We start from the raw sequence: 57,671 nt of genomic DNA, 5'->3' as shown, positions 1-57,671 counted from the left end.
CCATTTACACACGGATAAAAAGCCATTGATCACTTGGTCCCGTTCCTGTTTGTTTAGTTTGCTCTTTTCGAAAAGGGTGTCACGACTTAAGACATCTTCATATTCAGCGAAAAGCGCAGCGCCTATCAGTGCCTGAATTTCACGATTCAAACATAAGCGTAAAATGGTTCTGGCAACACTACCTTGGTTTTGCAGTGCAGCAACTAGAATATTCGTGTCTAAAACAATGGTTGCTAACATGCTTTATGCTAGCATAGATGCTATCATTAATGAAGTTTAGGTTACACTCATTCAAGGTTTATTTTGGAAGCGTGGCAAACCGCGTATAATAATCTCACCCTGTGACCTTCCAATCATCACAGCGGCCTAGCAAACCTCTATAAATATAATCTTCGTTTGTCCAGATTGGTGTTGCGACTCGCAACAGACCAGCGCCCAATAATTAGTTGTGTGGCCTTTTTCATATGTGCCACGCACGCTCTATAAGTGAATTACTTTGTCCATAGAAAACAATACTCCTGCAAACGTGACGTTTGCTGATTTAAATTTATGCGAGCCTGTGCAGCGCGCGATTGCCGATGCCGGCTACACCATTCCTACGCCGATCCAGGCGCAGGCCATCCCTTATGTGTTGCGCGGCGGCGACCTGCTGGCGGGTGCACAAACCGGTACCGGAAAAACGGCTGGTTTTACCTTGCCGATTTTGCATCGCCTGTCTGAACATCCTTTAAATACACCAGCCGGTAAGCCACGTTGCCTGATTCTTTCGCCTACGCGCGAGCTGGCTGCGCAAATTGGTGAGTCTGTCACTACTTACGGTAAATATCTGCCACTGAAAAGCATGGTGGTGTTTGGCGGTGTGGGCGTGAATCCACAAATCAACCGCTTGCGCAAACCGGTGGATATCCTGGTGGCGACACCGGGGCGTTTACTGGACCTGGTGCAACAGAAAGCGCTGGATTTGTCCGGTATCGAGATCCTCGTGCTGGATGAAGCCGACCGTATGCTGGATATGGGCTTTATCCATGACATCAAGAAAGTACTGGCTTTGCTGCCGAAAAAACGCCAGAACCTGCTGTTCTCGGCCACCTTCTCAGACGACATCAAGAAACTGGCGGATAACCTGCTGAATGCACCTGACCTGGTGGAAGTGGCACGCCGCAATGCGTCGAACGCGTTGATCGAACAGAGTGTGCACATGGTGCCGCAAGCGCATAAACGCGCAATGGTCAGCCACCTGATCAAACAGAACCAGTGGACGCAGGTGTTGATTTTTACGCGCACCAAACATGGCGCAAACCGCCTGGCAGAAAAATTGGTGAAAGATGGCATCCCGGCCATGGCGATTCACGGCAACAAGAGCCAGAATGCGCGCACGGCGGCTTTGGCCGAATTTAAAGCGGGTACGATTCCGGCACTGGTGGCGACCGATATTGCTGCACGCGGGCTGGACATTGACCAGTTGCCGCAAGTGGTCAACTTTGAGTTACCGAATGTGCCGGAAGATTATGTACACCGCATTGGCCGTACCGGGCGTGCAGGCAGTAGCGGCGCGGCGATTTCACTGGTCGATCGCGAAGAGCTAGGCATGTTGAAAGACATTGAGAAGTTGATCAAGCGTGAGATTCCACGTGTGGCGGTGGAAGGCTTTGAACCACCGGAAAAAGGCAGTGAAGAGCCGGATCGTCCGCCACGCGGCCAGAATCCGCGCGGGCAAGGTAATGGTCGCCAGAAACAAGGGCAGCCGCAGAAATCTGCCAGTAATGCGAATAACCAGAAATCTCCACAACAGCGTCCGTCACAGCCAAATGGTCAACGTGCGGCGCAAGGTGACGCCAACAGACCTGCGCAGGGTAATGCAGGTCAGCGTAATGGCAACCAGGCGAATAAGCCTGCACAACATCGCCAGGGCGCTAATGCTCAGGGTGGTAACCAGGGTGCTGGTCAATCACAAGGCAATAGACCTCAAGGTGCAAATAGGTCTCAAAATGGCAATAAGCCACAAGGTGCGTTGTTTACACCTAAACCAGGTGCTAACGCTAACAGGCAAAACCCGAAAGCGCGTTAATGCAGATTTGGGTGGATGCTGACGCGTGCCCGGTGGTGATTAAGGAAATCCTGTTCCGCGCCGCCGACCGCGCAAAAATATCCACCATTTTTGTTGCCAATAAATTGCTGCGGGTGCCACCTTCGCCTTATTTGCGGGCGATGCAAGTCGCCAAAGGCTTTGATGTCGCTGATAACGTCATTGTCGAGGCGCTGGAAGCGGGGGATCTGGTGATTACCGCTGACATCCCCTTTGCTGCGCAAGTGATTGAAAAGGGCGGTCACGCACTCAACCCGCGCGGGGAGTTTTATTCGCGCGAAAACATCAAAGAATGTTTATCCATGCGCGATTTTATGGAGTCATTGCGCGCCAGTGGTGTGGAAACCTCAGGCCCGAGTGCCATGCAATCTTCTGATCGCCACGCGTTCGCCAAACAGCTGGACCAGTTTCTGGCGCGGCTGCCACGTTAAACTTAATCTAAACCACCTGTGACATATCCCGGATGGTGATAGGCCTGGCCCGGTAAAAGCCTTGCGAGTAGTCACAAGCCATTTCTTTCAGTAAGCTCTCTTGCGCCAGCGTTTCCACCCCTTCTGCTATTAATCTGATATTGAGTTGTTTTCCCATATAAATAATGGTTTTGCACAAAGCCAGGTCGTTGGCGTTTTCTGTGATGTTGCTGATAAATGATCTATCAATCTTGACGTAATCGATCTTGAACTTGTTCAGGTAAGCCAGCGATGAGTAGCCGGTGCCAAAATCATCCAGCGCCAGCCGGATACCGTGTTCATTGATCTTGCTCAGGTTATCGACAACATGGCTGGAAGGTTCGAGTAACAGGCCTTCGGTAATTTCAAAACAAAAATGTGCGCCAGGGATATTGCGGCTGGTGATATTGGCGATAAATTGATGAATAGATTCTGACTGTGCAAATTGAATCGGCGACAGATTGATGCATATTTCAATGTCGCCAAAGTGTTGAGTTAGCGTTGTGAAATCACTAAGCACCTGTTGGAACACCCATTCGCCAAGCTCGATAATACTGCCGTTTTCTTCGGCGATGCTGATAAATACATTGGGTGGTACGGTACCGAATTCGGGGTGATACCAGCGCAGCAGCGCTTCGACCTTTTCGCAGCGCTGGTTATGCAGGTTGAAGATCGGCTGGTATTGCAGGTAGAGCTGATGCCTTTCCACCGCATGGCGCAATTCGTTGCCGAGCTGGGTGCGTTTGGTAAATACGTCATGCATGTTTTCATTGAACAGGATGAATTTATTCTTGCCTGTTCTTTTTGCCTGGTACATGGCCTCATCTGCAAACATGATTAGTTCTTCTACGTTGCGGCTGTTATCCGGAAACAGTGAGGCACCCATGCTGATGGAAACCAGGAATGACTTTTGCTGAATCCTGAATGGTGCTTCCATGGCCTCGATCAGCCGTGCGCAGAAAGCATGCAAGGCCTGCTGGTCCGGGTTTTCCAGCACCAGGATCAGGAATTCATCGCCACCAAAGCGGGCGATGATATTGGGTTCGGGAATGATGGATTTGAAGCGGTCAGCCACTTTGATCAGCACTACATCGCCAATGGCATGTCCGGCGGTATCGTTGATTTCCTTGAAATTATCGAGATCGATAATGATGACACCAATCTTATTCAGGCTGATGACAGACTGGTTTAGGGCTTCCGACAGTTTGGATTTCAGGAAGTAACGGTTAGGCAGCTGGGTCAGGAAATCATGGTTCGCCTGGAACCAGATTTTCTGTTCGGCTTCCATTGCCTGCTTTTTACTGGATTTATATAGTTTGATTAGTTGAAAAAGCAACACTACCGCAAAAAACGAAATGGTGAATATCAGATACTGAATGAACGGATTCTTAGGTTCGATTTTCCAGGTGTCCAGCAAGTCCGGCGGATTGGTGCCGATTTGCAGTACGGCTTTGTTCATTATGCTTTGCAACAAGGGATGTTCATCGCTGGTGGCCATATACACTTTACTGGTGATGGGCGTGGTGCCGCTTTTCCTGATCGATTTAATCTTGTGATAGTCGATGTGGTAATCCAGCACCAGTTCGTTGCCGATGTAGGCATCTACCTTGTGTGCGTCCAGCTGGTCAAATGCGTCATCAGCGATATCGAACAATTTGAGCTGGATATCCGGCACCGCGGCTTTCAATTCCTGCGCAACCTCACCATTTCTGAACACAGCAACCGTCTTCTGTGAAAGCTGGTTAAGGTTGGTGCGGCCAGGGGTTAAACCTCCTGATGAAGCGACATAAATAGCATTGGTGATATCAAGGTACGGCGTGGAAACCAGGCGAAAACCTTCAGGCAGATGCTTGTTACGGATGCCGGTGATTAGCTCTACTTGATAGGTATTGATGTTGGGGTGGTATTCAACAATGGTGAACTTCAAACCTGTTAGCAAGCTGATCTCTTCCAGGTAATCCACCGAAATACCGGCATGTTTTTGATTCTCCAGTTGAAACTCAATCGGCATCCAGCCATTCTTGACAGCAACACGGACCTCAGGATGTTGCTTTATCCAGGCTTTTTCCTGTGCTGACAATGGAAGGGATTGTGCGAGGCTTGCCTCTGGAAAGTGGCCGGGTTCCGCTTCTTCAGCAACCGCCCATATGGAAATACATGCACTAATGACCAATACCAGCAGATTCAACATACGTAAACGAGATGCGGTTAAACGTGCTAATCCCATCTTCTTCCTTAAAGTTTATGCATTACGGTGATGTCAATCAGGCTGAAATCCCCGGAATGAATCAGCTGATAGCTGATTGATGATGTATTGATCATTATATTTATATTTAAGAGGGAAGAGCCAACACTTTCATTTCTGTTTTACAACCATCTCAGCCTTTGAAGCCTGCCTGGTTGAACGAAGCACTAGGAGTGCGACTTTTCCTACATCACATTCAGAAGAAACAGCATGGTGCCTCTGAAGGTAATTCCGCATGATTGAGCCTACTAAAACAAAGCAGTCAAACCAGGGATTGCTAAATTTATTGATTCAACTCTACTTACCAGGAGATCACCATGAGAACAGCATCAAATGTGACACCAAAGAAAGCTACACCAGCGACTGCCGTAAAACACGATGTGATCGTGTTACTGAAAAACGACCACGACGAAGTCAAAAAACTATTCAAGCAGTTTGATAAGCTGGCTGAAAAAGGCGATACCAAAGGCAAGGTCAGCATTGCCAATAAAATCTGTTTAGAACTGATTGCACATACTATCGCGGAAGAAGAAATTTTCTATCCTGGTGCTCGTGCTGCTACCGAAGATGACGCACTGATCAATGAAGGGATTGTTGAGCATGAAAGCGCCAAAGAGTTGATTGCACAGATCCAGGAAATGGACCCTGAAGATGAAATGTACGATGCAAAAGTCACCGTGCTTGGTGAGTACATTAATCACCATGTGGATGAAGAAGAGGAAGAAATGTTTCCTGAGGTAAGGAAATCCAAGGAACTGGATTTGCGTGCATTGGCCGTGACTTTTACCGCCCGTAAAGAAGAAATTCTGGGCAAACTGAATGGCAACAACGGTGAAATTAACGCCCAAGAATTGAAAACATTAGTTGGCGTGCCAGCAAAACACTAATGCTTTTGAGTAGGCAAACGCCTGATTTTAGAGTTATTTAGAAAAGACCCGGGGATTGTTTCCCGGGTCTTTTTCTTTGCATTAAAGATGGCGGTTAGTGTTGGTAAACGCTGAAATCCTATGATTGGTACAAATGATTAGCTTTGATGTAATACAGCACTTTATCGGGTATTCCAGGGACGGATGCAATCTCTCGCTGGCCTAACGCTTCGCGAATGCGCGTGGATGAAATATCCGGTGGTGTCACAGGCAAGTAACTGATAAAGCCATGCGCATTCTCGGTAAATTGCTCTGCTGCATGAGCAATATTCACCAGCCTGTTTTGATGTTCGGTATGCAACTGTAACTTTTGTTCAGCATCTGCTCTATGCACGACCAGCAAATGGCAGTAATCGAGTAGCTCCAGCCAGCGGTGCCAGGTCGGCAGTTTGAGGTAACTGTCTTGTCCCATGATCAAACACAGTGATTGATCCGGCAGGCGCTTGCGCAATAAGTGCAATGTTTCTATCGTATAGGATGGACCCTGGCGATCAAGTTCGCAGGTATCCAGGATAAATTCAGGATGATCCGCAATCGCCAACTGGACCATATTGGCTCTATGCCGTGCAGTGACTGCCGGAATGGCTTTGTGTGGCGGGATAGCCGATGGGATAAAACGTATCTGGTTGCAGTGCAAAGTATCGAGCACAGTTTTTGCGAGCACCAGATGCCCATTGTGGATGGGGTTAAAGGTGCCGCCAAAAATGCCTATCAATTCCATCTGGGTAGTTTTTTCAGCCTATCAATGAAAATTTGAAAATTGCATCAATCGAGTGCCAGTACAAGGCGCACGCAGCGCAGAAACCGCAATGTACAAATAGTACATGAGGATATCGAGCACTGCGGAACGCCGTGAAGCGCTCGATTTACGCAATTTTAAGCGCGAACGTGGCCGTCACCGAGGACGATATACTTCAGCGACGTCAGTCCATCCAGACCGACCGGGCCGCGCGCATGCAGTTTGTCAGTAGAAATCCCGATCTCTGCGCCAAAACCATACTCAAAACCATCGGCAAAACGGGTGGAGGCATTGACCATCACACTGCTGGAATCCACTTCACGCAGGAACTGGCGTGCTTTGGTGTAATTCTCGGTCACAATCGCTTCGGTATGCTGGCTGGAGTGCTGGTTGATATGCGTGATCGCTTGTTCCAGACCGCTGACTACCTTGCACGAGATGATCGCATCCAGGTATTCGGTAAAGTAGTCTTCTTCAGTCGCAGCAATGGCTTGTGGCACTAATGCGAGTGTTTCTTCGCAACCGCGGATTTCAATGCCTTTGGCAATCAGCATCTCGGCTAATTTAGGCAAGGCGGTACTGGCAATGCTACGCGCGACCAATAGGGATTCGGCCGTGTTGCAGGTACCCAAGCGCTGGGTTTTGGAATTCTCCAGAATACGCAGGGCTTTATCCAGGTCGGCATCGTCATCCACATAGACGTGACAATTGCCATCCAGATGTTTGATCACTGGAATGCGTGCTTCATTGCTGATACGCTCGATCAGGCCTTTGCCGCCGCGTGGCACGATCACATCCACATATTGTTTCATGGTGATGAGTTCGCCAACCGCCGCGCGGTCAGTGGTTTCGACCACCAGTACCGCCGCTTGTGGCAGGCCGGCTTGCGCCAGGCCCTGATGAACTAATTTAGCAAGCGCCTGGTTGCAATGGATGGCTTCAGAACCGCCACGCAAAATACAGGCATTGCCGGATTTGATACACAAACCGGCCGCATCCACCGTCACATTTGGGCGGGCTTCGTAAATAATGCCTATAACGCCCAAAGGGACGCGCATCTGGCCGATCTGAATACCGGAAGGACGGTATTTGAAATTGCTCATTTCGCCGATAGGGTCAGCCAGGCTGGCGATTTGTTCCAGGCCTTCTGCCATGGTGGCGACAGATTTTTCGCTCAGCGCCAGGCGGTCCAGCATCGCTTCTTCCATGCCATTGGCTTTTGCAGCATCCAGGTCTTGCTGGTTAGCGGCGAGCAGGGCTTTTTCGTGATGGCGGATCAGTGCAGCGATATTGCGCAATGCCTGGTTCTTGGTATTGGTATCCGCTTTCGCCATCAAACGGGAGGCGGCACGCGCCTGCTCTCCCAGTTCTTTCATGTAGTGTTTAATATCCATAACCTGTTATTTTATCCTAAACCCACTTCACCCAAAAATTAGCGTGTTCTTGTTGCGCCGGCTCTTGCCGATTTACTTGCTGCCATCCTGGCGATACCGGTACACAGCCTGGATAATTCCAGCCAGGCATCGCCATCGCCTACACCTTTGGCAATGCGGTCAATGTCTGACAGTTTTTGCAGTGCAGCTTCGATATGTTTTTGCGGTAAAAATTCCAATGCGCGTTTAACTAATTGCTGGCGGTCACCAAATAGCCTGGCCTGGGTCAGTGCATTTTGCATGGATAGCCCGCTTTGCATGGCCAACCTGACTTGCAGCAGCGGACGGAATAACCATACCAGCGGGTTCATGACAGTGACAGCGGTTTCACCTTCTTCACGCAGGCCTTCGATAATGCGCAGGATACGGCTTTGGTCACCGTGCAACATAGCTTCCCCCAATTGTGAGACATCGAAACGCGCGACGTTCAGCACACATTGGCGGATCGCTTCTTCAGATAATGGTCCGGCAGGATATAACAAGCCCAGTTTCTGGATTTCCTGATGCGCTGCCAGTAAATTACCTTCTACCTGCTCGGCAATAAACCGGCGCGATGCTTCATCGGCCGTCTGTTTCTGTAAGGCCAGACGCTGGCCTATCCAGTCAGGTAACTGGGCCAGTGGCACCTGGTTATGTATCAGCACTACGCCATGTTGTAACAAAGCTTCATACCATGCGCTGTTAGTCATGTCGCGGTCAGGCGCGGGCAGGGTGATGATAATAGTGGTGTCAGCTGCCGGGAGTTCGGCTAATTGCTGCAAGGCTTTGCCACCTTCAACACCGGGTTTACCGGTCGGAATATTAATCTCAAGGATGCGTTGTTCGGCAAACAGCGAGAAGCTTTGCAGAAACTGGCTGACTTGCCCCCAGTTGAAGTAGCGCTCTACGACAAAGCTGGCACGTTCCTGCGCACCGTGCTGACGTGCCGCTGCGCGGATTTGATCGATCGACTCGGTAATTGAGAGGGGCTCATCACCGGCCAGTATGAACAAATGCTGTTTGGGTGGCAGGTGCAGTGCCAGTTGCGCAGCCTGGATGCGCATAGGATTACTCGGCTTTTTTCAATGCTGACAAGCGACGCAAAATGCCGTTTAACACATCGGTTTGCATGCTTTCGGTCAGCATTTTTTGTTCTTGCTGTTTAGCCAGCAAGTTGGCATCGTTATAGGTGTAGTCTCGACGACTTTCCATGATGAGGGGCAGTGACCAGGTAGGCTCACCGGTCGCTTTAGTGCGGTAATGCACGCGATAATATAATTCATATTCACGCACCACACCGGTACCGCTCAATGACAGAATGCGTTGCTCATTTTCTTCCTTGAGCAAATCGATTTGTAATTCAGCATCCTCCGGGCTACTCGCCACTTTGATACCTTGCTCGGTCAGCGATTTGACAAGCGTTTTTGTGATAGAGGCACTGCCAGAGATATGAACGCTCTTGAACGCAATCGGCGATGGCTGGCGCAGTTGAAAGCCGCATGAAGTCAATGCTGCCATTAATACCAGCCATGCACAATTTTGCAGCAACCAGGACGGTGAAAACCGGGTCAGCAAACTGGGTGTCAGGCGGGTAAACAGCATGGTCATCCTTTCAACAATGCTTAGCCAGCGGGCTAGGCAACCACAATATTAATTAATTTATTAGGCACGACAATGATTTTTTTGACGCTACCTTCGTTCAGGAATTTCTGTACGAAATCCTGATTCACCGCCGTGGCTTCAATCTGTTCTTTAGCCATGCTTTTCGGGATATTGATACTGCCGCGCAGCTTGCCATTCACTTGTACCACATATTCTACCTCGTCCTGTACCAAGGCCGAGTTGGCCGGTTCTGGCCATTTAGCCGCCAGGATATCTTCACCCAGATTCAAGGTTTGCCACATCATTTGTGAAATATGCGGTGCGATGGGGGACAACACACGCAGCAAGATCGCATAACCTTCAAAAGCCACTGCCTGCCAGTCCTTTTCTGCGTCTTTCTGTACTTTTTCCAGTGTATTCAGCATTTTCATGCAGGCAGAAGCCACCGTATTGAATTGCAGTTTGGCCAAGTCTACATTAGCCTGTTTCAATATTGTATGGATTTCGCGCCGATGATTAGCCAGTTCGCCAGTCAGTTTGTTCGGCATTTCCACCGCCTGCGTTCCAGACAGCAAAAAGCCAAAATTCCACACGCGTTTGAGGAAACGATGCGAGCCTTCGACACCACTGTCAGACCATTCCAGTGTCTGTTCCGGCGGCGCAGCAAACATCATGAAGAAGCGTGCAGTGTCAGCACCGTATTGCTCTATCAACGATTGTGGGTCGACACCATTGCGTTTGGATTTGGACATGGTCCCTATGCCCTGGTAATCGATTGCCGAGCCATCGGCGACCAGCCTGGCGCCGGTAATCTTGCCGTTATCATCGTGGATCAGTTCGACTTCTTCCGGCGCAAAATATTCAATGCCGCCTTTAGCCGTACGGCGTGAGAAAATATGGTTGAGCACCATGCCTTGTGTCAGCAGATTGGCGAACGGCTCATCATAATTCACCAGGCCCAGGTCACGCATGACCTTGCTCCAGAAGCGCGAGTAGAGCAGATGCAGGATGGCATGCTCGATGCCGCCAATGTATTGGTCTACCGGCATCCAGTGATTGGTCTGGGCATCGACCATGGCGTCTTCGCTGAAGCCAGACGCATAGCGTGCGTAGTACCAGCTGGAATCAACAAAGGTATCCATGGTATCGGTTTCGCGCTTGGCCGGTTTGCCACAACTTGGGCAAGCACAATTCAGGAAGTCTTCGCGTTTGTTGAGCGGATTGCCGGAACCATCCGGGACACAGTCTTCCGGCAGCCTGACCGGTAACTGGTCATCCGGTACCGGCACACTGCCACAGCTTTCGCAATGGATGATAGGGATAGGGCAGCCCCAGTAGCGTTGGCGGGAAATACCCCAGTCACGCAGGCGCCAGTTGGTCTGTTTTCCGCCCAGGTCTTTTTCTGCCAAGTCGGCTGCCACGGCATCGATTGCTTGCGCATAGCTGAGGTCATTATATTTGCCGGAGTAAATACACACCCCTTTGCTTTTATCGCCATACCATTCCTGCCAGGCAGCATGGTCAAACGTTTGATCAGGCAGGCTGATGACTTGCTTGATCGGCAGACTATATTTTTTTGCAAAACCAAAATCACGTTCATCATGCGCAGGCACGGCCATCACTGCACCCTCGCCATAAGTCATCAGCACGTAATTACCAACCCACACCGGCACGTGTTCCCCAGTTAAAGGATGCATAACGGTCAGGCCGGTATCCATGCCTTCTTTTTCCATGGTCGCCATGTCGGCTTCCATGACTGAACCCTGTTTGCATTTATCGATAAAGGCTTGCAATGCAGGATTATTCTTTGCGGCATGGGTAGCCAGTGGATGTTCTGCAGCCACCGCACAGAAAGTCACGCCCATGATGGTGTCGGCGCGGGTGGTGAACACCCACAGTTTGCCGTCATCAATCAAACCGTCATTGTCCTGAATGAGATGTGTGAATGCGAAACGCACGCCTACACTCTTGCCTATCCAGTTGGCCTGCATGGTTTTCACCCGCTCTGGCCAGCCTGGCAGTTTATCCAGGTCATCCAGCAGCTGCTGGGCGTGACCGGTGATATTGAGGTAATAGCCCGGAATTTCGCGTTTTTCTACCAGTGCTCCTGTGCGCCAACCGCGGCCGTCTATCACTTGTTCATTTGCGAGTACGGTTTGATCGACCGGATCCCAGTTCACTACCTGGGTTTTTTTGTAGGCAATGCCTTTTTCCAGCATGCGCAGGAACAGCCACTGGTTCCACTTGTAGTATTCAGGCTGGCAGGTCGCCAGTTCGCGACTCCAGTCAATCGCAAACCCGAGTGACTGTAACTGCTTGCGCATGTAAGCAATGTTGTCATATGTCCATTGTGCTGGCGGAACCTTATTCTGGATCGCAGCATTCTCCGCCGGTAAGCCAAACGCATCCCAACCCATAGGTTGCAACACATTGAAGCCCTTCATATGGTGGTAACGGCTTAACACGTCACCAATGGTGTAGTTACGTACGTGACCCATATGCAACTTACCGCTTGGGTAAGGAAACATGGATAAGCAATAGTACTTAGGTTTGGTGCTTTCAGGCTTGGCTAGAAAGCTTTGTTTGGCGCCCCAAAATTGCTGTGCCTGTTGTTCAACTTCTTTAAATGGATACTGCTGTTGCATGTGGATTGGGGACGTGATTACAAAAAAGTAATTATACCTGAGAACCCTGCAGCTTGTGGTTGGTGAGAGATACGACAGGCAACGGCCAATACACTTGCTGGTTGATATAAACCAATTGAAACCGGTATCGGTTTTTATCAACCGACCTCTCCGCCGGGCATAGGCCAGGCGGCATTAGGGAAATATATTATTTATGTAAATTAATCAACGAGATAATCATTGTCGAAGATTTTTGGTGTGGATGTTGCTAAACAACGTGCACAGTTTTACAACGAGAGGATGAAAAGGAATGCACAAACCTAATAAAAAAATCATGGTCGCGGCCACAAGCTTGGCGATAAGTGTGAATGTTTTAAATGCACTGGCTGATCAGACAAATAGCCTGGATGTTGGCCCTGTCATGGTAAAAGGCATTTTGCCGGATCGGCTTGAAACAGTACCAGGATCTTATTCAGTTGTGGATGAAAAGGCACTGAACGAGCGTAGACCGTTTTCAATTCAGGAAGCGATTAATAATGTGCCGGGCGTGCATATTGTGGGTGAAAACACTTTTGGCCTGGGCGTTAATATCGGGGTAAGAGGGATGGATCCAAGACGAACATCGCGCACATTATTGATGGAAGATGGCATGCCATTGTTCTTGGGGCCCTATGGCGATCCTTCCGCACATTACACGACCCCTATCGAACGTGTACAACGGATTGAAGTGGTCAAGGGTTCAGGCCAGATTTTGTATGGCCCACAGACGGTGGGTGGCATGATTAACTTTGTGACCAAGCCGGTACCGAAAAACGGGTTTGAAGGTAGTGTCACTGGTATGGTGGGTAACAATGACTTTACCGGGTTTGCCGCAAACCTTGGTGTGGGTGGTGAGCAGGGTGGCATTATGATTGATGCGATACAGAAAAAAGGCGATGGCATCCGCAAGAACCATGACTTTGAAATGCGCGAGTTGATGGTAAAAGGCCAATTGAACCTGACTGAGAGCCAAAGAATCATTGCGAAAGTGGGTTACTACGAAGAGGATTCGCATGTCTCTGAAACCGGCTTGGGTGCAGTGGAATATGCACAAGATAAATACCAGGCGCCAACTGGCAAGAATGACCGGTTTGAATATCAGCGCAAGTCATTGCAATTGCAGCATATATTCGATATCAATGCGAATGCTACTTTAACCACCAATGCCTATTATGTAGATGCTTTCCGCACTTCTTTCAGGCAAATCAACGAGTCTGGTAGCTTAGGCGGCGTTTCTGTCATGGACAGGTGTACTGGATTGGGGCCTGCGACAGTTGCTAATGCTGAGCAGTGCGGCGGTCGCCATCGTCCTAGAAGCTATGATTACTATGGTTTTGAACCACGCCTGGATATCAAGCATAGTCTATTTGGGATTGATAGCACGGCAGTGGTCGGATTTCGTTACCATGAAGAAGGCAACAAGCGTCAGCAGTTCAGGGATGGTGATCCACGTGCGCAAAGTTTGTCTTATGCCAAGGCATTCGGTGATTTCAGGGAAGATATCCGTATTGATATTGAAGCTAAATCTTATTATGCGCAAAACACTTTTTACCTGGGGGACTGGACATTAACCCCGGGTTTGCGTGTTGAAGATTATAAAAAGAAAATCAATGTGCTGCAGGCCGAGGGCGATCCACAAGGGTTTGCTAAAACCAACAGCCAGACAGTGTGGTTGCCAGGCATAGGCACCACCTGGAATGGGATTGCGAATACGACAGTATTTGCAGGGATACACAGAGGATTTGCACCTCCAAGGCCTTCACGAGATATTGACTTTGAGATGTTAGCTGGCCTAGATGCGATTAGTAGCACCAAAGCTGAAGAAAGCACTAACACGGAAATCGGTGTGAGGTCTTCCTATTTTAAAGGCGTTGGTTTTGAAGCCACATTGTTTAATGTCGATTTTGACGAAATTGTGATCCAAAGAACTGCGGGTAATTTTGTCAATGCCGGAAAATCGCAAATGACCGGTGTGGAACTGGCAGGGCGTATAGATTTCGGCAGAATTTATGACAGTCCGCATAATTTCTACATTGCTGGTAATTACACAAACCTGTTTACTGCCAAGTTTGACAAAAACACTGATCAGACCACCAGCGGCAACCGTTTGCCGTATGCGCCACGCGATATAGCTTCCCTCAACTTTGGGTATGAGCATCCGATTGGTTTCAATGCACGTATCGGTGTGGATTATGTCAGCCAGCAATATGTCGATCCGGACAATACGACAGTTGAGGTACTGAACGGTCAGGAAGGCAGGATCCCAGCCTATACCTTGTTAAATGCTTCGCTTAACTTTAGGCCAGTTGGCTCAAAGCTAACCTATTTTATGAGTGGACATAACCTGGCCGATAAAGAGTATCTGATCAGCCGTGTTGACGGTAAAGTGGCAGGACGACAGCGCCAGGTGTTTGCTGGTATTCGTTATGATTTCTAGAACAGAGAGAACACTCTAATTCCTGAAGCAAATAAAAAGCTCGCATCAAGCGGGCTTTTTATTAAACAAAAATGACTATTTCAATGCTGCAAAGATCTCTTCTTTAATCGCATTCAATTCACCGAGGCCATTGACCTTGACGTATTGTGGTGCGCCAGCGACACCGGATTTTGCCCAGTCTGAGTAGTAACCAATCAGTTGTTCTGTCTGGTCGTGATACACCTGCAAACGTTTGAGCACGACTTCTTCTTTGTCATCCTCACGCTGTACCAGCTCCTCACCGGTAGCATCATCTTTGCCAGCGACTTTTGGCGGGTTGAATTTGACATGATAGGTACGGCCTGAAGCAGGATGGCTGCGGCGACCGCTCATACGTTCGACAATCGCTTCATCAGGGACATCGATTTCCACGACATAATCAATCGCAACGCCAGCATTTTTCATTGCTTCCGCTTGCGGGATCGTACGTGGGAAACCATCAAACAGGAAACCATTGGCGCAATCTGCATCTTTAATGCGTTCTTTCACCAGGCCGATAATCACTTCATCCGGCACCAGGCCGCCTGCATCCATGAATTTTTTGGCTTCCAGGCCAAGCTGAGTACCTGCTTTGACAGCTGCACGTAACATATCACCAGTAGAAATTTGCGGGATGTTGTATTTTTCTTTGATGAAAGTGGCCTGAGTACCTTTACCGGCACCGGGTGCACCCAGCAGAATCAAACGCATGTCATGCTCCAGAAGATTGTTTTTGAGGAAATAAGGATTATATCAGGCTAAAAAACGCTGACCTATACTCAATTGGCCTAAACTTAATTGGATTGCCTTAATTAGCGAGTGGATGATCAGCAACATGATTGCTGATAGTGACAAACTGGGCGACGCTCAGGTTTTCGGCCCTTAACTGGGAGTCGATATCCAACGCAATAAAGCCGGCATCATCCAGCAAGCCTTTGAGTGTGTTGCGCAACGTTTTGCGGCGTTGCCCGAAAGCGGCCATCACCACTTTGGCAAATAATGCTTCATCAGTCGCCGGATAGGGCAATTGTGCAAACGGCACACAGCGTACGAACGCCGACTCCACTTTAGGGGCAGGCTCAAATGCTTCCGGTGGCACGGTGATCAGGTATTCCATTTGCAAACGGTATTGCAGCATCACTGAAAGGCGTCCGTACTCGGAAGTGGAGGGCGCTGCCACCATGCGCTCTACCACTTCTTTTTGCAGCATAAAGTGCATGTCGATAATTTGCGCCGTGTTTTCGAGCAGCTTGAACAGGATAGGGCTGGAGATGTTGTAGGGCAAATTACCTACCACGCGAATACGTTCGCCAAGCGTACCAAAGTCAAATTTCAGCACATCTGAATTATGAATGCTGATTTTTTCGGCAGGGTAAAAAGACTGCATCCATTGAATAATGTCGCGGTCGATTTCAACCACGTGCAGATGATCAAGGCGTTTGAGCAAAGGTTGGGTCATGGCACCCAGGCCGGGGCCAATTTCAACCATCAGGTCATCAGGTGCAGGCTGAATCGCGGTGATCAGGCTACCGATAATGCCTTGGTCAGTGAGGAAGTTTTGGCCGAAGCGTTTTTTTGCTAGGTGTTTCATCTATGTTCTTAAATGGCTGTATGCCAGTTGGATTATATGCCCAGGGTTTTAGGCGCTGGTAGCAGTACGCTTGTGTGCAATTTCTATGGCCAGATTGACAGCGCTAAGCATACTGCCTACGTCAGCTTGCCCCGTCCCGGCTATATCCAGCGCTGTGCCATGGTCTACCGAAGTGCGGATAATCGGCAAGCCTAGGGTGACATTCACGCCCTCACCGAAACTGGCATGCTTGAGCACAGTCAGCCCCTGGTCGTGATACATTGCCAGGAACGCATCTGCTTTAGCCAGGTTTTTCTGTGAAAACATGGTGTCGGCTGGCAATGCGCCTATCAATTGCATGCCTTCTGTCCGTAAAGCATCCAGCACCGGGTTGATGGTGTTGATTTCTTCGTCCCCCAGATAACCATTTTCACCTGCATGTGGATTGAGGCCCGCGACATAAATGGTCGGGTTGGAAATGCCAAATTTTTGAACCAGGTCTTGATGCAAAATACGCAAAGTAGTGATCAATGACTCCTGGGTGATCGCGTTGCTCACCTGCGTAAGTGGCAAGTGCGTAGTGGCTAGTGCCACACGCATATTGCCACCGACCAGCATCATCACGACCTGGGCAGTATGGGAGGTTTCTGCCAGGTACTCGGTATGCCCGGTAAACTTGATGCCAGCATCATTTATAATACCTTTGTGTACCGGTGCGGTCACCATGGCATCGAATTCATTGGCAATACAGCCGTCGCGTGCACGATCCAGCATGGTTAATACATACTGGCTATTGCTGGCATCGAGGCTACCTGCGGTCACCGCTGCAATTGCAGGAACCGGTAAAACGCACAAACTGCCATCCCCCGCATGTTCTGCCGGAGTGTCACGATAGGCATGCAGAGTCAACGGAAGGTTTAATTCGGCAGCCCTTGCTTGCAAAGCATGTGGATCGGCCAATATCACCAGCGCGGCCGGTAACGCTTTATGCGCAAGTTTGACACAGATATCCAGTCCTATCCCGGCAGGCTCACCAGAGGTAATCGCAATGCGGGGGAGCTTAGTCATCCGGTTAAGATTTATCGTTTAGTATTTAAAACTTGGCTTGCTAGAATTTATCTTCTAGCCGCAATTCGACGAACGCTTTATCGCGCAACTCGTGTATCCACTCACTGTACGCTTCTTCAGCTTTACGTGCGCGGATTTCCTGGCGCGCTTTCAAGCGTTTGGATTCTTTCGACATATCCTGTTTGCGGCGTTCGATCACCTGGATAATATGCCAGCCAAACTGGCTGCGCACCGGCGCACTTACTTCGTTCGGTGCCAGTTCGGCCATGGCTTTTTCGAATACCGGGACGGTGTCGCCAGGGTTGATCCAGCCCAGATCACCACCATTAGATGCACTGCCGTCGTCAGAATATTGACGGGCCATGTCCTGGAAAGGGGTGCCGTGATCGATACGTTCTTTAATGGAATCGATTTTTTGCTGCGCTTCTTTATCAGAGAGCACTTCATTGGGTTTAAGCAAAATATGCCGCACATGGGTTTGCTCAACGATCAAGCTGCTGGCACCTGCGCGTCTTTCCTTCAATTTAAAAATGTGTACGCCGCTACCACTGCGGATAGGCCGGGATATACCGCCTACGTCCAATGTTTTAATCAATTCTACGAACTGGGGAGGCATTTGCTGACCACTACGCCAGCCGAGGTCGCCACCTTCAAGCGCATTAGGCGCGTCGGAAAAGTTAGCTGACGCTTTCTCGAAACTCATGCCTTCTGACATCGCTTTGATCGCCTGTTCGGTACGCGCCTTGGCTTTCTGGATATCTTCAGGAGAACTGTCCTCAGGCAGGCGGATCAGAATCTGGGAGATATTAAACTCGTCCAGATCGCCTTCTTTTTCCTGTGAACTCAGGTAGTTATCAATTTCCGCTTCGCTAATATTGATTTTATTGTCGACATCGCGCTCTCGCAGGCGGGTGAGGATAATGTCATTGCGGATATCTTCACGAAATTTGTAAAATTTGGTGCCATCTTCCTCGAGCGCTTTTTTAAAGGCTGGCATGGTTAAATGGTTTTGCTCGGCAATGCGCTCTATGGTTTTATCGAGTTGCGCATCATCTACTTTGATCCCGGTTTGCGAAGCTAATTGCAACTGTAAATTGTCGACGATCAGGCGTTCGAGAATTTGCTTTTGCAACACATCATCCGGTGGTAATTCCACGCCTTTTTTGATCATTTGCGTCCGAACAGACTCTATGCGGTCCAGCATTTCGCGTTCTGTGATCACTGACTGGTCGACCACGGCGATAATCCGGTCCATCTTTTCGATGGATGGTTTATCAGCCGCGTGAATATTTGCTGAGGTGCATAACAAAAGTGCAACACCCATTGCGGAGTGTAAAAATGGTGATAAATATTTCATCATTGGGTATTCTGGTCTCTGTAAATTCCCGGGATGTCATTAGTGCGCATGTAAGTTGGAATGTTGCGCTTGATGACGTTTAATGGGTTGGCGCCGATGGAAGTCAGTCCACCGAGTTCGAGTTGAAAGAACATCGCATAGTTCGCGTCAGCAGTCGCTGTTTGTACGCGCTGCATTACGCCCCTGGCCTGCCAGCAACCCGCATCATACTCCAGACCGGCCAGAAGTTGTACGGCGTTACCGTCACGAATAGAGTAGTTCAGGCGGCCAACACCATACCATCCGGCGCCCAATGGCCATTGGCCTGCCGTATCAAATTGCTCAAGGACGTTTGCAGTGTAGCGATAGCCAAAACTGAATGATTTACCTGGTTCTGGATTGTAACGTAGCAAGTAATTGTTCCGTTCCATATTGCCTCTGTCAGGGTCATATTGCCAGTACGTATCCAGATTCAGGCGGCTGGAAAGTCTGGCAGTAAACGCAGCCAAAATGTCTGATGACTTGCGCGAATTTGGCGTGGTATTCGGTAAGTAAACCTGTAAATCATCAAAGTAGAATCGTTGACCAACGGTGCCGCTGAGACGTTCAATACCGGTTTCGCTATCGATCAAGCGACTGGTCACAGCTAAGGTAATCTGATTCGCATTGTTGATGCGGTCAACACCACTAAACTGGTTTTCATAGAAAATAGAGTTCTGGTTCAAGGTAGTAAAAGCCGTATCGAAAATCGGAATTTTGCTCTGATCATGATAAGGGATGTACAAGTAGTAAGCACGTGGCTCTAGCGTGTGGGTGTAGGAAGTATCGAACAGGCTGGTCTGCCGGTCAAAATACACCCCTGAATCCAGGCTGGCAATCGGTAATGTCCTGGTTATCTGGTTATATTCTTCCGAGTAACCGACTGGCAGGTTATTACTCAAGCTGTATTGCGTACTCTGAACCCCTATTTTAGGAGTGACGTAGCCAAAAGCGTTTTTCATCGGGTAGGAAATAGAGGGGTAAACATTTAACCTGCTACCCTCAGGCACTTTGCCCATTTCATCCATGCTACTGAAATTTACATACTGCGCGCCGGTCTGCGTGGTGAACCCTTTCCACTCATCGTTATAGCTCATGGTCAGCTGTGGTAGGCGCTGATAGACATAGGAGATGTTGTCCAGGTTCTGGTAGCGCTGCACCGTACCATTGAATGTCAAATGCTCGCTGTTGTAATTCAAAAAAGCGGTTTGCGGCAGGTTAACCCGTGAAGTAACCTGGATCCTGGTTGCCATTTCTGAAAAGTATTTATCGTCCGAAACCTTCTCAAGGTTATAACCGCCAGACCAATGGCTACTGAATTTTTGCAAATGCGAGAGTTTTGCATAAAAGCGGTTCTGCCCGGTCATGCTGTCGTTATCCAGGTATTCAAAGCTATTCGATCCGGAATAACTCTCATCAAGATAACGGAACTCACCCTGCAATTGTACGCCGCGTTTGCTAAGTACGCGGGTAGCAATCGTCGCGTCCATGTCCGGACTAATATTAATATAGTAGGGCGTCAGCAGTTCGAAACCACTTCTGGAGGTAGAGCCCCATATTGGTGCCAGAAGGCCGGTTTTACGCTGGTTGTTATATGAAAAACTCATCCATGGTGTATACAGGATAGGCACGCCTTTAAATTCAACGTAAGCATTTGTCGCTTCACCGGTACGGGTGTAGTCGTTCAATTCCAGGCTGGTGGTTTTGATATACCAGTCGTCAACATCAGCAGCACAGGAAGTGTAGCTGGCATTCTTCAGCCGCTTGATGTTTTGCCCTTCAAAAAAGACCTGCTTAGCTGACGCGCGGATATTGTCAAATGAGGTTTTATTTTGCTGATCACTGTAAGCCGGATTGTCCTCCAGGTAGCGCTTGGGATCGCTGACTAAAATCGCATCATCACTCAATAGTTCGCTGCTGTCCTGATTGCTAGGGCGAGGCGGAGCACTTTTGAATTCGATTGTGACATCACGCATTTCACCGATGTTTTCGCTCAGACGCATGCGTAACATCGGACCTTTGATGGTGGTTGTTCCCGCTGAAATAACTGCATTACCATCAACCTGCAGCTCATCATTTTGTATGTCATAACGGATCTCGTCACCGTTGACTTGCTGGCCATCTTTGCGGATGACGGCATTGCCACTGGCCCACATCTGGCGCTCCATACGCAGTTTTAGCGTGTCACCTTCAATTTCGATTGCACCAGGCAATGTGGTGTTTTCGGCAACAACCACAGGGGGTTTGGTCACCTCATCGGCACGTGCATGCATGGCCGCAAGTGAGCCGGTGGCGACCAAGGCCAAAATAAAACGCATGCCGCGTTCGCGCGAAGAGGAAGAATAAACTTGCAAGTTAGTCAAAGAGTGATAATTTCAGTAGGCTCTGCATGTCGCAGAGTGGTTGTATGCATGCAATTTTTTCCACCTTGCGATTTGCCCCATTCAATTGGGCTATATTATTCATGAAAACGCTTAAAAAGTCATTTTTCACTTAAAATGTGAGCCGCATTTTACCAGCAAGCACACAAGCTTGAATCGCTTATTAATGATCCGGGAAAATTTGTGGATAGAACACAACAACTTGAACAATGGCTGGCAAAAGTAATTGACCAGCCTTTTACGCTGACAACCGCTTCTGCAGATGCCAGTTTCAGGCGCTATTTTCGCGTCCATTTACCGCATGAAACCTTGATTGCGATGGATGCGCCCCCACCGCAGGAAGACTGCCAACCTTTTGTCAATATAGCCGGAATATTGCTTGCGGCCGGTTTGAATGTCCCCAGGGTGGTGGCCCAGGAGCTGGAGCAAGGTTTTTTGCTGTTAAGCGACCTGGGAAATGATACTTACCTGTCCAAACTGACTGCCGATAATGCCAAGGCTTTATACGGCGATGCCTGTCAGGCGTTGATTCGTATGCAACTGGCGACCGATAAAGAGGCTTTGCCACCCTATGATGCCGCGTTGCTGATGCGGGAGTTGCAGCTGTTCCAGGAATGGTACGTCACTAAACATTTAGGTAAAACATTGTCAGCAGAACAACAGGCGGTGATAGACAAGACGTTCGCGTTACTGATCGACAATATTCTGCAACAGCCGCAAGTCACGGTGCATAGGGACTACCACTCGCGCAATCTGATGATCACCTCAGAGAATAATCCTGGCGTGCTGGATTTTCAGGATGCTGTGATAGGCGCGATCACTTACGACCTGGCTTCTTTATTCAAAGATGCTTATATTGGTTGGGATGAAGACCAGCGCATGGATTGGGTGGTGCGTTACTGGCAGGCTGCCAAAAAAGCCGGCTTGCCTGTTAATGAAGACTTTGGCGAATTCTATAAAGATTTTGAGTGGATGGGTGTCCAGCGCCATATTAAAGTATTGGGCATTTTTGCGCGTCTGTACCACAGGGATGGCAAAAACGGCTACTTGAAAGATATGCCTTTGGTGATGCAATATTTGCAGGCGGCCTGTGAGCGTTATGTAGAGTTGCGACCGTTTCTCAAACTATTGCTGGCACTGGAAAAGGCAGACTAAGCATGCGGGCCATGATACTGGCAGCAGGGCGTGGGGCGCGTATGCGTCCGCTGACCGATCACACGCCAAAACCGTTACTGCAAGTGGGTGGCAAGCCTTTGATCGTCTGGCATATTGAGCGCCTGGCACAGGCTGGCATCAGCGAGCTGGTGATTAATCATGCTTACCTGGGCCAGCAAATCGAGCAGGCGCTTGGTAATGGTAGCCAGTGGCAGGTACATATCCGGTATAGTGCCGAGCAAACCGCGCTGGAGACAGCAGGCGGCATTGCCAAAGCGTTGCCGTTGCTGGGCGACCAGCCTTTTCTGGTGGTGAATGGCGATGTGTTTACCGATATTGACTACGCTTGTACCCATTTGCCAGCCGGTAAGCTGGCGCACCTGGTCATGGTCGATAACCCTGAGCAACATGCTGAAGGCGATTTTGCATTACAGGATGGGTTGGTTAAACAAGCGACGAGTAACCGGCTGACCTTTTCTGGTATCGGCGTTTATCATCCACACTTGTTCGAACCTGTTCTTAGCGGTGAAGCCGCTAAATTAGCGCCACTATTAATCTCTGCCATGCAGCAGGGGTTGGTCAGCGGGCAGCACCACACTGGCATATGGCATGATATAGGCACGCCGCAGCGATTAGAGCAACTCGATCAATGCTTAAAAACCAGATAACCTACAAAAAATAAGCTAAAACAGATTGGCTTTGATAAAGGGGAGGAAACAATGAAGCCGCCTTATGAACATAAAACAGACAAAATAGCCCACCAGGCCTTGATGTGGATAGAACGCCTGGGGCTGGGTTTAGTGACCATCGCGACTTTTTTCTCGCTGGCGCATGAGTTGGCGCGGATGTGGCAGGCGGGCATGGTCGGGCTGGGGGATCTGTTACAGCTGTTTTTATATCTGGAAGTCTTTTCCATGATCAACAGCTATTTTGGTACCGGCAAACTGCCAATGCGTTACCCGATTTATATTGCCATGGTAGCGTTGGCGCGCTACTTGTTGCTGGATATGAAAGAAATGACCGAGACACACATGCTCGCGGTGTCTGCAGCAATCCTGGTGCTGGCTATTTCAGTACTGGTGATGCGATTCGGACATTCGCGCTACCCGTATGATGATATCCCGGAGCAAAAGCGCGACCTGTTATAAAAGATGCTGCGGCTTATGCTGCGGCCAGCTCATCTGCAATCAACGTGACCTGGTTGCGGCCTTTGGCTTTGGAGGTATATAAAGCCTGGTCAGCACGATTCAAAAAGCTTTCCGCGGTTTCCCCTGCCTGATAGGCAGTCACCCCTAATGAAATAGTGATATTTGAAATCAGTTTGCTGGTGACATTGTTTTTAATGCTGATATTCGCCACATGCCGGCGGATAGTTTCTGCCACTTCCCTGGCGGTTTCCAGTGGTGTGTGTGGTAATAGCAGCACAAACTCTTCACCGCCGTAGCGCGCCGCGGTGTAAAGATCTCCTGAAACAGTTTTCATGATCCTGGCGACCGCTTGAATAACCTTGTCGCCAAATAAATGCCCATAGCTGTCGTTCACACGTTTGAAAAAATCAATGTCACCGATAATCAGGCAGGTATCTTCAAAATCAGATGCCGATTCCAGGCTATGCTTCAATGTCACATCAAAGCCCCTGCGATTCATCAATCCGGTGAGCCCGTCTGAAATGGCCTCCTGCTTGGCTTTTATAATTTCATTTTTTAAATCAGTGATTTCGTGCAGGCTGGTAGTGAGCTGATGCTGCAATGTCTGCATCGATTGCTGGATGTTGGCAGTTTCTGAAAGCAGGCCCACCATGTGACGGGAGACTTCACCATCCAGTTGCTGAAGCTCTCCAGACCATGCGTCCAGGGTTTTGCTAAAGTGTGAAGTGTCCTGCCCGGCTTTTTCGGTAGAAGCACTGATATCTGAGACCACATGATTAAAACGGTCAACAATATCCTGTGCGCTATCTGCATCCAGGCTGGCGATATGTTTGTTGAACAGCTGAGCAGTGCTTTTCTCGTTGAGTTTTTTTTCTTTTTCAATCAGCGAGTTAACCTCATCTATCAGGTGCGCGTGTTCGCCTGAAGAATATTCGTACCAGACTGCATAGCTGACCGGATGAAAAGCAGCATCCTGCATAGACATATGCTGGATCGCTTGCCGCAGGTATTCTGCACTTTTTTCTTTAGTGATTTCGTATTGCATCGTGCCTCATGTGCGATGTTAAAATTTATCGCAGATTATTTTTGTGATGACTATTTATTAACAACCTAATGGTCATAACGGTTGTGTGCAGTATTTTTTGAGGGTGGGAAATGATAATTTTTATAAATTATTTTTATGAATAATTATTTATTCCCGCTAATGTTTTTTCTTGCCGAAATAGTGTCTATGGATAAAAATGATTTGATGCAACTGGTCACGCTTAAAATGCCGTATGGAAAATACAAGGATAGATTGATTGCCGATTTACCTGGGCATTACCTCAACTGGTTTGCACGAGAGGGTTTTCCTAAGGGCGAACTAGGGCGTTTGTTACAGTTGATGCAGGAAATTGATCACAATGGCCTGAAAGACTTATTGCTGCCTTTGCGTCAGCAGGCAGGTGCAAAGCGATGATCAGGCGACTTTGGATGGGGCTAGGTTTCATGGTGATTTCCACGCTCACGAACGCTGAAGAACCTTGGCAGTCTGCTGAGTATTTGCAACAGGCGTTTACCGAGATCGCTTTGCATAATGAATACACACCAGGCGAACAACCGGTGCGCAAATGGCAGCAGCCAATCAAGGTGTGGCTCGAACATCATAGCGACCAGTCAGAACAACATGCGCTTCTCGCCAAATATCACTTCAAGCACCTCGCTAAGATCACCGGACATCCCATCAGTTTTGCCAGTTCGCGCCAGGATGCCAACTTTATCGTGGTGTTTTCGCATCTGCAATTGTGGCGTAATGATATCGCCCTGGTCAGTGGCGACCTGTTCACCAAACCACCGGAGGATGCCGTTTGTGTATTTGGTTTGGGCCTGGACCCAAAAAAAGCCATTACCAGAGCATGGGTGGTGATCCCCGTCGATTATGCGCAAGAACACCGACAGCTGCTATCTTGCATTGTTGAGGAGACAACGCAGGCAATGGGCCTGCCTAGCGATTCAGACAAAGTCTTTCCCTCGATATTCAACGACCATACTCCGGAATCGTTATTGACCGGCCTCGATGCCTTATTGCTGAAAATACTATACCAGCCTAGCATCAAGCCAGGCATGCGTGCTGCTCAAGTCAAGCCAATACTGGCTAACATCCTGCACAAATGGCAGGCCGATGGCACAATTCTGGAGGCCGAGAAAAATGTCAGGCAATCCGAGCTGTATGAAATGATGGGTTTCTAAAGCCAGTTCAACCTTGAACCATTCCTGCAATTTGCGCACCAAATAAGCTAAAATACCTAACCATTCAGGATTTCCTTTGAGTTTTTCCATGCGCGAATTTTCCCTGCAAGAGTTTACCCGTCGCCGACAGCAATTGATGTCTACTATGCAGGCGGGTATAGCAGTGATCCCAACTGCGCCGGAGGTGACACGTAATCGTGACAGTCATTATCCTTTTCGTTTTGACAGCTATTTTTATTACCTGACCGGATTTAAAGAGCCCGAGGCCGTTTTGGTGCTCATCGCAGGAGCAGAAAACAAAAGCATTCTGTTTTGCCGCGACAAGGATATTGAGCGCGAAATCTGGGATGGTTTCCGGCATGGTCCCGAGGCCGCCAAAACTGAATTTGGTTTTGATGAAGCTTATTCAATCACTCAGTTGGATGAAGTATTACCAACACTGCTGGCTAATCAACCGGCGCTTTTTTACAGACTGGGTACAGATGCCGGTTGGGATACTAAGGTCACTGGCTGGTTGAATGCAGTGCGCGCACAAACCCGCACTGGCATACAGGCACCCGCAAAAGTTGTTGATGTGCGCCAATATATCGATGCCTTGAGGCTGGTTAAATCTCCCTGGGAAATCGATCTGATGCGGCGTTCAGCAGAGATTGCCGCCAGCGCGCACAATCGTGCCATGCAAATGGTAAAGCCGGGTAAGTGGGAATATGAAGTTGAAGCGGAATTCCTGCACGAGTTTTACCGGCAGGGTGCCCAAGCGCCTGCGTATACCAGCATTGTTGCAGGCGGTGCCAACGCTTGTACCCTGCATTACAACGCCAATAATGCCGAACTGAAAGGCAATGATTTACTATTGATAGATGCCGGTTGTGAGCTCGAAGGCTATGCTTCGGATATCACAAGGACTTTCCCTGTAAACGGTCGCTTCAGCGGGCCGCAAAAGGATTTGTACGAACTGGTGCTGGCAGCGCAGGCAGCTGCAATCGCGAGTGTCAGTCCGCAACATCACTGGAATGCGCCGCATGAAGCTGCGCTGGATGTGCTGGTAGATGGCTTCATCCATTATGGACTCTGCCATGGAAGCCATGATGAAGTGCTGGAAAATGGCAGTTATCGCCAGTTTTATATGCACAGAACCGGTCACTGGCTGGGACTGGATGTCCATGATGCCGGTGAATATAAAACACCCGGTGGAGACTGGGTAATGCTGCAGCCTGGCAATGTGCTGACAGTGGAACCCGGATGCTATGTGCGTCCGGCAGACAATGTGCCTGCCCATTTCTGGAATATCGGTATCCGCATTGAGGATGATGTATTAGTCACGGAAAACAGTTATGAAGTCCTCACGTCCGCGGCGGTCAAATCAATCAGCGACATCGAAAACCTGATGCATGACAGTGATAAGATGACAAGAAAGCAACTGGTTTGAAGCACACTGTTAATCATCCGGTGGTGATAGGTGGCGGGCCGGTAGGGCTGGTGCTGGCTTTATCGCTGCAGCAATCTGGTGTACCGGTCACGGTGCTGGAGGCGCAACAGCAGGGCGCCATGTATGGTGATGGCCGCGCACTGGCATTGTCATACGGGACCCGGCAAGTGCTCGAACGCCTGGGTGTCTGGAATGCATTGGCGTCAAAAGTGACTGCCATTGAAACCATCCATGTGTCGCAGAAAAAAGGGTTTGGACGCGCTTTGCTCAGCGCTAAGGAACACCAGTTACCAGCACTGGGTTATGTCGTTTCTTACGGTGCCTTGATGCAGGCGCTGGATGCACGACTGTCTGAATCTTCTACAAGCCTTGAGGTTCAATATCAGGTACCGGTACAACAACTTCATGTTAACGCCGCCGCTGCCGAAATCACTTTTCAAAATACCACTGAAGCTTCGCAGAGTCATGACGTATTCACAACGCCACTCGCCATCATTGCCGATGGTGGAAGAAGCCTTGAAGCGATTCCCGGCCTGGTCAGGGAGACCAAACACTACGGGCACGACGCTTTGGTCGGTATGGTCGAAACCGAACTGCCGCACCATAATATTGCTTACGAACGATTCACTCCTTATGGGCCCATTGCGCTGCTGCCGAATGGTGAGCAGTTTTCTCTGGTCTGGACCGGTGAGCAGGCTTACATAGATCAGATCTGTGCACTGGATGATGCTGCTTTCTTACAGGCGCTGCACCAGGCTTTTGGCGATCGCGTCGGCAAATTTTTGCATATCGGTAAACGCGGCAGGTTTCCACTCAAATTAAGTAAGCTGGAACAGACCTTCCAGGCGCATTGTGTCGTCATCGGCAACGCGGCGCAAACCATGCATCCGGTCGCCGGTCAGGGCTTTAATGTCGGCATTCGCGATGCGATGGCGCTGGCTGAAAATATCGCGGCCAGCTCTGCGTCAGAGTGGGGAGCGACGCACAGACTCACCGAATATCACCAGTCGCGTGCACGCGATACCGGACGCGGATTGCTGTTCACCGACTTTCTGGTCAATGTGTTTTCCAATGACCTGATCGGCGTCGGGCTATTGCGCGGTGCAGGGTTAGGTGCGCTCAGTATGCTGCCTTTCGCGCGTCGCTTTCTGGTGAATAAAATGAGTTATGGCAGTGAGTAAATCTAAGCTCATAACCGATGTGGTGATTGTGGGCGCTGGCCTGGTGGGCCTGACTGCGGCTATTGCTTTATCCAGGCTGGGTAAACATGTGGTGTTGAGCGATGCCCAGGCGTTACCCGAATTTCCGCAAGGCTGGATTGATAATATCGCGCAATGGGATGCCCGCATTTATGCCTTAACCAATGAAACGGTGCACTGGTTGACTGAGATTGGGGTGTGGTCACATATGCCAGCCGGCCGCATAACCCCCCTCACTGCGATGCATTTGTGGTCACCGACAGATGTACATGCGACTCCCAGCCTCACGCTGGATGCCGCAGATGCGTATTTGCAGCAAATGGGTTGTATCGTTGAAAGCCAGGCATTGGTGTATGCCTGCTGGCAAGCCCTGGCGGATACAGAAGTGACTGTAATCACTGACGCCCCGGCGCAAGCACTGCAATATTCCGGTCATCAAGTGCAGTTAACATTGCCGCAGCATGATATTGAAGCAAAGTTGCTGCTTGGCGCTGATGGCGCCCATTCCTGGGTGCGGGCGCAATGCGGCGTCAATGCCAGTACGGTGGATTTCGCGCAGACAGCTTTGGTGACTAATTACCAGGCCGGAAAGCCTCATGGCAATATCGCCCGTCAATGGTTTGGTGCGCATGAAACATTGGCGTTACTGCCTATGCCACAACAGCAGGTTTCGCTGGTGTGGGCATTACCAAAAGACCAAGCCAGTGCAAAGCAGACACTGTCGCCAGAAGTGTTGGCTGCTGAAGTTGGGCATCGTTGCGGATATGCTTTAGGTGAGTTGACACCGCATGGCGCTATTTTAGGATTCCCGTTGGTACAGAAAACAGCTGATCAGATAGCATTGCCGGGTGTCTTACTGTTAGGCGATGCCGCGCACCAGGTACATCCTATGGCCGGGCAAGGCGTGAATCTGGGTTTTCAGGATGTACAGGCACTGAGTCGTGAGCTAGGCAAGCTGCCAGCGTTACGCCCGATAGGGGACGCAGGTTTTTTGCGGCACGTGATGCGAGCCAGGCAACTGGATATCTTGAAGATGCATACGCTTACGCGCGGTTTGGATAAACTGTTTTCCCGGCCTGAACCGGCATGGACACATGCGGCTATCCTGGGCTTACGCGGGGTTGAAAACAGTGCTATGCTAAAACGTTTTTTAATTCGCACAGCCACACAAAGTTAGTGTTGTGCATGCTTGAGAAAGAGTGATTAATGAAAAAAAGTATTTGGAGTTCCGCAACTCACTGGATGCGTTTATCTGGTGCATTAAGTGCGGTTTTATTAAGCATCGGTTTATTGGGTAGTGTGACCAGTGTGGCAGATGAGGCTTCCGTCAAAAAAGCGCTTGAAGCGGCCTACCCGAAAATCAAGGTCGATAGCGTGACTAAAACCAGTTATGCCGGCTTGTATGAGATTTTTATGGGCGGGCAGATCATCTATACCGACGAAAAATTCAGCTTCCTGATTGCGGAAGGCCGCCTGGTTGACCCTAAAACTAAAAAAGATATCACCGGTGAGCGCCTGGATGAGCTGACTAAGATTGACTTCAATAGCCTGCCGCTGGATCAGGCAATCAAAGTAGTCAAGGGAAATGGCAGCCGCAAGCTGGTAGTGTTTTCGGACGTGGATTGCCCGTTCTGCAAACGCCTAGAGCAAAATGAGTTGACCAAAATCAATGATGTGACCATCTATACTTTCCTGTATCCGATTGAGCAATTACACCCGGACGCAGCCAATAAATCCCGCAGCATCTGGTGCGCAAGCAACCGTGTAAAAGCCTGGCAAGACTGGATTTTCAATAACAAATTGCCATCTTCTACCGCCAAGTGTGAAGTGCCGCTGGAAAAAGTCGGTGAGCTGGCGCGTAAGATAGGCGTCAACAGTACGCCGACCATGTTCTTTGAAAACGGCAAGCGTATGCTGGGCGCGCAACCTTCTGACGAGATTGAAAAATCTCTGCAGACAGCAAAAAAATAATGACGTGATTTAAAAATGCAAAAGGCCGGAATTTCCGGCCTTTTGTTTTGCTATCTAGTCTCAGCGTCAGTTCGGTCAATAACCGATGATGGTCGATTAAACTTTATATCTAACCACCGCCACTGACCACTTTGCCCATTTTGAAAATAGGCATGTACATGGCGACGACCAGGCCGCCAATCAGTACGCCCAATACCACCATAATTACCGGTTCCATCAAACTGGAAATAGCTGCCACTGCGTCATCAACTTCGCCTTCATAAAAGTCTGCCACTTTAGTCAGCATCCCATCCAGCGAGCCTGATTCTTCCCCGATCGCAGTCATCTGGATCACCATATTCGGGAACACATTGGCATTCTGCATGGACACCGTCAGGCTGGTGCCGGTGCTGACTTCGCTCTGGATTTTTTTAGAGGCGTCATAATAGACTTTATTGCCAGACGCGCCTGCCACGGAATCCAATGCTTCTACCAGCGGGACACCGGCGGCAAACATGGTGGAAAGCGTACGGGCAAAGCGGGCGATGGTGGCTTTACGGATCAGCTCACCAAAGATGGGCAGGCGCAACATAAGCCTGTCCATGGTGGATTGCAGTTTCTCCGAGCGTTTCCAGGTATAAAGGAAATACCATAATCCAAATCCGACGGTGCCAAATATTGCCCACCACCATTTCACAAAAAAGTCGGAAATATTGATCACTACTTTGGTTGGCCCAGGCAGGTCAGCACCAAAACTGCTGAATAGGTCTTTAAAGGCCGGCACCACAAAAATCATGATCACGGCAGTGATGACAAACGCCACCACGATGATTGACACCGGGTAAACCAGTGCGGATTTGATTTTGCTTTTGATCGCCTGGATCTTTTCTTTATAAGTCGCCAGGCGGTCCAGCAAGGCATCCAGAATACCGGCCTGTTCACCGGCAGCAACCAGGTTACAAAACAGGTTGTCAAAATACAGCGGATATTTACGGAAGCCAGCACTCAGGCTGCTGCCGGTTTCAACATCGGCTTTGATATCAGCCAGCAATTTGGCAACCGCCGGGTTATGGTGGCCTTTGCCTACAATATCAAATGCCTGCAATAACGGCACCCCAGCTTTCATCATGGTCGCCAGTTGGCGTGTGAATAAGGTTATGTCTTTATCCGAGACCTTGCCTTTCATCCGTAAAGAACTTTGTTTTTTCACCTTGGTGACGGCAATGCCCTGGCGGCGCAGTGTTGCATTGACCACTGCTTCACCGTTGGCGCGCATTTCGCCTTTGACTACCTTGCCTTTGCGGTCTTTGCCTTCCCACAGGAAAACAGATTGCTTTACATTTGCAGTTGCCATAATTTTCTATCTGAGTGACTCAATAATTGTGCGTTATTCATTGGTAACGGCTTCAACTTCTTCAATAGAAGTCAGGCCCTGCTTTACTTTAAGCAAGCCTGAATCCCGCAAGTCCTTAACACCTTCGCGTTTGGCTTGTACGGCAATATCCATGGCATTGCCGTTAGACATGATAATCCGCGCCATTTCTTCACTGACCGGCATGACCTGGTAAATGCCGACGCGGCCTTTGTAACCATTGTTGCAATGCTCGCAGCCGCCTTCTTTGGCATCATACAATTGCCAGCTGCCATCCAGGTCTGCTTCCTTAAAACCTACACTCACCAGCGCTTCATTCGGTATTTTGGTGGGTACCTTGCAATGCTTGCACAAGCGTCTTGCCAGGCGCTGTGCTGTAATTAACGTCACCGCCGAGGCAATATTGAAGGGGGCAACACCCATATTGACCAAGCGAGATAGTGTTGTCGGTGCATCGTTAGTGTGCAAAGTAGATAACACCATATGCCCGGTGGAAGCCGCTTTCATCGCCATGTCGGCGGTTTCCAGGTCACGAATCTCACCAATCATGATGATGTCCGGGTCTTGGCGTAGAAAAGATTTCAGTGCCGCCGCAAACGTCAGGCCTTGTTTATCATTCACATTGACCTGGTTAATGCCTGCCAGCGGGATTTCTGCCGGATCTTCAGCAGTTGAAATATTTACACCAGGATCATTGAGCAGGTTCAAACAGGTATACAGCGATACGGTTTTACCCGAGCCGGTCGGGCCTGTCACTAGTACCAGGCCGTAAGGCCTTTGAACAGCCTTTAGCAAGGCTTCTTTTTGTTCAGGCTCGTATCCCAATGCTTCAATACCTAGTGTAGCGCTGGTCGGGTCCAGAATCCGCATCACAATTTTTTCGCCATAAATAAGGGGTAAAGTGCTGACGCGGAAATCGATAGAGCGCGTTTTTGATAGCAGCAACTTCATGCGGCCATCTTGCGGAATCCTTTTTTCAGAAATATCCAGGTTGGATATGACTTTAATCCGCGAAGCCAGTTTGTCCTTGATCGCCAGGGGCGGCTGTGCCATATCCCTGAGCACGCCGTCAATACGGAAACGGATGCGGTAAAACTTTTCATAGGGCTCGAAATGCAGGTCGGAGGCGCCCATATTGATGGCATCCATCAATATTTTTTGCAGGAATTTAACGACAGGCGCATCGTCCACTTCCTGCGCGAGTTCAGTTTCCTGTTCTGTTGCGGTATCTTCGAGACCCAGATCAAAGTCATCACCACCGGCACTCAGTGAAGCCATGCTGGTGTCTTTGGACTCTACAATCTTGTCTATCCATTTTCCCAGCTTATCATCCTCCACCACCAAAGGTGATAAGGTGGCGCCCATCTGAAACTGGATAGTGTCCAATGAATGCAGATTGGTCGGGTCAGACACTGCAATATAGGCAATATTACTTTTTTGCTGCAATAACAACACCCGTTGCGATTGCATCAGCTTGATATCTATGGATTTGGCTGGTAATGAATCCTGGTCTAGTGCATCCAAATCAAAGAATGGAAAACCAAAGGCATCAGAAGCCGCTTGTGCAATGTGACGGGAAGAAATTTTTTTCTGGGCGATGATGGCTGCAACAAAACTGATTTTCTGAAGATGCGCTTTTTCCTGCAACTCACCAGCCTCATCTTCACTAATAAGGGCGGATTGCACTAGAGTACGCGCCATTCCACCAAGTTTTTGTGTACTGCCAAGCGTTGCCATAAAGTAATACCAGAGCCCGAGTTAATCCAGTTAATGTATTGATACAACAATACTTTTTACGTGAGTATAAGGGAAATGGCTTGCTTTCAAATCAACGAAAAGACGCACTCTCGTGCAGCATTTATACAAATTTTAACCAGATTTACGTCAATTCGTTAAAAGATGAAAAATTACGCTTGACATTTAAATAAAGCTGAATGTATAAAGCCCTTAAGGCGTTTGCGTTCAGGTTTTTAGTAGCCGTCTTTAAGTAAAGCAAAGCTTGTTTATTGCGACTTAAGTACTTGAGACAAACTTTTGGGGCGCCTCCCTGTATAAGTAAAAAAGTAAGGAAGTAAAATGGCAACAGGTACCGTAAAGTGGTTTAACGATTCTAAGGGTTTTGGTTTCATTACTCCTGATGATGGCGGTGACGATTTGTTCGCGCACTTTTCCGCAATCGTTGAGTCTGGTTACAAAAGCTTAAAAGAAGGCCAGCGTGTCAGTTTTGATTTGACAGAAGGCCCTAAAGGCAAGCAAGCAAGCAATATCCAAAAAGCATAAGATTGTTTAGGGGCACCAAATGCAAACGGCTCACACATTGGTGAGCCGTTTTTTATGGTTTTACTTTAAAGTAAGCCTTTAATCCAGCCTACATATTTTTGATGATTTCATCACCAAATTCGGCAGTGCTCACCTGGGTTGCGCTTTCCATCTGGCTGGAGAAGTCTCCCGTCACTCGCTTGCTGGCGATTGCTTTACCAACGCCGTTGAGCACTAGGTCTGCGGCCTCTATCCAACCGATGTGACGCAGCATCATTTCTGCCGACAGAATTAATGAGCTTGGGTTAGCCAGGTTTTTACCGGCAATTTTGGGCGCCGTGCCATGTGTGGCTTCAAACATGGCAATGGTATCGCTTAAATTCGCGCCTGGGGCAATGCCGATGCCACCGACTTGAGCAGCCAATGCGTCACTGATGTAATCACCATTCAGGTTGAGTGCTGCGACGACATCGTGATCTTCCGGATGCAGCAGGATTTCTTGCAAGAATGCATCAGCAATACAGTCCTTGATCACAATGCCGTTGGGCAGTGTGCACCATGGTCCGCCATCAATCAGTTCCGCACCAAACTCTTCTTTGGCTAACTGATAACCCCAATCACGGAAGCCACCTTCGGTGAACTTCATGATATTGCCTTTGTGGGTAATGGTCACCGATTTGCGGTTGTTATCAATCGCATATTGAATCGCTTTGCGAATCAGACGCTTACTACCATCAATTGAGACAGGTTTAATGCCAATCGCAGAAGCTTCAGGGAAGCGGATTTTCTTGCGCACACCCATATCGCTCAAGAAATTAATCACTTTTTTTACTTCTTCAGACCCGGCCGCCCATTCGATACCGGCATAAATATCTTCGGTATTTTCACGGAAAATCACCATGTCGGTTTTTTCCGGATGTTTCACCGGGCTTGGTACACCGTCAAAATATTGAATCGGGCGCAGGCAAACGTATAAATCCAGTTCCTGACGCAGGGTGACGTTTAGCGAGCGAATACCGCCGCCGACTGGTGTAGTTAATGGGCCTTTAATCGAAATGACATAGTCTTTCAGCACAGCCATGGTTTCATCAGATAACCAGGTGTCTTTGCCATACACTGTCGTCGATTTTTCACCGGCATACACTTCCATCCATGAAATCTTGCGCTTGCCGCCGTAGGCTTTTTCTACAGCAGCATCGACTACTTTGATCATCGGGGGCGTAATGTCTACCCCAATACCATCGCCTTCAATGAAGGGGATAATAGGCTGGTCTGGGACATTTAGGGTATTATCGGCATTCACGATGATTTTGCTGCCAGTGGCTGGCACCTTGATTTTTGACATAGCGCTTTCCATGTTATTACTGTTTAACAAACCTTTTAACGTCGTCTGCCAGTTCACTCCTCATGAGAAACACGCGACGCTCAAAGACTATATTCCGATTCCCAACGTTTATGCGGCCGGGCGGCTGGATACCGATTCTGAAGGATTGCTCATTTTAACCGATGACGGTGCTTTGCAACATCGTTTGAGTCATCCCAAACACAAAGAAGTTAAAACCTACTGGGTACAAGTCGAAGGTGCTCCTGTACAAGCAGATTTGATGCCATTGCAGCAGGGTGTTGATTTGGGTGACTTTGTGACGCAGCCCGCACAAGTGCGAATTATCGATCAACCTGCCCATTTGTGGCAGCGTCACCCGCCCATCCGTGAACGCAAAGCGATCCCCACTACCTGGCTGGAGCTGAAAATAAGCGAAGGCAAGAACCGCCAGGTGCGCAGAATGACCGCCCATATTGGCTTCCCGACCTTACGGCTGATACGTTATGCGATCGGGCCGTACAATCTGGACGGAATCTTGCTTGGGAAATATAAAGCGATTTAATTTAAGCAATCAGAGTCCCAAGTAAAGGAAGTGAAAAGGTTAAGTATGAAACCGGTGGTTGTTTTCAGGCACGCCTGCTGTGAAGGTGCAGGCTATCTAGGCACTTTTTTAGCGCAACATGCCATCCCTTGGTGCGAAGTGCGCATCGATAAAGGAGAAGAGGTGCCTGGCTCCCTTGAAGCCTATAGCGGCATTGTGCTGATGGGCGGGCCCATGAGCGTCAACGACGATTTGCCATGGATTCCGCCGTTGTTGAGCCTGATCCGCAATGCAGTTGATAAGGATGTGCCTTTGCTGGGCCATTGCCTGGGTGGACAACTGATCAGCAAAGCGCTGGGCGGCACCGTCAGTAAAAACCCGGTCAAGGAAATCGGCTGGGGACAGGTTTCTGTGCTGGATAATTCGTTAGCCAAAGAATGGTTTGGTGATCTGCCGGGTTTCAACAGTTTTCACTGGCATGGCGAAACATTTACGGTGCCCGAGGGCGCTACCCATCTACTGACCAGCCCATACTGCGAGAACCAGGCGTATGCTTTTGGTAAACACATCGGCTTTCAATGCCACATTGAAATGATGCCGGAAATGGTCAGGGTCTGGACTGATAAATGGAAAGCGGATATTGCAGAAGCATCGTCAAGTCCTGCCGTACAATCTGCAGAAGTCATGTTGGCGGAAGTGGAAACGGGTTGCGAAACCTTGCACACTGTAGCCGACAAGGTTTATAGCCGCTGGATCCAGGGATTAGTACACAATTAATCTAAATCTGCCTGAAACATTATTGTTCCGGGGTATCCACTTGTGTGGTGGCAGATTGCTTCTCAAGCTTATGCATTGCATAACGACGCTGCTTAAAACGGTTGTACTGCCATAAATATTGTTGCGGGCATTGCGCAATCTGTCGCTCTATTGCCTGGTTAAGCAGGGAGGGTGTGCTGATGTCTTCCACCCGCGTCAGGTGAATATCAAAGCCTTTTCCTTCAGGCAGTCTCCGACCAAAGGCCATGACCACAACCGCGCCGGTTTTGTTGGCCAGTTTACTCGCGAGTCCCATGGTGTAAGCCGGTTTTCCAAAAAAATCTGCCCATTCACCTTCACCGCTACGGGGGATCTGGTCGGGCAATATGCCCACCGCTTGCCCGTTTTTGAGTGCCTGCAATAATTTCCTGACACCGCTTGCATTGGCTGGCGCCATCTCCACTTTGCCTTTTTGCCTGCCGCTTACCACCAGGTTACTGAGTGATTGCATTTTGGGGGGGCGGTAAAGTACGGTGATCGGGCATTGCGCGCCATAATAAACGGAAGTAATTTCAAAAGACCCCAGGTGTGGCGTCAGGAAAATAAGGCCTTTACCATTCTGTTGTGCTTGGGTGACAGCTTCCCAACCATGGACGTGCTGGATCAACGGTAGCAGGCGTTCAGCGGATTGGCCCCAGATAAAAAATGTTTCCAGTATGGCCTTGCCGGCTTCGAGCCGGCTGCGTTTCATTAATTCTTGCGCCTGCGCGTGGTTGTCAGTCAACCCGCTTTGCAAGATATTATTCAAGGCCACCTGGTTACTTTTGCGATCCAGCCAGTATGACAGCCTCCCCAATCCCGCACCGAGGCAATGTACCCAGCGCAACGGCAGGCGGGCTATAAATTTGCAAAAGTAAAGCAGCATGAAGATTGGGCGTAAATTAAAAAAAGTGATGAGTATCTTAACAAACTCTTGTGCGCTACTAGTACAAGGCAGTCAAGTTTTTATGATGCAGGCAGGTTTGCAGTAAAATAGCCGGAATTCCTCAACCCCGACATTGCATGCCTGATCTGGAACCCATCATACAAACCCATAACGCCAGTATTTCAATGCCAATTGCTTGTCCAGTCGTGACTGGCGAACAATTAGCATTGCCTGATGGCAGCGCGTTAACGCAATTGCAGGTGCATCGCATGTTGCCAGGTCGTCGCTGGGTGTTTAGTGCAGCCTGGCAAAATCAGGCCGTGTTCGCCAAGGTGTTTATTGGCAGGCAGGCCGAAAAATATGCCAAGCGCGATGCGCAAGGTGCCATATGGATGGCGGAAGCCGCACTGAAGACGCCTGCTTTGTTATGGCAGGGGCATGCAAAAAATGGGCAGGCGCATGTGCTGATCTATGCTGCTATTCCGCAGGCCGAAAATGTCCACCAGGTATATGCACAGACTGAAGTGCCGCAAAGACTCATGTTGCTTGAAAAAGTGGTGCAAGTTCTCGCTCAGCAACATGCAGCAGGCCTGTTGCAAACTGACTTGCATTTGAAAAATTTCATGCTGGCCAATGGCAGCGTATGGTCGATTGATGGCGACGGCATACGCAAAAAAACCTTGTCCCGGCGGGCTTGTTATCAGCAACTTGCTGCATTAATAGCCAAGCTTTCCATCTTGGATCAGCAGGCATGGGTTCCGGATTTGCTGGGTGCTTACCAACAGCAACGTAAGTGGTCAGGGCAGATTAGCCAGAACCAGATTCTGGCTTGGGCGAAGCACTATAAAGCGCAGGAAGTACGTGAATATGTCGAGCGAAAAATATTCCGTAACTGTACCGATGTCATCTGGCAGCAGACAGCAACATTTGTCATGGCGCACAACGCACATGTAGCCTTGCCTGAATTGACTCCCGATGCGCTTGAATTGGCCATGCGAGCGGGGAGCATGCTTAAAGAGGGTAATACCAGTACTGTGGTGCGTACCCGTCTCGCGCAGCTCGATGCAGTGATCAAACGGTATAACATCAAGAATATGTTGCATGCAATTGGGCGTAGCTGGCGGCCCAGTCGGGCAGCTGTTTCGTGGTCTAACGCACATCGTTTGCAATACCATGAAATCCTGACGCCGCAACCATTAGCCATGCTTGAAAAACGCCTTTTCGGATTGCGTGGCCAGGCTTATTTCGTCTCTGCCGTGAGTGCATTGCCTGATGCATTCACTTTCTTCAATACCATCAGCGATGAAGCATTGCGGTCTGAAGCACTCAGGCAGCTTGCATTGACCTGCTACCAGTTTTACCTGCTGCAGATTTCGCATGGCGATATGAAAGCCACCAATTTACAGATTAATGCTCAAGGCCAGATTGTTGTCATGGATTTAGACAGCATGCAGCAGCACCGTTGTGCTAAACGTGCGTTGCGTGCGCATGTCAAAGACATCCGCCGATTGCTGCAAAATTGGAAAGACGATACTTCGCTGTATAATGCGCTGTTGCAAAGTTTTCATGCAGTATATGTGGATCACATGCCGCTGAAGCTGGCAGGCATTTCTATTTAAATCAATTGACGAGTCACTGAATGATTGTATTAGGGTTATCTGGCGCATTGGGTCACGATGCTTCTGCGGCTATTCTGGTGGATGGCAAAATCATTGCCGCCGCCGAAGAAGAACGTTTTATACGCGACAAGCACGCCAAAAATCATTGGCCGTATGAGGCAGCCAAGTTTTGCCTGAAACAGGCAGGTATTACGGCTGACCAAGTGGATATCGTCGCTTTTCCATATGCTGAAATTTCACTGGCTTCACCTGCGCGCTGGCATTACGCCAAGCGCTATTGGTATGCGCCAGACCGTGCACTGGATGCGATTTTTAACGGTAATCGCCGTTTCAGGCGCAACCGCGATAAATCGCTTAAATTAATGCAGGATTTGGGCTTGAAAAATGCCGAATTCGTGCCGGTGGAACACCATTTGGCACATGCTTCCAGCGCTTATCATTTAAGTGGTTTTAAAGAAAAAACAGCGATTGTCGGCATTGATGGCAAGGGTGAATATGCCACTACATTTTTTGGCTATGGTGAAAATGGCAAGATCCATAAGATTAAAGAATTCTATGATCCTGATTCGCTGGGTGGCTTGTATGGCGCCATCACCGAATACCTGGGCTTTGAAATGCTGGACGGCGAATTCAAGGTCATGGGCATGGCGCCGTATGGCGATGCAAAGAAATATGATTTAAGTCGCCTGGCCAAATTTGAGAATGGCGAGCTGGTGATCAACACCGAGTATGTCAACGTGGTGGGTTTGCGCCGTTATAAAGAAAATGGCAAAGGCTTCTACTTCACGCCAAAACTGATCGAATGGTTAGGGCCGAAACGCTCTGGCGATGAAATCGATGACCCCTATATTCATTATGCCGCCAGCGTACAGCAATTGCTGGAAGACCTGGCGCTGCAAATGATTGAGTATTATCTGGGCGACATCATCCGTGAGACTGGCAAGATTGTGATGGCTGGCGGGGTAGCGCTGAATGTGAAACTTAACCAGCGCATCATCTCCCTGCCGCATGTGAAAGAATTATTCGTGCAACCGGCAGCCGGTGACAACGGCACCAGTCTGGGCGCCGCAACTTATGCAGCCCACCAAGCTGGTGAAACCATACATAAAATGGAACATGCTTACCTGGGGCCTGCTTTCAGCAATGAAGAATGTATCGCTGCCTGTGAGGCGCACCCTGAGAAACCCATATTCACCCGTGTGGAAAATGGACCGCAAAAAGCAGCCGAGTTACTGGCCGCCGGTAATCCGCTGGCCTGGTTCCAGGGGCGGATGGAGTTCGGTCCGCGTTCATTGGGTTGCCGCAGTATTCTGGGTGATCCAAGCTTTCCTGGCGTGGCTGACCGTATCAATGCACAAATCAAATACCGTGAGCGCTGGCGGCCATTTTGCCCAAGTATGCTGGATCGCGTCGCACAAGATATCCTGCAAACGGACCATCCGGCACCCTACATGACGTTTACGTTTGACGTAAACCCCGCCTGGAAATCGCGTATTCCTGAAGTGGTGCACGAAGATGGCACCGCACGTGCGCAAGTGGTCACCAAAGAAACAAATCCGCGTTACTATGCGCTGATTGAGCATCTGGAAAGCCTGCGCGGTAATGGGGTGGTGTTGAATACTTCCTTAAATCGTCGTGGTGAGCCTATGATCTGTAGTCCCACCGATGCATTGAATATGTTTTATGGCTGCGACCTGGAATACCTGATGCTGGAAGATGTCCTGGTGACGAAGAGCTAACATCCATCAATACAAAATACCGATTTAAGTGATTGGAATCATTCAAAAAATTCTATGTTAAGCCTCTTTTTGGTTTGACTGATTCCAGTTGTTTAGCGATAATCGGGAATCGAGTCCGGTTTGGACTCAAATACAATAAATCCCTAAACTGTGATTAAAAGTAAGTGAAAGCAGTTCATCAGGATAGTTCAGTAGTTAAAACACAGTTGAGCGATAGTCAATGAAACAATCTCACATTGAAGTAACAGAACGCATCATCGAGCGTAGTCGACCGACCCGCAAGGCTTATTTGCAGCGCATTGATGATTATCTCAACCGTGAAAAAGGCCCGGATCGCCTGGGCTGTGCCAACGTTGCACACGCCTTTGCGGCGATGCCACAAAATGACAAGTTCAAAATCTATGCAGAAAAACCAACCCACATCGGGATTGTGACGGCTTACAACGAAATGTTGTCTGCCCACCAGCCTTATGTGAATTATCCGGACATCATCCGTGACGAAGCGCGTAAGCATGGCGCCACCGTACAGGTCGCCGGCGGCGTGCCAGCGATGTGTGATGGCATCACACAGGGTGAACCTGGCATGGAATTGAGCCTGTTCAGCCGCGATACGATTGCCATGAGTACCGCTGTGGCTTTGTCTCACGATGTATTCGATGCTTCTCTGTTGCTGGGCGTATGTGACAAGATTGTGCCAGGCTTGTTGATCGGTGCCTTGCACTTTGGTCATTTGCCTTGTGTATTCGTACCAGCTGGCCCTATGAGCACCGGGATTGATAACACTTCCAAGTCCAAAGTGCGTGAAAAATATGCACAAGGCCTGTGTGACCGTGAAGAGTTATTGGCCAGTGAGTCTGCCGCCTATCACGGTGCCGGTACCTGTACGTTTTATGGGACTGCCAACAGTAACCAGATGTTGCTGGAGGCCATGGGTCTGCATGTGCCTGGTGCTGCATTCATTCACCCGCATGACGGCATGCGTGAAGACTTTACCCGCGAAGCGGTGCGCATGGTGATACAAAATACCCAGAAAAACAGGTTTGTGCCGATTGGCCGCCTGGTTGATGAGCATGTGATCGTGAATGCCATGGTGGCTTTGCTGGCCACCGGTGGTTCAACCAATCACCTGATCCACTGGGTTGCGGTAGCGCGCGCTGCAGGTATCGTTATTGACTGGACTGATTTCCATTATCTCGCGAGAGGCACGCCGTTGCTGGCTAGTGTTTATCCTAATGGCAAGGCTGATGTGAATGAATTCCAGGAAGCCGGCGGTCCGGGGTTTGTGATTCGCGAGTTGATCGAGGGTGGTTACATGTACCCTGATGTATACACCGTGAGTGGCGGTGGTATGCGTGACTACGGCAAGAAGCCTGAGAAAGAAGGCGATAAGCTGGTATGGAAAGATTATCCTGCAGAAAGTGGCGATGAAACAATCGTGCGTACTGCAGCACATCCTTTCAATGAGTCTGGTGGTTTGCGTTTACTGAAAGGCAATTTAGGCCGCAGCGTGATCAAAATTTCAGCTGTACCTGAAGACCGCCATATTATCGAAGCGCCTGCCATTGTGTTCGACGCGCAGGAAGAATTGTTAGCCGCTTTTGACCGTGGAGAACTCGAAAAAGATTTTATTGCCGTCGTACGATTCCAGGGCCCGAAAGCCAATGGTATGCCTGAGCTACATAAACTGACGCCGCCACTGGCTGTGTTGCAGAACAAGGGTTTCCGTGTGGCGATTGTCACTGATGGCCGTATGAGTGGCGCTTCCGGCAAGATTCCGGCAGCGATTCACCTGAGTCCTGAAGCCAGTGCCGGCGGTCCGATTTCCAAGATACGCACTGGTGACATTATTCGTTTGAATGGCACGGTTGGCCAGTTGAACGTGCTGGTTGATGAAGATACCTGGGCAGAGCGTGAAACGGAAGAGTTGAGCGATGCCAAACGCCACCATAATGCGCATGGCCTGGGCCGTGAGTTGTTTGGCGGGATGCGCAGGAATGTACTCTCAGCCGAAGAAGGCGCTATCACTTGGTTGTAAATTAAAATGGCGTCGCAATACTGCGTTGCAGTTCGCTTGCCGTACTAAATGTACTGTCTGCGCTCCTTCGCCTTGTCTTGCTTAGCCATTTGAATTTACTGGTAGCCGTTTTTGAATAGATTTCTTTTTTATTTTTATTAGGTAAATAATTCATACATGAGCACATTAGATTTAGCAAACCATGGCCCGGTAATCCCGGTAATTGTTATCAACAAAGTGGAAGACGCGGTGCCCATGGCAGAAGCGCTGCTGGCAGGTGGTGTTAAAGTGCTGGAAGTGACTTTGCGTTCACCAGTGGCCTTGCAAGCGATGGAGCAGATTGCCAAACACGTGCCTGATGCGATTTTGGGTTCAGGCACTGTGCGCAACCTGAAAGATGCACAAGCTTCCAAAGATGTTGGCTGTCAGTTTGCGGTTAGCCCTGGCTATACCAGTGAGTTGGGTCAATTTGCCCGTAAAATCGGCTTGCCATTACTGCCAGGCGTATCTACCGGTTCAGAAATCATGATGGCGAATGCTGATGACTATTACTTCCTGAAGCTGTTTCCAGCTGTCGCAGTAGGCGGTATCAATTTGCTGAAAGGCTTTGCCGGCCCGTTTGCTGATGTAAAATTCTGCCCTACCGGTGGCGTGAGTGTTGAAAGCGCGCCTCAATTCCTGGCGCTTCCTAACGTAGTCGTCTGTGGCGGCACCTGGTTAACCCCTGCTGATGCAGTAGAACGCAAAGACTGGGCGCATATCACCAAGCTTGCGAAAGAAGCTTCAGCCATCGTCGCAGCCTAATCATTCAATAAGGAAAATCAGCTATTATTAAAGGCTTGTAGTCTTACAGGCCTTTTTTATTGCCGCACGCTTATATGTCTAACTCATTGAATCTCGAACAATACAAAACCATCGTGCTGGATTGTGATGGTGTGGTGCTCAATAGTAACCAAACCAAGGTGGATGCTTATTACAACACTTCGAAACGTACTGGCGGAACGGATGCGCAGGCGCAGGCTTTTGTTGATTATCACATCAAGCTGGGTAGTATTCCGCGTAACGACAAAATCCGTTACTACATTAGCGACATTCTAAAACAGCCATTCACTGAAGAATTTTTTCAGACATTGATGGATACTTTTACCGAGATTCTGGATGAAACCCTCATGCAATGCGAGGTCGCGCCTGAACTGGATAATCTGAAGCAAAGAACCTCGCAAGCCAAATGGATGCTGATGTCCGGCGGTGATCAGGAAGAGTTACGCAAGATCTTTCCACGTCGCGGCCTCGACCATTTGTTTGAATTGGGGATTTATGGCGGTCCGACAAAAAAGAATGAACATCTGGCAACCATGATCGCGGATGGCACGATACAGTTCCCCGCGCTATTTATCGGCGATAGCCGCTTTGATCACCAGGCCTCGACAGGCGCGGGGCTGGACTTTGTCTTTGTCTCCGACTGGACCGACATGCCAGACTGGCAAAGCTATTGCAAACAGCATCAGGTGACAGTCAGCCATCATCTTGAACTACAGCCTTACACTGATTTTTAACGTGTGCCTTGCCTTTTTGAGAGAACCATCCACTAGCCTATAATGCCCGGTCATGACGACAGACAAAAAACAAGTCACCATTCTGGTACCCAATTATAAAACGCTGGAAATTACCAAAATTTGCCTGCGATTGTTGCGTAAATTCACTGACTTTAACCAGGTTGAAGTCATCGCTATCGATAATAATTCGCAGGATGCCTCAGTGGAATACCTGCGTTCTTTACCTTGGGTGAAGTTAATTGAGCGCCAGCCTGCGCCAGATGATACCGTGCCGCTTTCTCACTCACGTGCGCTTGATATGGCACTGGGGGAAGTCAACACACCATATGTGCTTTCTATCCATTCGGATACCTTCGTCAAACGTGCAGACTGGTTGCAGATATTATTAGAGCCATTTAATGACGATCCCAAGCTAGCAGGCGTTGGCTCATGGAAACTGGAATCCAAAACAACCTTGCAACGCTGGGGAATCCAGTTTGAACAATCCTGGAAAAAGGCTTTAAACAAATGGTTTGGTTATCGTGGTTATAACCCGAACCGCCTGGATGAAAGTAAATACTATTTACGCAGCCATTGTGCCATGTACCGAACCGATATCATCCGTGCGCTGGACACCTGTTTTTCTGATGAAAACCAGACCGCTGGCATGGTGATGCATCGCAAAATGGTTGCAGCGGGCTATGAAATGCGGTTTCTTGACTCGGTTCAGTTAGGTCAGTATGTCGATCATCTGAACCATGCCACGCTGATCTTCAATCCGCAACTGGGGACTAGCGAAAAAAATATGCGCGAAGGCGCCAAACGCATCAATGCCAAATTACGGGGTATTGATGGCGAGTCCATTCTTGCAGATAGCAGCCTGGACCAATAACAACATCATGCTCCCAAACCGTCTGCTCAGCCTGGCTTATTATCTGCCGCAATTCCACGAGATCGAAGAAAATAATCGTTGGTGGGGGCAAGGTTTTACTGAGTGGCAACAGCTGAATTCAGCTAGAATTTATTTTGACTGGCAGCAGATTCACACGCCTGAAACACCGTTTGGTGACTACAATTTACTTAATCCCGCAGTGTTTGAATGGCAGCAATCAGTGGCACAAACACATGGTATTGATGGTTTCCTGGTGTTTGATTACTGGTTTGGCGAAGGTAAAAAATTGCTGGAAAAGCCCATGCAGATGGTGCTCGATCAGCAGCTTGATTTCAAATATGCTTTTTGTTGGGCCAACCATACCTGGTTTAACAAACGTGACAACATCACACTGCAGTTGCAGCAATATCTCGGCGCTGAAGATTATACGGCTTACTTTGAGCAACTCTTGCCGCACTTTCTGTCTGCCAACTATATCAAGATAGAGGGAAAACCCGTATTTTCTATTTTCAGTCCCAAGGATATCCCGGATCTTGGCGTGTTTATACAGACTTTTAACCAATGCGCCACACAACATGGTTTTCCAGGCATTTACTGGTTGGCGGATAATACCGAGCCGCACCAGCCCTGGAAAGAATACTTTGATGGCTACAACAAATCCGGTAGCATTTTTAAGTGGCGCAAGCGTGATAACGGGTTGTCATATATCCGCGAAAAGCTGGCGAGGACTTTTCATTTCAAGCATCTCGGACCATTTGTATACAGTTATCAGGGGCTGGTCGTCGATAATGATCCATTATCTGAAGACCCGCATCAGATACCTATTGTATTCACCGGTTGGGATACCACGCCGCGTCATCTGCGGCGCGGTACCATTTTACGTGGCTTTGATCCGCAGTCTTTTGCTTTGCATTTGGAAAAGATCTATCAGCAATTGCGGCAGCGTAAACAGCATTTGCCAACCCAGGTGATTGTGATCAAATCATGGAACGAGTGGGCCGAGGGCAATGTGATTGAGCCGGATCAAGTGTGGCATGATGCGTTATTGCACCAATTTTTACTGTTCACTAAAAAGTTAAAAAAATGACGCGTTTTTCTTGGCCGAAAGCTATCAATAATCTCATCTTCAAATGTCGAAGATTCAGGTATCAGGCCAGGAATACGCAGTCTGAACATAGATTAATGCTGACTTACCTTTGCCCGAACGCCAAGAAAGCATCAGGTGGCGTTAAAGTGATTTACCGGCATGTTTCCCTGATCAATGATATGCAGATACCTGGTGTCAGAGCACAGATATTCCATCCTAAAGATGTGGATTTCCGTTGTGAAGTGCCATTCACCAATCTGAACTTCAAAAAAAACTTTATCTTTAATAAAAAGCATGAAGTGTTTGTCATCCACGAGATGTGGGCGGCGCGAGAAGCCAAGATCGCACGCGCGAAAGGCATCAGATACATCATACAAGTCCAGGGTGGCTATGATGTTTTTCGTAAAGCAGATGTTGATTCCGTATATACCGCTTATCAACATGCAGAACTGATTACCTGCGTATCGGATGATATTTACGCATGCCTGGTTTTCCTGTTTCCGGAATTTGAGCAGAAGATTTACCGGCTGCATTTATCTGTTGAAGATGACTTGTTCAAGCCAGCGACGCATAAAGAGAACCTGATCACTTACATGCCGCGCAAGCTGGAGAAGCATTCAACACTTGTCCTGAATTATATTGCCAGAAAACTCCCTTCTACCTGGAAGATTGTCCCGATAGAAAACATGAGCCAGGAGGCTGTGGCTGAGACGTTATCCAAATCCAAAATCTTCTTATCATTCAGTGAGCTGGAAGGTTTAGGCTTGCCGCCGATCGAAGCCGCTTTGGCAGGTAATATTGTCATCGGGTATACAGGACAAGCTGGTAAAGAGTACTGGCTTGAAGAACAGTTTCATGAGGTGAATTGTGGAGATATCCGCAAATTCTCAGAAGTGATATTGGACAAAATCACAAAGATTGATGACGGTAATTTTAATTTTAATAAGATTAAAGAAAATATCACCATTTTGCAGAACAAATACTCCCCGATAAAGGAACTGGCTGGTCTGCGCGGATTAGTCGATCAATTGATAAAGGTTTAGATACATGCAAATTGCTAGACATCATCTTGACCTGGGCTGTGGAGGCAAGCCCAGAAATCCTTTTTCATATGAAGTGGTGTGTGGCATTGACCTGATTGCGCATCCGATCAAAGAGCCCGGCATTGAGATTAAAACCGCCAATCTGTCTATAGATCGTATTCCTTACCCAGATAACACCTTTGATGCTGTCTCGGCATTCGATTTCATAGAGCACATTCCGCGGATACTCAATGGGGGCGAGTTTGGTACACGTTTCCCGTTTATCGAGCTAATGAATGAAGTATGGCGCGTGCTAAAGCATGACGGGGTATTTTATGCATTGACGCCAGGCTATCCCAGCAAAGAGGCTTTTATCGATCCGACACATGTGAACTTCATTACTGACGGTACACATAGCTATTTCTGTGAGGGCCGTTGTTATGGAAAGAACTATGGCTTTACCGGCATGTTCAAGGCAAAGCGCGTCATGTGGGTTTATCCAAGACTACATTACCGTGCCAATAATGATTTCGCCACCACACTTAAATCGATTTTCAGAAAACTAAAATTAAAACCGCAAACCCATGTTTTATGGGAGTTGCAAGCGATTAAACATGATCAATCATCATAAACACACCCCTATCTATCTCGCACTTTTCCTGGCATTTATCACTTGCTGTCGAGTGTTGTGGATACAGCATGGCTGGATTACGAATGACTCTATCCTTTACTTTGAGATGGCCCGACATTTTGCCATGGGTGATCCTCATCCATTTGAAGGGTATAGCTGGGGGTTTTATCCGGCACTGATTGCTTGCCTGCATACAATCAGTGGGCTTGGCTTGCAAGCCTCTGCCAACTTGTTGATCGTCGTATTTTTTATGCTGCTGGTTTGGGGGCTAATGCGTATGGTCAGCATTGCTGGCGGCAATGACTGGACGCAATTTTATGCTGTAGTGCTGCTGCTAAGCTCCGGTTACATCGTTGGCGATATTTTGCCCATGGCCAGCCGTGACCTAGGGTACTGGGCAATGATGGTACACGCGGTCAACCAACTTATTCTGTTCTATCAGCAGGGGCGCTGGCAGCAGGCACTTTACTGGCAAATGTTTGCACTATTGGCCACATTGTTCAGGATTGAAGGTGCGATTCAGTGGCTGGTGTTGCCGCTTGCCGGGTTCTTTATTTCACACCCTGCCTCCAGCAGGTTAAAAAGATTAGTCGCCCCTTATTCACTGCTGTTTGTTGGCAGCCTGATTGCCCCTGTTGTTTCATTGGCGATGCATATGACGCTGGAGGATCTGGGACGCGTCAAGGAGCTTTTTACCGGGTTTAGAGATATCGAGATGAATTTTACCCGAGATATTACACATCGCGTCGATAACATGCGCGATACAGTCATTGGTGAACCATTTCAAGAATATGCCTGGTTTAGCTTCCTGCTGGTCTACTTTGCCATTACCACGCTAAAGTGCTTGAGTGTGGCTGGCTGGGGGCCGATCTTGCTAGCGTATGCTGAAAAACACAGCATCAAAAAAAGTATGCAACCCGCGGCATACCAGGTGTTGTTGTTCTGGTTATTTGTGTCGTGGGTAATTGGCTGTTTGATTACTTTCAAGGTCAACTTATTGTCGGCCCGTTATGTGGCGCTGTTCGGCTTTGTGCTGATTGTATTTGCCAGTTTCGCGTTACATAAGTTAATGCATCATCAAAAAGCGACCATGCCGCTGCTCAAAAAGTTATTGATTGTGGTGATTGCCCTGATTCTGCTGGCGGGGTTTATCAGCAATATTAAAGCCAAAGATGCTGGTTTTTATTATGAAATTGATGCCGTCGCTTATGTGAAATCCAGGTTGCCAGCAGGCCAGCAGGCACTTTACAGTTCAGCAAAACAAAGGTTTTATGCGGATGTGCCTTATGATAGCAGAGAGGATTATGCCTGGGATGACCTAGCCGAACGGATCGCTGATGGGCGCATGCAGCAATACAGTTATATTGTAGTTAAATTTGACGACACACCGGAAGAGCATACCAAGTTAAAAGCGTTTCAGCAGCAACTCGTTGGTTTCCAGCTGGATAAGACGTTTTACGGCCATAAGCAAAAAAAACAGCTACTTGTCTTCAAACGTGTTGGTTAATGAGGAGGATGCAGCAAATATTGCTGCATTTTCTTTTTAAGCACACTGGCTTGAGAGAACCCTAGTTTTGCATATTCAATGTAACTGTCTACCAGGATCGCCCAGTTCGACTCGCCAAATGGTGCATTCATCCTGGCATAGCGCGTCAAATGCCTGAAACTGCGCAAACGCGTACCAAACCAGAGTGACCAGGGGTAAATCTTCATATCTGCAATATCAATCAAACCTATCCTGCCTTCTGGCGTTAATACAATATTTCCCAGGTGTAATGAGCGGAAGTGAATGCCTTTTTTATGTAGTTCGGCGATAAAAGCGCCTAGCTGAATCACATGTTCAGTCTGTAATTGCTGTTTATCAAGCAGGTCTTTTAGCGTGTTGCCCGCTAAAGGGGCGTAATGCACGACAAAGGTGTGGCTTAAAGACGCAGACTCTTCCGTCCCTGAATGCAGGTTGTTCGAGAGTGGATATTCAAGCAAGCGTGGATTTTTTACTTCATAGCAGTGCATCACATGAATCGTGGGAATTTCTAATGCCTTAAGTTTGCTCGCGTGCTGGCAAAAGCGTTGTGCGTAGCCCTGAAAGCGTGCCCAACTGAAGCGATGGCGCAGGCGAAACACTTTCAGGTAATCGCCATTCGGCAATTGCAATACTTTGATCCCGCGCGGGTCGCGCTCAATGACACGCGCATCGGTGAGATGTTTTGCTGTCAGCAACGGATAAGTCATACCTGAGGTATCTGCGTGCTTAAAGAAAGGTGCGCTATCACCCTGCTTGGCGGAATATGTTTTAAACAGTTAAGGTGGCCAAGCGGACACACCCGCTCGAAGCAGGGGCTGCATGACAATCCTAAATATTCAATCACTGCTTGCGGATGCATGGGCGGCGTGTGGCCGGGGTCAGAGGAGCCATAAATAGCGATCAGCTGTTTATCGAGGGCTGCCGCTACATGCATCAACCCGGAATCATTACTGATGATGGTGTGGCAGGCCGACATCAAGTCAATGGCTTCACCCAGTCTGGTTTTGCCAGCCAGGTCTACGCATCGCTGTTGCGTGTGTTGCTGAATCTGTGAGGTCACCGGCCGGTCTTTATCCGAACCAAACAGCCACACTTGCCAGCCATTATTTAAAGCGGCATTAGCGACTTCGGCATAATATTCCACTGGCCAACGTTTGGCTTCGCCATACTCAGCGCCTGGGCACAAACCAAGCACTGGGCTATCGGATAGCGCTATGCTGTGTTGTTGCATCAAACCACTAAGGTTTGTGCGGTCGGCTTGCAGCGCTGGTAGCGACAATGAATGGGGCAGGGGAGCGTCTTTTGCACGACCAAGTGCCACAAAACGCTCCACTGTTTTTTTGAGGAAAGCTTTGTCCAATGGCCGCATGTCGTTGATCAGGCCATAACGCATTTCACCTTTAAAGCCGGTGCGGATTGGGATATTGGCTGCCCAAGGCAGTATGGCGGATTTCAGGCTGTTGGTCAGCAAAATAGCCTGTGTATATCCATCAGTGGCTAATTGTTTACCAAATCGGTAGCGCTCGCCTATGGCTAGATCACCATGCTTAAAGGGCAGCGCAATCGCGCGAGACACTTCCGGCATTCTTTCCAGCAATGGTAATGTCCACGTCGGCGCGGCGACATCGATCTGGCAATCCGGCTGGTCGATCTTGAGTTGCTTGAACAGGCTCTGGGCCAGCACCATGTCACCCACCCATGAGGGGCCCATCACCAGAATCTTGTTCATGCGTGCATTTTTTTGATCAGGTTGCTGGTGCTGCGGCCTTCCACCAGGTCAATCAGTGCAATTTCACCGCCCCAGGCTAATACTTCCTGCCCACCAACCACCTGGTCAGCTGTGTAGTCACTACCTTTGGCGATTACATCAGGCCGGATAGCATTGATCAGGTTCAAAGGGGTGTCTTCATCGAATAAGATTACCGCATCGACAGACTCCAGCGCCGCCAATACACGCGCACGGTCATTTTCATTCACCACCGGGCGTGTCGGCCCCTTGAGCGCAGACACCGAACGATCGGTATTGAGGCCAAGCACCAGTTTGCCGCCCCGTTTTTTAGCACCTTCGAGATAGGTCACATGGCCTGCATGCAGTAAATCAAAACAACCGTTGGTAAACACGATTTTTTGACCTTGCTGCTTCCAGGCGGAAACCTTTTGCAGTAAGTCAGGCAACTCGCTTACTTTATGCGCCTGGGCGCTCCCTTGTGCACTGGCAATCGCATAAGCCAGGTCAGCTTTGGTAATTGGCACAGTGCCTACTTTGCCTACAACTACGCCTGCAGCAATATTGGCCAGCGATAAACTTTCCAACGCTGATAAGCCATGAATCAGGCCAGCGGCCAGTGTGGCGATCACGGTATCTCCGGCCCCGGAAACATCAAATACCTGTTTGGCGGTCGCGCCCAGATGTTCAACACGCTCTGTGATCAGGCTGATGCCTTCTTCACCACGGGTCACTGCCAGAAAATCCAGCGATAAGCTGGACTTCAATGCGCTGGCTTTCTCAATCAACGCAGCATCGTTTACCTGCGTATCACATGCCTCAGCCGTTTCTTTTTTATTTGGTGTGAGGGCAGTCGCGCCGCGATATTTATGATAATTGCGACCTTTCGGGTCTACCAGCACAGGAATCTTGTGCGTGCGGCAATGGTGAATGACAAGCTGGCAAATGTCTTCCGTCAGCAAGCCTTTGGCATAGTCAGACAGAATGACGAGTGCAGGTTGTTGTTCAAGTGCTGCTTGAATGGCTTCGGTGACATGGCTTGCTTCACTGGCGGACAACTCACTAGTCAATTCCTGGTCCAGCCGCATCATTTGTTGATGGCCACCCAGAATACGGGTTTTTGCAATAGTCGGCCGCATTGAAGTTTTGATCATCGCCTGCGTATCAATGCCATGGCTGTGCATGGCGTTTACTAAGAGGGATGCTTCATTGTCTTCGCCTATCAGCCCGATCATCCTTGTGTGTATACCCAACAAGGCCAGGTTAGCGGCTACGTTAGCGGCACCACCTGCACAATGCTGTTCGGATTTGATCAGTAATACCGGCACCGGCGCTTCTGGTGAGATGCGGTTCACTTCACCGATCAGATAGCGATCCAGCATGACATCGCCAATCACCAGTACTTGCTGATTATTTTCACCAAAGTGCTGGACCAGTGTTGCCAGGCTTGCAGTCGTGAGCGTGTCAGCCATCAGGATTCCAGAATCTCGCACAGGCTATGGCCGATGAAAATGTGGGCTTCCTGGATGCGAGCAGTCACATTTGAAGGCACTACGATATTGTATTTGCAGAGCGTATTCAGTTTGCCGCCACTACCACCGGTCAACCCTATGGTGGTGGCGCCAATCTCATTCGCTGCTTCAATCGCCCGCACCACATTCGCACTATTGCCGCTAGTGGTCAGGCCGATCAATATATCTTCCGGGCGACATAGGGCTTCCACCTGGCGCGCAAAAATGTAATCGTAGCCATAATCATTGCCTACCGACGTCAGGATAGAGGTATCTGTTGTCAGTGCGATGGATGGCAAACCTTTACGCTCTTTTTTAAAGCGCCCAACAATTTCGGCAGCGATATGCTGGCTATCAGCCGCACTGCCGCCATTCCCACATAACAGTATTTTCCCACCTTGCTGAATGCAGTGGCGCATTGCCAGGCCCACTTCACTGATCAGCGGGAAAGTGACTTTTAAGGCCTCAAACATGGCCATATGTGCTGTATGTTCGCCTTCTAAATACTCAATATAGCTCATGACGACGCCTTTAAATCGGTAGTTGTGTACGCATCAAATGCGGGCAATGGAATCAAATTGCAAGTAGCGCCTAAATGCTGCATGGTTAGCAATAAGCATCTTCTTGCATTAAATAGTTTTGCACATAATCTTTCACACCTTCTTCCAGGCTGGTAAAAGGTTTTTTGTAGCCGGCATTACGCAACTTCTGCATCTCGGCCTGGGTGAAATACTGGTATTTACCCTGCAGGTCCTGTGGCATATCAATATAGGTGATGTCCGGTTCTCGCGCCATGCTGGTCATGACATTGGTTGCCAGATCTTTGAAACTGCGGGCCTGGCCAGTGCCTATATTATAAATGGCGCTGGTGGCCGGTTTTTGTTTCAGGGCAGCTTCCAGGAAAAATCCCATCACATCCGCCACGTCTTTCACATAGACAAAATCACGCAACTGCATGCCATCTTCAATGCCTTCTTTTGTACCTTTGAACAGGCGCATGGTGCCGGTTTCCCTGAACTGGTTAAAGGTATGGTAAGCCACGCTGGCCATGCGTTCTTTGTGATATTCGTTTGGGCCATACACATTAAAGAACTTGAATCCGGCCCAGGCAGGCGGGGTGACCTGTTTGTCAGCGACTTGCTGTAACACCCACTGGTCAAAAAAGTGTTTGGAGTAACCATAGCCATTCAAGGGGCGCAGATTCTCTATACTGGCATCGTCGTAACCTTGCTCACCACCACCGTAGGTTGCTGCAGAACTCGCATAAAAGAACGGTACTTTATATTCGGCACACCAGGACCACAGGTCCTGTGAATAATGCATGTTGTCCGCGACCAGCTTGTTAAAGTCACGCTCGGTGGTCGCGCTGATTGCGCCCATGTGAATCACCGCAGTGATCTCGTCATTGTCTTCCAGAAAATCGAACAACTGGTCTTTGTCCAGGTATTCGGCATAGTGCCTGTGTACCAGATTTTGCCATTGGTTTTCATGTGTGATACGGTCAACAATCACGAGGTCTTGCCGACCAAGTTTGTTGTTCAAATGCCAGGCCATGATAGAACCAATCATGCCTGCACCACCGGTGATAATGATCATAGGCGAGCAATTAAAACGTTAAAACGCGATTATAACGCGTAATCGGGGAGGGCTGGCAGTGAATGGCGTGTTAGCGCATCACGCCAATCCAGGAAAATCATTAGGTATGGAGAGCCTGCGCGCAAACTGAAGTTTATTTTTCAGCGCCTAACGCCAAAGCCCGCTCTTTATTTGCTTGTGCCTCAGCTTCTGCCTTTACTGAGTCAAACTCATCACTTACCCAACCCTGCAAATGCTCCAGCGCAATATCGCGCATCGCTTCAATCCAAACCGCCTCACTATTGAGCGCCGGAATGTAGTGATAATCCCCACCGCCGACAGACTGAAACAGATGTTTGCCTTCCATGGCGATTTCTTCCAATGTCTCCAGGCAATCGCTGCTAAAGCCTGGGCAGACGACATCTATGCGCTTGATCTGCTTTTTGCCAAGTGCGTCCAGCGTATTGGCGAGGTAGGGCTGCAGCCATTCCTGACGGCCAAAGCGGGACTGGAAGGCGACTTGGTATTGCTCTTTGCTTAAGCCTAAGGCCTCAGCTAGTAAACGAGCCGTTTTGTGGCATTCGCAGTGGTAAGGGTCGCCTTTGAGCAGGTGAAATTTAGGCACACCATGAAAGCTCATCACCAGTTTTTCAGGCTGGCCGTGTTGTTGCCAGTACGCTTGGATATGGCTGGCGAGTGCTTGAATATAGAGCGGATGATCGTGGTAGTGCTTGATGGTGCGGATAGCAGGCACATTGCGCATTTTAAGCAGTACGCGCCAGACCGCATCCATTGCTGCAGCGGTACTGCTGGCGGCGTATTGGGGGTAGAGCGGGAACACCAGGATGCGGTCACAGCCTTGTGCCTTGAGGGATTCAATGGCGCTTTTCATGCTGGGGTTGCCGTAGGTCATGCCCAGTTCGACGGCAAAAGGCGAGTTGATTTTTTGGGTCAGGTAGCCTTGCAGCAGCTTTTTCTGTTGTTGCGCATACACCATCAGCGGTGAGCCTTGGTCTGTCCAGACACTGGCATATTTTTCTGCCGATTTTTTTGGACGAATCACCAGAATGATGCAGTGCAAAATCCAGCACCATATAAAGCGCGGGATTTCTACCACACGCCTGTCCATCAGGAATTGCTGTAAGTAAGGCCTGAGGGCTTTGGCTGTCGGTGCTTCTGGCGTACCCAGATTAGCTAGCAGGATACCCACTTTTGGTTGGCTGCCGTGGGTGTAGGCAGGTTCTGGCTGATAATAGGTCATATGCTTATTCTATGCGATTCAGGCTGACGAAGGTGAGGGAGAGTTAGCAAGTAGGCTCTATTTATATTCAAACGGAAGTATAAATAAAATGGCTTCGAATTAATGCATTTGATTATTCAACGATAATAAAAATCCCCGCAGAAGCGGGGATTAATGTGAAGTCAAAAACAGTGTGCCAGTTTAGATATTAAAGCTTTTTTTTGCGACCCATTATGCCCACCAAACCGAGGCCAGCCAGCAATAAAGCGTATGTTTCTGGTTCTGGTACTGCAGCAGCAGTGAATGTGGTGATAGTGCCATTATAACCGGTAGTTGCACCAACACTCGTGCCTACAACATGCAGGAAGAAATTCCCATATTGTGCGCTTTCAAGGTAGCCAAAGGACACTTTTGGCGTGCCATTTAAAACAGATCCGGTCGCGACAAGGTTCTTATTGGAATCAAGAAGATTAAATGTTTCAAAGGTGAATGTATTGCTACTAGAACCTGAAATACTGGCTACGATATTTTGTAATCCTTCAGTACTGAATCTAATGTAGTCATCAAAACTGGTGTTACCAGAAAATGCACTGCTGAATTGATAACCATCACCTGAAAGCGTCGCATCATAAGTGGCGGCGTATGCAGTGTTCAAGACTGTGCTTAGCCCTAATGCAAGCATTAATAAAGATTTTTTCATACTAGAACTCCTAACAACGATTAAAAAAACGGATCAATACTAAATTTATGTAAGCAATCGGGTGACCTTGCGAAAGGGAAGGCCAACTGTCTGCAAATTGATGGATGGTTTACTGGGTGGCAGGACACAATCCAAGACTGAGTCCCATGGGTAAGTTTCGTTTACTTTTTATTAATTTGATTGCCAACTACACCACCAACTGCCGCGCCACCTACAGTACCAATTGCACTACCGCCAGTAAGCACTGCGCCGCCTACTGCGCCTATGCCTGCACCAATTGCGGTACTTTTGCCACGTGAACTCATAGAACCACAGCCGGAAGTACTGAGTGCAATCACCAAAAATAAGGACCAAACTAATGGTTTTTTCATTTGACTACCCATTGCGTATAAATTGAACGTGGGTCAATTATGAAAACTTACTTAGCGGACGCGAAGAGGTATGAAACTGATTGTCATGTCGGAAGATTCAGACATTTGAGAAAAATTTGTAAAGTTATAAAAACTATTGATTGGATAACGCGTTTGAAAGAAGTTTTGCCGTGATGTCGACAATAGGAATAATTCGTTCGTAAGCCATCCGTGTAGGACCGATCACACCAAGTGTTCCTACTACCTGTCCATCCGCTTCATAAGGGGCAGTGATCAGGCTACATTCATCCAGAGGCAGGTAACCGCTTTCGCCACCGATGAAAATTTGTATGCCATCTGCCCGTTGGCTATGATCCAGCAGTTGCATGAGCGCCGTGCGACGCTCGAAAATTTCAAACAGTTTACGCAGGCTGGTGACGTTGGTGGAAAGCTCATCGACTTGCAGCAGATTGCGTTCACCGGAAATCACGACCGTTTCCTTGGCAGATTGCTCGGGCTGGCCAGCCGCATCCAGCGCGGCTGACATCAGTCGATTAATATCCGCCTGCACCTGCTGTAATTCCTGCTTTAGCTTATGTTGCAGTTCATCCAGTGTTAACCCTTGGCAATGGCTATTGACGTAATTACTGGCTGCAATCAACTCACTGCTGCTGAAAGCTTTCTCTGCCATGAGGATGCGGTTTTGTACCTGGCCGTCTTCTGTCACCAGAATGACCAGAATTTTCTTTTCACTCAGGTGCAGGAACTCCATATGCTTGAGCGCATTGCGCGTACGCTTGGGAGTCATCACTAGGCCGGCAAATTGTGTCAGCTGCGACAGCATGTCTGCTGCACTATTGATCAGCTCCTGCTGGTTAGGCGAAGACAGCCCGGTTTTAAGTTGCGCTACAGCCTGGTTATCCAGTGGTTGCACTGTCATTAGCGAATCGACGAACAGGCGGTAACCCTTTTTGGTCGGAATTCTGCCTGCTGAAGTGTGCGGACTTGCGATAAACCCCAGTTGTTCGAGGTCACTCATCACGTTGCGAATAGTCGCCGGACTCACATCCAGGCCGGAGTGTTGCAGCAATGTGCGTGAGCCTATCGGCTGACCACCACTTATATAATGCTCGACCAGGGTTTTAAGTAAAATCTGTGCGCGTTTATCCACTTTTTACAGCCTTATTCATGTAGGGGGATTTTGCCCGATTTATGCTCAGGATAACAGCCCCCTGTGCTTTTCAGTT

General features: G+C 48.9%; 52 protein-coding genes (1 of these 52 running past the window's edge). 26 read left to right on the top strand and 26 right to left on the bottom strand.

The window, feature by feature from the left end:
• A protein-coding gene (locus VK958_RS04815) for a putative toxin-antitoxin system toxin component, PIN family (protein ID WP_325239439.1) crosses the window boundary here: on the bottom strand, nucleotides 1–240 show its 5' portion. 195 nt of this gene lie to the left of the window's left edge; only the first 240 of its 435 coding nucleotides appear in the window; the start codon lies at nucleotides 238–240; its stop codon lies beyond the left edge, outside the window.
• A gap of 256 nt (nucleotides 241–496) precedes the next feature.
• Between VK958_RS04815 and VK958_RS04810 the strand changes: the two genes are divergently transcribed.
• Both VK958_RS04810 and VK958_RS04805 read left to right on the top strand, forming a co-directional pair.
• Nucleotides 497–2,068 (top strand): DEAD/DEAH box helicase, encoded by a 1,572-nt coding sequence (locus VK958_RS04810; RefSeq protein ID WP_325239438.1) that lies wholly within the window; start codon nucleotides 497–499, stop codon nucleotides 2,066–2,068.
• A complete protein-coding gene (locus VK958_RS04805; protein ID WP_325239436.1) occupies nucleotides 2,068–2,517 on the top strand; it encodes a YaiI/YqxD family protein in 450 nt (149 codons plus the stop codon). Before VK958_RS04810 ends, VK958_RS04805 begins: the two co-directional genes overlap by 1 nt.
• Before the next feature lie 7 nt (nucleotides 2,518–2,524).
• Here VK958_RS04805 and VK958_RS04800 read toward each other — a convergent pair whose 3' ends face one another.
• Entirely contained in the window at nucleotides 2,525–4,762 is a 2,238-nt protein-coding gene (locus VK958_RS04800) for an EAL domain-containing protein (RefSeq protein WP_325239435.1), read from the bottom strand.
• A gap of 335 nt (nucleotides 4,763–5,097) precedes the next feature.
• On the opposite strand from VK958_RS04800, the gene VK958_RS04795 reads away from it, so the two are divergent.
• A complete protein-coding gene (locus VK958_RS04795; protein ID WP_325239434.1) occupies nucleotides 5,098–5,667 on the top strand; it encodes a hemerythrin domain-containing protein in 570 nt (189 codons plus the stop codon).
• A 118-nt stretch (nucleotides 5,668–5,785) separates the two neighbouring features.
• Here VK958_RS04795 and nadD read toward each other — a convergent pair whose 3' ends face one another.
• The 5 genes from nadD to leuS form a co-directional block, all read right to left on the bottom strand.
• Nucleotides 5,786–6,427, bottom strand: coding sequence for a nicotinate-nucleotide adenylyltransferase (gene nadD / locus VK958_RS04790; RefSeq protein WP_325239432.1), 642 nt, complete (start codon nucleotides 6,425–6,427; stop codon nucleotides 5,786–5,788).
• A 155-nt stretch (nucleotides 6,428–6,582) separates the two neighbouring features.
• A complete protein-coding gene (locus tag VK958_RS04785) occupies nucleotides 6,583–7,839 on the bottom strand; it encodes a glutamate-5-semialdehyde dehydrogenase (protein WP_325239430.1) in 1,257 nt (418 codons plus the stop codon).
• Nucleotides 7,840–7,877: 38 nt separating this feature from the next.
• Entirely contained in the window at nucleotides 7,878–8,921 is a 1,044-nt protein-coding gene (gene holA / locus VK958_RS04780; RefSeq protein WP_325239428.1) for a DNA polymerase III subunit delta, read from the bottom strand.
• A gap of 4 nt (nucleotides 8,922–8,925) precedes the next feature.
• Entirely contained in the window at nucleotides 8,926–9,459 is a 534-nt protein-coding gene (locus VK958_RS04775; RefSeq protein WP_325239427.1) for an LPS-assembly lipoprotein LptE, read from the bottom strand.
• Between the two features lie 32 nt (nucleotides 9,460–9,491).
• Nucleotides 9,492–12,104 carry a leucine--tRNA ligase gene (gene leuS, locus VK958_RS04770; RefSeq protein WP_325239426.1) on the bottom strand — a complete coding sequence of 871 codons (2,613 nt, stop codon included), beginning with the start codon at nucleotides 12,102–12,104 and terminating at the stop codon, nucleotides 9,492–9,494.
• A 289-nt stretch (nucleotides 12,105–12,393) separates the two neighbouring features.
• Here leuS and VK958_RS04765 point away from each other — a divergent pair, with 289 nt between their 5' ends.
• Nucleotides 12,394–14,559: a TonB-dependent receptor family protein gene (locus VK958_RS04765; protein WP_325239425.1), complete on the top strand. Its 2,166-nt coding sequence runs from the start codon at nucleotides 12,394–12,396 to the stop codon at nucleotides 14,557–14,559.
• A gap of 75 nt (nucleotides 14,560–14,634) precedes the next feature.
• Here the strand turns inward: VK958_RS04765 and adk are convergent, their stop codons facing one another.
• The 5 genes from adk to VK958_RS04740 form a co-directional block, all read right to left on the bottom strand.
• Nucleotides 14,635–15,288: an adenylate kinase gene (adk, locus tag VK958_RS04760; protein ID WP_325239424.1), complete on the bottom strand. Its 654-nt coding sequence runs from the start codon at nucleotides 15,286–15,288 to the stop codon at nucleotides 14,635–14,637.
• Between the two features lie 97 nt (nucleotides 15,289–15,385).
• Entirely contained in the window at nucleotides 15,386–16,168 is a 783-nt protein-coding gene (rsmA, locus tag VK958_RS04755) for a 16S rRNA (adenine(1518)-N(6)/adenine(1519)-N(6))-dimethyltransferase RsmA (protein ID WP_325239423.1), read from the bottom strand.
• 48 nt (nucleotides 16,169–16,216) lie between these two features.
• Nucleotides 16,217–17,215: a 4-hydroxythreonine-4-phosphate dehydrogenase PdxA gene (gene pdxA, locus VK958_RS04750; RefSeq protein ID WP_325239422.1), complete on the bottom strand. Its 999-nt coding sequence runs from the start codon at nucleotides 17,213–17,215 to the stop codon at nucleotides 16,217–16,219.
• 40 nt (nucleotides 17,216–17,255) lie between these two features.
• Entirely contained in the window at nucleotides 17,256–18,575 is a 1,320-nt protein-coding gene (locus VK958_RS04745; protein WP_414683846.1) for a peptidylprolyl isomerase, read from the bottom strand.
• A complete protein-coding gene (locus VK958_RS04740; RefSeq protein ID WP_325239421.1) occupies nucleotides 18,572–20,908 on the bottom strand; it encodes an LPS-assembly protein LptD in 2,337 nt (778 codons plus the stop codon). The genes VK958_RS04745 and VK958_RS04740 overlap by 4 nt, the downstream gene beginning before the upstream one ends.
• 246 nt (nucleotides 20,909–21,154) lie before the next feature.
• On the opposite strand from VK958_RS04740, the gene VK958_RS04735 reads away from it, so the two are divergent.
• The 3 genes from VK958_RS04735 to VK958_RS04725 are packed head-to-tail and all read left to right on the top strand — an operon-like array spanning nucleotide 21,155 to nucleotide 23,274.
• On the top strand, nucleotides 21,155–22,126 hold the full coding sequence (locus VK958_RS04735) for an aminoglycoside phosphotransferase family protein (RefSeq protein ID WP_325239420.1): 972 nt from the start codon (nucleotides 21,155–21,157) through the stop codon (nucleotides 22,124–22,126).
• A gap of 2 nt (nucleotides 22,127–22,128) precedes the next feature.
• A complete protein-coding gene (gene murU / locus VK958_RS04730) occupies nucleotides 22,129–22,794 on the top strand; it encodes an N-acetylmuramate alpha-1-phosphate uridylyltransferase MurU (protein ID WP_325239419.1) in 666 nt (221 codons plus the stop codon).
• A gap of 51 nt (nucleotides 22,795–22,845) precedes the next feature.
• Entirely contained in the window at nucleotides 22,846–23,274 is a 429-nt protein-coding gene (locus VK958_RS04725; RefSeq protein ID WP_325239418.1) for a phosphate-starvation-inducible protein PsiE, read from the top strand.
• Nucleotides 23,275–23,287: 13 nt separating this feature from the next.
• On the opposite strand, the gene VK958_RS04720 is transcribed toward VK958_RS04725, so the two are convergent.
• Nucleotides 23,288–24,319 carry a GGDEF domain-containing protein gene (locus VK958_RS04720; protein WP_325239416.1) on the bottom strand — a complete coding sequence of 344 codons (1,032 nt, stop codon included), beginning with the start codon at nucleotides 24,317–24,319 and terminating at the stop codon, nucleotides 23,288–23,290.
• 186 nt (nucleotides 24,320–24,505) lie between these two features.
• Between VK958_RS04720 and VK958_RS04715 the strand changes: the two genes are divergently transcribed.
• The 6 genes from VK958_RS04715 (at nucleotide 24,506) to VK958_RS04690 (ending at nucleotide 30,102) form a co-directional block, all read left to right on the top strand.
• Nucleotides 24,506–24,733, top strand: coding sequence for a DUF3820 family protein (locus VK958_RS04715; RefSeq protein WP_325239415.1), 228 nt, complete (start codon nucleotides 24,506–24,508; stop codon nucleotides 24,731–24,733).
• A 14-nt stretch (nucleotides 24,734–24,747) separates the two neighbouring features.
• On the top strand, nucleotides 24,748–25,503 hold the full coding sequence (locus VK958_RS04710) for a DUF2927 domain-containing protein (protein ID WP_325239413.1): 756 nt from the start codon (nucleotides 24,748–24,750) through the stop codon (nucleotides 25,501–25,503).
• An 88-nt stretch (nucleotides 25,504–25,591) separates the two neighbouring features.
• Nucleotides 25,592–26,932 carry an aminopeptidase P N-terminal domain-containing protein gene (locus VK958_RS04705; RefSeq protein ID WP_325239411.1) on the top strand — a complete coding sequence of 447 codons (1,341 nt, stop codon included), beginning with the start codon at nucleotides 25,592–25,594 and terminating at the stop codon, nucleotides 26,930–26,932.
• Nucleotides 26,929–28,113 (top strand): FAD-dependent monooxygenase, encoded by a 1,185-nt coding sequence (locus VK958_RS04700; protein ID WP_325239410.1) that lies wholly within the window; start codon nucleotides 26,929–26,931, stop codon nucleotides 28,111–28,113. The genes VK958_RS04705 and VK958_RS04700 overlap by 4 nt, the downstream gene beginning before the upstream one ends.
• A complete protein-coding gene (locus tag VK958_RS04695; protein ID WP_414683845.1) occupies nucleotides 28,106–29,308 on the top strand; it encodes an FAD-dependent monooxygenase in 1,203 nt (400 codons plus the stop codon). The genes VK958_RS04700 and VK958_RS04695 overlap by 8 nt, the downstream gene beginning before the upstream one ends.
• 65 nt (nucleotides 29,309–29,373) lie before the next feature.
• Nucleotides 29,374–30,102 (top strand): DsbC family protein, encoded by a 729-nt coding sequence (locus VK958_RS04690; protein ID WP_414683849.1) that lies wholly within the window; start codon nucleotides 29,374–29,376, stop codon nucleotides 30,100–30,102.
• 109 nt (nucleotides 30,103–30,211) lie between these two features.
• Here the strand turns inward: VK958_RS04690 and VK958_RS04685 are convergent, their stop codons facing one another.
• Nucleotides 30,212–31,435 (bottom strand): type II secretion system F family protein, encoded by a 1,224-nt coding sequence (locus VK958_RS04685; protein ID WP_325239406.1) that lies wholly within the window; start codon nucleotides 31,433–31,435, stop codon nucleotides 30,212–30,214.
• Between the two features lie 33 nt (nucleotides 31,436–31,468).
• On the bottom strand, nucleotides 31,469–33,190 hold the full coding sequence (pilB, locus tag VK958_RS04680; RefSeq protein WP_325239404.1) for a type IV-A pilus assembly ATPase PilB: 1,722 nt from the start codon (nucleotides 33,188–33,190) through the stop codon (nucleotides 31,469–31,471).
• Between the two features lie 339 nt (nucleotides 33,191–33,529).
• On the opposite strand from pilB, the gene VK958_RS04675 reads away from it, so the two are divergent.
• The gene (locus tag VK958_RS04675) at nucleotides 33,530–33,733 is read left to right on the top strand and encodes a cold-shock protein (RefSeq protein ID WP_015831543.1); all 204 of its coding nucleotides are present in this window, start codon (nucleotides 33,530–33,532) and stop codon (nucleotides 33,731–33,733) included.
• Between the two features lie 88 nt (nucleotides 33,734–33,821).
• On the opposite strand, the gene icd is transcribed toward VK958_RS04675, so the two are convergent.
• A complete protein-coding gene (gene icd, locus VK958_RS04670; RefSeq protein WP_414683844.1) occupies nucleotides 33,822–35,057 on the bottom strand; it encodes an NADP-dependent isocitrate dehydrogenase in 1,236 nt (411 codons plus the stop codon).
• 10 nt (nucleotides 35,058–35,067) lie between these two features.
• Between icd and VK958_RS04665 the strand changes: the two genes are divergently transcribed.
• A complete protein-coding gene (locus VK958_RS04665) occupies nucleotides 35,068–35,598 on the top strand; it encodes a pseudouridine synthase (RefSeq protein WP_325239402.1) in 531 nt (176 codons plus the stop codon).
• 45 nt (nucleotides 35,599–35,643) lie between these two features.
• Complete coding sequence (locus tag VK958_RS04660) at nucleotides 35,644–36,354, top strand: type 1 glutamine amidotransferase (RefSeq protein ID WP_325239401.1); 711 nt, start codon at nucleotides 35,644–35,646, stop codon at nucleotides 36,352–36,354.
• Nucleotides 36,355–36,373: 19 nt separating this feature from the next.
• Here the strand turns inward: VK958_RS04660 and VK958_RS04655 are convergent, their stop codons facing one another.
• Nucleotides 36,374–37,258, bottom strand: coding sequence for a lysophospholipid acyltransferase family protein (locus tag VK958_RS04655; RefSeq protein ID WP_325239400.1), 885 nt, complete (start codon nucleotides 37,256–37,258; stop codon nucleotides 36,374–36,376).
• Between the two features lie 137 nt (nucleotides 37,259–37,395).
• Here VK958_RS04655 and VK958_RS04650 point away from each other — a divergent pair, with 137 nt between their 5' ends.
• From VK958_RS04650 to VK958_RS04605, 10 genes are all read left to right on the top strand, one after another.
• On the top strand, nucleotides 37,396–38,877 hold the full coding sequence (locus VK958_RS04650; RefSeq protein WP_325239399.1) for a lipopolysaccharide kinase InaA family protein: 1,482 nt from the start codon (nucleotides 37,396–37,398) through the stop codon (nucleotides 38,875–38,877).
• A gap of 20 nt (nucleotides 38,878–38,897) precedes the next feature.
• Entirely contained in the window at nucleotides 38,898–40,616 is a 1,719-nt protein-coding gene (locus tag VK958_RS04645) for a carbamoyltransferase family protein (RefSeq protein WP_325239398.1), read from the top strand.
• 220 nt (nucleotides 40,617–40,836) lie between these two features.
• Entirely contained in the window at nucleotides 40,837–42,651 is a 1,815-nt protein-coding gene (gene edd / locus VK958_RS04640; protein WP_325239397.1) for a phosphogluconate dehydratase, read from the top strand.
• A gap of 156 nt (nucleotides 42,652–42,807) precedes the next feature.
• On the top strand, nucleotides 42,808–43,434 hold the full coding sequence (eda, locus tag VK958_RS04635) for a bifunctional 4-hydroxy-2-oxoglutarate aldolase/2-dehydro-3-deoxy-phosphogluconate aldolase (protein ID WP_325239396.1): 627 nt from the start codon (nucleotides 42,808–42,810) through the stop codon (nucleotides 43,432–43,434).
• 74 nt (nucleotides 43,435–43,508) lie between these two features.
• On the top strand, nucleotides 43,509–44,186 hold the full coding sequence (locus VK958_RS04630; protein WP_325239394.1) for an HAD family hydrolase: 678 nt from the start codon (nucleotides 43,509–43,511) through the stop codon (nucleotides 44,184–44,186).
• Between the two features lie 52 nt (nucleotides 44,187–44,238).
• Nucleotides 44,239–45,057 (top strand): glycosyltransferase family 2 protein, encoded by an 819-nt coding sequence (locus VK958_RS04625; protein WP_325239392.1) that lies wholly within the window; start codon nucleotides 44,239–44,241, stop codon nucleotides 45,055–45,057.
• Complete coding sequence (locus VK958_RS04620; protein ID WP_325239390.1) at nucleotides 45,017–46,144, top strand: glycosyltransferase WbsX family protein; 1,128 nt, start codon at nucleotides 45,017–45,019, stop codon at nucleotides 46,142–46,144. Before VK958_RS04625 ends, VK958_RS04620 begins: the two co-directional genes overlap by 41 nt.
• A 95-nt stretch (nucleotides 46,145–46,239) precedes the next feature.
• Nucleotides 46,240–47,187 carry a hypothetical protein gene (locus tag VK958_RS04615; protein WP_325239387.1) on the top strand — a complete coding sequence of 316 codons (948 nt, stop codon included), beginning with the start codon at nucleotides 46,240–46,242 and terminating at the stop codon, nucleotides 47,185–47,187.
• Nucleotides 47,188–47,191: 4 nt separating this feature from the next.
• On the top strand, nucleotides 47,192–47,797 hold the full coding sequence (locus VK958_RS04610) for a class I SAM-dependent methyltransferase (RefSeq protein ID WP_325239384.1): 606 nt from the start codon (nucleotides 47,192–47,194) through the stop codon (nucleotides 47,795–47,797).
• Nucleotides 47,781–49,304 carry a hypothetical protein gene (locus VK958_RS04605; RefSeq protein ID WP_325239381.1) on the top strand — a complete coding sequence of 508 codons (1,524 nt, stop codon included), beginning with the start codon at nucleotides 47,781–47,783 and terminating at the stop codon, nucleotides 49,302–49,304. Before VK958_RS04610 ends, VK958_RS04605 begins: the two co-directional genes overlap by 17 nt.
• Here VK958_RS04605 and VK958_RS04600 read toward each other — a convergent pair.
• The 9 genes from VK958_RS04600 to hrcA all read right to left on the bottom strand — a co-directional run bounded on the left by VK958_RS04600 (nucleotide 49,301) and on the right by hrcA (nucleotide 57,595).
• On the bottom strand, nucleotides 49,301–50,029 hold the full coding sequence (locus VK958_RS04600) for a BUD32 family EKC/KEOPS complex subunit (protein WP_325239379.1): 729 nt from the start codon (nucleotides 50,027–50,029) through the stop codon (nucleotides 49,301–49,303). The two genes, VK958_RS04605 and VK958_RS04600, sit on opposite strands and share 4 nt — an antisense overlap.
• A complete protein-coding gene (waaF, locus tag VK958_RS04595) occupies nucleotides 50,026–51,051 on the bottom strand; it encodes a lipopolysaccharide heptosyltransferase II (protein WP_325239377.1) in 1,026 nt (341 codons plus the stop codon). Before waaF ends, VK958_RS04600 begins: the two co-directional genes overlap by 4 nt.
• A complete protein-coding gene (gene rfaE1 / locus VK958_RS04590) occupies nucleotides 51,048–52,520 on the bottom strand; it encodes a D-glycero-beta-D-manno-heptose-7-phosphate kinase (protein ID WP_325239375.1) in 1,473 nt (490 codons plus the stop codon). The genes waaF and rfaE1 overlap by 4 nt, the downstream gene beginning before the upstream one ends.
• Nucleotides 52,520–53,080, bottom strand: a complete 561-nt coding sequence (locus VK958_RS04585; RefSeq protein WP_325239373.1) for a D-sedoheptulose-7-phosphate isomerase — start codon at nucleotides 53,078–53,080, stop codon at nucleotides 52,520–52,522. Before VK958_RS04585 ends, rfaE1 begins: the two co-directional genes overlap by 1 nt.
• An 85-nt stretch (nucleotides 53,081–53,165) precedes the next feature.
• Nucleotides 53,166–54,155, bottom strand: coding sequence for an ADP-glyceromanno-heptose 6-epimerase (gene rfaD, locus VK958_RS04580; protein WP_325239371.1), 990 nt, complete (start codon nucleotides 54,153–54,155; stop codon nucleotides 53,166–53,168).
• A gap of 133 nt (nucleotides 54,156–54,288) precedes the next feature.
• Nucleotides 54,289–55,395 (bottom strand): ferrochelatase, encoded by a 1,107-nt coding sequence (hemH, locus tag VK958_RS04575; protein WP_325239369.1) that lies wholly within the window; start codon nucleotides 55,393–55,395, stop codon nucleotides 54,289–54,291.
• Between the two features lie 187 nt (nucleotides 55,396–55,582).
• Nucleotides 55,583–56,074: an FxDxF family PEP-CTERM protein gene (locus tag VK958_RS04570; protein WP_325239367.1), complete on the bottom strand. Its 492-nt coding sequence runs from the start codon at nucleotides 56,072–56,074 to the stop codon at nucleotides 55,583–55,585.
• A 161-nt stretch (nucleotides 56,075–56,235) separates the two neighbouring features.
• Entirely contained in the window at nucleotides 56,236–56,445 is a 210-nt protein-coding gene (locus tag VK958_RS04565; protein WP_325239365.1) for a glycine zipper 2TM domain-containing protein, read from the bottom strand.
• 133 nt (nucleotides 56,446–56,578) lie between these two features.
• Complete coding sequence (gene hrcA, locus VK958_RS04560; protein WP_325239363.1) at nucleotides 56,579–57,595, bottom strand: heat-inducible transcriptional repressor HrcA; 1,017 nt, start codon at nucleotides 57,593–57,595, stop codon at nucleotides 56,579–56,581.
• Nucleotides 57,596–57,671 lie beyond the last annotated feature (76 nt).

Source organism: Methylophilus sp. (assembly GCF_035460085.1).
GTDB lineage: Bacteria > Pseudomonadota > Gammaproteobacteria > Burkholderiales > Methylophilaceae > Methylophilus.
The sequence above is the reverse complement of the archived record's forward strand: the minus strand, read 5'-3'. Positions and strand labels throughout refer to the sequence as shown.

Bases quoted from the DNA above. Each gene is read 5' to 3' on its own strand.
- leuS (WP_325239426.1), bottom strand. From the start codon at position 12,104: ATGCAACAGCAGTATCCATTTAAAGAAGTTGAACAACAGGCACAGCAA.
- pdxA (WP_325239422.1), bottom strand. From the start codon at position 17,215: ATGACTAAGCTCCCCCGCATTGCGATTACCTCTGGTGAGCCTGCCGGG.
- rsmA (WP_325239423.1), bottom strand. From the start codon at position 16,168: ATGAAACACCTAGCAAAAAAACGCTTCGGCCAAAACTTCCTCACTGAC.
- waaF (WP_325239377.1), bottom strand. From the start codon at position 51,051: ATGAACAAGATTCTGGTGATGGGCCCCTCATGGGTGGGTGACATGGTG.
- VK958_RS04650 (WP_325239399.1), top strand. From the start codon at position 37,396: ATGCCTGATCTGGAACCCATCATACAAACCCATAACGCCAGTATTTCA.
- VK958_RS04765 (WP_325239425.1), top strand. From the start codon at position 12,394: ATGCACAAACCTAATAAAAAAATCATGGTCGCGGCCACAAGCTTGGCG.
- icd (WP_414683844.1), bottom strand. From the start codon at position 35,057: ATGTCAAAAATCAAGGTGCCAGCCACTGGCAGCAAAATCATCGTGAAT.
- VK958_RS04685 (WP_325239406.1), bottom strand. From the start codon at position 31,435: ATGGCAACTGCAAATGTAAAGCAATCTGTTTTCCTGTGGGAAGGCAAA.
- VK958_RS04610 (WP_325239384.1), top strand. From the start codon at position 47,192: ATGCAAATTGCTAGACATCATCTTGACCTGGGCTGTGGAGGCAAGCCC.
- murU (WP_325239419.1), top strand. From the start codon at position 22,129: ATGCGGGCCATGATACTGGCAGCAGGGCGTGGGGCGCGTATGCGTCCG.
- hemH (WP_325239369.1), bottom strand. From the start codon at position 55,395: ATGACCTATTATCAGCCAGAACCTGCCTACACCCACGGCAGCCAACCA.
- VK958_RS04775 (WP_325239427.1), bottom strand. From the start codon at position 9,459: ATGCTGTTTACCCGCCTGACACCCAGTTTGCTGACCCGGTTTTCACCG.
- rfaD (WP_325239371.1), bottom strand. From the start codon at position 54,155: ATGATCATTATCACCGGTGGTGCAGGCATGATTGGTTCTATCATGGCC.
- VK958_RS04615 (WP_325239387.1), top strand. From the start codon at position 46,240: ATGCTGACTTACCTTTGCCCGAACGCCAAGAAAGCATCAGGTGGCGTT.
- VK958_RS04665 (WP_325239402.1), top strand. From the start codon at position 35,068: ATGTTATTACTGTTTAACAAACCTTTTAACGTCGTCTGCCAGTTCACT.
- VK958_RS04625 (WP_325239392.1), top strand. From the start codon at position 44,239: ATGACGACAGACAAAAAACAAGTCACCATTCTGGTACCCAATTATAAA.
- VK958_RS04620 (WP_325239390.1), top strand. From the start codon at position 45,017: ATGGCGAGTCCATTCTTGCAGATAGCAGCCTGGACCAATAACAACATC.
- VK958_RS04565 (WP_325239365.1), bottom strand. From the start codon at position 56,445: ATGAAAAAACCATTAGTTTGGTCCTTATTTTTGGTGATTGCACTCAGT.
- VK958_RS04745 (WP_414683846.1), bottom strand. From the start codon at position 18,575: ATGATGAAATATTTATCACCATTTTTACACTCCGCAATGGGTGTTGCA.
- VK958_RS04785 (WP_325239430.1), bottom strand. From the start codon at position 7,839: ATGGATATTAAACACTACATGAAAGAACTGGGAGAGCAGGCGCGTGCC.
- VK958_RS04800 (WP_325239435.1), bottom strand. From the start codon at position 4,762: ATGGGATTAGCACGTTTAACCGCATCTCGTTTACGTATGTTGAATCTG.
- VK958_RS04630 (WP_325239394.1), top strand. From the start codon at position 43,509: ATGTCTAACTCATTGAATCTCGAACAATACAAAACCATCGTGCTGGAT.
- VK958_RS04600 (WP_325239379.1), bottom strand. From the start codon at position 50,029: ATGACTTATCCGTTGCTGACAGCAAAACATCTCACCGATGCGCGTGTC.
- VK958_RS04605 (WP_325239381.1), top strand. From the start codon at position 47,781: ATGATCAATCATCATAAACACACCCCTATCTATCTCGCACTTTTCCTG.
- VK958_RS04795 (WP_325239434.1), top strand. From the start codon at position 5,098: ATGAGAACAGCATCAAATGTGACACCAAAGAAAGCTACACCAGCGACT.
- VK958_RS04715 (WP_325239415.1), top strand. From the start codon at position 24,506: ATGGATAAAAATGATTTGATGCAACTGGTCACGCTTAAAATGCCGTAT.
- VK958_RS04725 (WP_325239418.1), top strand. From the start codon at position 22,846: ATGAAGCCGCCTTATGAACATAAAACAGACAAAATAGCCCACCAGGCC.
- VK958_RS04660 (WP_325239401.1), top strand. From the start codon at position 35,644: ATGAAACCGGTGGTTGTTTTCAGGCACGCCTGCTGTGAAGGTGCAGGC.
- rfaE1 (WP_325239375.1), bottom strand. From the start codon at position 52,520: ATGGCTGACACGCTCACGACTGCAAGCCTGGCAACACTGGTCCAGCAC.
- pilB (WP_325239404.1), bottom strand. From the start codon at position 33,190: ATGGCAACGCTTGGCAGTACACAAAAACTTGGTGGAATGGCGCGTACT.
- VK958_RS04570 (WP_325239367.1), bottom strand. From the start codon at position 56,074: ATGAAAAAATCTTTATTAATGCTTGCATTAGGGCTAAGCACAGTCTTG.
- VK958_RS04705 (WP_325239411.1), top strand. From the start codon at position 25,592: ATGCGCGAATTTTCCCTGCAAGAGTTTACCCGTCGCCGACAGCAATTG.
- VK958_RS04645 (WP_325239398.1), top strand. From the start codon at position 38,898: ATGATTGTATTAGGGTTATCTGGCGCATTGGGTCACGATGCTTCTGCG.
- VK958_RS04585 (WP_325239373.1), bottom strand. From the start codon at position 53,080: ATGAGCTATATTGAGTATTTAGAAGGCGAACATACAGCACATATGGCC.
- adk (WP_325239424.1), bottom strand. From the start codon at position 15,288: ATGCGTTTGATTCTGCTGGGTGCACCCGGTGCCGGTAAAGGTACTCAG.
- VK958_RS04720 (WP_325239416.1), bottom strand. From the start codon at position 24,319: ATGCAATACGAAATCACTAAAGAAAAAAGTGCAGAATACCTGCGGCAA.
- holA (WP_325239428.1), bottom strand. From the start codon at position 8,921: ATGCGCATCCAGGCTGCGCAACTGGCACTGCACCTGCCACCCAAACAG.
- eda (WP_325239396.1), top strand. From the start codon at position 42,808: ATGAGCACATTAGATTTAGCAAACCATGGCCCGGTAATCCCGGTAATT.
- VK958_RS04655 (WP_325239400.1), bottom strand. From the start codon at position 37,258: ATGCTGCTTTACTTTTGCAAATTTATAGCCCGCCTGCCGTTGCGCTGG.
- VK958_RS04805 (WP_325239436.1), top strand. From the start codon at position 2,068: ATGCAGATTTGGGTGGATGCTGACGCGTGCCCGGTGGTGATTAAGGAA.
- VK958_RS04675 (WP_015831543.1), top strand. From the start codon at position 33,530: ATGGCAACAGGTACCGTAAAGTGGTTTAACGATTCTAAGGGTTTTGGT.
- edd (WP_325239397.1), top strand. From the start codon at position 40,837: ATGAAACAATCTCACATTGAAGTAACAGAACGCATCATCGAGCGTAGT.
- VK958_RS04690 (WP_414683849.1), top strand. From the start codon at position 29,374: ATGCGTTTATCTGGTGCATTAAGTGCGGTTTTATTAAGCATCGGTTTA.
- VK958_RS04740 (WP_325239421.1), bottom strand. From the start codon at position 20,908: ATGCGTTTTATTTTGGCCTTGGTCGCCACCGGCTCACTTGCGGCCATG.
- nadD (WP_325239432.1), bottom strand. From the start codon at position 6,427: ATGGAATTGATAGGCATTTTTGGCGGCACCTTTAACCCCATCCACAAT.
- VK958_RS04710 (WP_325239413.1), top strand. From the start codon at position 24,748: ATGGGGCTAGGTTTCATGGTGATTTCCACGCTCACGAACGCTGAAGAA.